The 56,687-nt window shown below is 71.8% G+C and carries 49 protein-coding genes (1 of these 49 running past the window's edge); 25 read left to right on the forward strand and 24 right to left on the reverse strand.

Translation table 11 applies throughout. The features are described from left to right. The 8 genes from ABFX81_RS40635 to ABFX81_RS40670 form a co-directional block, all read right to left on the reverse strand. A partial coding sequence (locus tag ABFX81_RS40635; RefSeq protein ID WP_346139551.1) for an adenosylhomocysteinase occupies positions 1 to 452 on the reverse strand: 452 nt, incomplete at its 3' end. 363 nt (positions 453 to 815) lie between these two features. Continuing rightward, on the reverse strand, positions 816 to 1,784 hold the full coding sequence (locus tag ABFX81_RS40640) for a cation diffusion facilitator family transporter (RefSeq protein ID WP_086855041.1): 969 nt from the start codon (positions 1,782 to 1,784) through the stop codon (positions 816 to 818). Positions 1,785 to 1,937: 153 nt separating this feature from the next. Then, positions 1,938 to 3,089: a mannose-6-phosphate isomerase, class I gene (manA, locus tag ABFX81_RS40645; protein WP_086855040.1), complete on the reverse strand. Its 1,152-nt coding sequence runs from the start codon at positions 3,087 to 3,089 to the stop codon at positions 1,938 to 1,940. Positions 3,090 to 3,144: 55 nt separating this feature from the next. Next, positions 3,145 to 4,272, reverse strand: coding sequence for an SIS domain-containing protein (locus ABFX81_RS40650; protein WP_346139554.1), 1,128 nt, complete (start codon positions 4,270 to 4,272; stop codon positions 3,145 to 3,147). 127 nt (positions 4,273 to 4,399) lie between these two features. Beyond that, the gene (locus ABFX81_RS40655; RefSeq protein WP_346139556.1) at positions 4,400 to 4,570 is read right to left on the reverse strand and encodes a Trm112 family protein; all 171 of its coding nucleotides are present in this window, start codon (positions 4,568 to 4,570) and stop codon (positions 4,400 to 4,402) included. Between the two features lie 244 nt (positions 4,571 to 4,814). Further along, complete coding sequence (locus ABFX81_RS40660) at positions 4,815 to 6,179, reverse strand: phosphomannomutase/phosphoglucomutase (protein WP_346139558.1); 1,365 nt, start codon at positions 6,177 to 6,179, stop codon at positions 4,815 to 4,817. 103 nt (positions 6,180 to 6,282) lie between these two features. Further along, positions 6,283 to 7,899 carry a lactate permease LctP family transporter gene (locus ABFX81_RS40665; protein WP_086854428.1) on the reverse strand — a complete coding sequence of 539 codons (1,617 nt, stop codon included), beginning with the start codon at positions 7,897 to 7,899 and terminating at the stop codon, positions 6,283 to 6,285. Positions 7,900 to 8,017: 118 nt separating this feature from the next. After that, positions 8,018 to 8,440 (reverse strand): DUF3499 domain-containing protein, encoded by a 423-nt coding sequence (locus ABFX81_RS40670; protein WP_010034669.1) that lies wholly within the window; start codon positions 8,438 to 8,440, stop codon positions 8,018 to 8,020. 294 nt (positions 8,441 to 8,734) lie between these two features. On the opposite strand from ABFX81_RS40670, the gene ABFX81_RS40675 reads away from it, so the two are divergent. Then, the gene (locus ABFX81_RS40675; RefSeq protein WP_184993422.1) at positions 8,735 to 9,190 is read left to right on the forward strand and encodes a metallopeptidase family protein; all 456 of its coding nucleotides are present in this window, start codon (positions 8,735 to 8,737) and stop codon (positions 9,188 to 9,190) included. Positions 9,191 to 9,244: 54 nt separating this feature from the next. On the opposite strand, the gene ABFX81_RS40680 is transcribed toward ABFX81_RS40675, so the two are convergent. The 3 genes from ABFX81_RS40680 to ABFX81_RS40690 all read right to left on the reverse strand — a co-directional run bounded on the left by ABFX81_RS40680 (position 9,245) and on the right by ABFX81_RS40690 (position 14,934). After that, a complete protein-coding gene (locus tag ABFX81_RS40680) occupies positions 9,245 to 10,768 on the reverse strand; it encodes a DUF5719 family protein (RefSeq protein ID WP_086840052.1) in 1,524 nt (507 codons plus the stop codon). Next, entirely contained in the window at positions 10,765 to 14,436 is a 3,672-nt protein-coding gene (locus tag ABFX81_RS40685) for a glycosyltransferase (RefSeq protein WP_086840054.1), read from the reverse strand. The genes ABFX81_RS40680 and ABFX81_RS40685 overlap by 4 nt, the downstream gene beginning before the upstream one ends. Positions 14,437 to 14,670: 234 nt before the next feature. Further along, positions 14,671 to 14,934: a WhiB family transcriptional regulator gene (locus tag ABFX81_RS40690; protein ID WP_010034659.1), complete on the reverse strand. Its 264-nt coding sequence runs from the start codon at positions 14,932 to 14,934 to the stop codon at positions 14,671 to 14,673. A gap of 658 nt (positions 14,935 to 15,592) precedes the next feature. Here ABFX81_RS40690 and ABFX81_RS40695 point away from each other — a divergent pair. The 4 genes from ABFX81_RS40695 (at position 15,593) to ABFX81_RS40710 (ending at position 19,684) form a co-directional block, all read left to right on the forward strand. After that, the gene (locus ABFX81_RS40695; protein ID WP_086840058.1) at positions 15,593 to 16,111 is read left to right on the forward strand and encodes a cupin domain-containing protein; all 519 of its coding nucleotides are present in this window, start codon (positions 15,593 to 15,595) and stop codon (positions 16,109 to 16,111) included. 138 nt (positions 16,112 to 16,249) lie between these two features. Next, the gene (cofD, locus tag ABFX81_RS40700; protein ID WP_086840060.1) at positions 16,250 to 17,209 is read left to right on the forward strand and encodes a 2-phospho-L-lactate transferase; all 960 of its coding nucleotides are present in this window, start codon (positions 16,250 to 16,252) and stop codon (positions 17,207 to 17,209) included. Beyond that, positions 17,206 to 18,534, forward strand: a complete 1,329-nt coding sequence (locus ABFX81_RS40705) for a coenzyme F420-0:L-glutamate ligase (protein WP_086840062.1) — start codon at positions 17,206 to 17,208, stop codon at positions 18,532 to 18,534. The genes cofD and ABFX81_RS40705 overlap by 4 nt, the downstream gene beginning before the upstream one ends. Before the next feature lie 148 nt (positions 18,535 to 18,682). Then, complete coding sequence (locus tag ABFX81_RS40710) at positions 18,683 to 19,684, forward strand: DNA glycosylase family protein (protein ID WP_086840064.1); 1,002 nt, start codon at positions 18,683 to 18,685, stop codon at positions 19,682 to 19,684. A gap of 704 nt (positions 19,685 to 20,388) precedes the next feature. On the opposite strand, the gene manB is transcribed toward ABFX81_RS40710, so the two are convergent. Both manB and ABFX81_RS40720 read right to left on the reverse strand, forming a co-directional pair. After that, positions 20,389 to 21,471: a mannose-1-phosphate guanylyltransferase gene (gene manB, locus ABFX81_RS40715; protein WP_086840066.1), complete on the reverse strand. Its 1,083-nt coding sequence runs from the start codon at positions 21,469 to 21,471 to the stop codon at positions 20,389 to 20,391. Positions 21,472 to 21,605: 134 nt separating this feature from the next. Then, positions 21,606 to 23,120 (reverse strand): peptidoglycan recognition protein family protein, encoded by a 1,515-nt coding sequence (locus ABFX81_RS40720; protein WP_346139563.1) that lies wholly within the window; start codon positions 23,118 to 23,120, stop codon positions 21,606 to 21,608. A 150-nt stretch (positions 23,121 to 23,270) separates the two neighbouring features. Here ABFX81_RS40720 and ABFX81_RS40725 point away from each other — a divergent pair, with 150 nt between their 5' ends. The 6 genes from ABFX81_RS40725 (at position 23,271) to ABFX81_RS40750 (ending at position 32,798) form a co-directional block, all read left to right on the forward strand. Next, positions 23,271 to 24,026 carry a TIGR03089 family protein gene (locus ABFX81_RS40725; RefSeq protein WP_346139565.1) on the forward strand — a complete coding sequence of 252 codons (756 nt, stop codon included), beginning with the start codon at positions 23,271 to 23,273 and terminating at the stop codon, positions 24,024 to 24,026. Between the two features lie 144 nt (positions 24,027 to 24,170). Next, on the forward strand, positions 24,171 to 25,397 hold the full coding sequence (locus tag ABFX81_RS40730) for an LCP family protein (protein ID WP_428837267.1): 1,227 nt from the start codon (positions 24,171 to 24,173) through the stop codon (positions 25,395 to 25,397). A gap of 240 nt (positions 25,398 to 25,637) precedes the next feature. Continuing rightward, positions 25,638 to 27,380 (forward strand): LCP family glycopolymer transferase, encoded by a 1,743-nt coding sequence (locus ABFX81_RS40735; protein WP_086854633.1) that lies wholly within the window; start codon positions 25,638 to 25,640, stop codon positions 27,378 to 27,380. Positions 27,381 to 27,455: 75 nt separating this feature from the next. After that, the gene (locus tag ABFX81_RS40740) at positions 27,456 to 29,087 is read left to right on the forward strand and encodes an LCP family protein (RefSeq protein ID WP_346139569.1); all 1,632 of its coding nucleotides are present in this window, start codon (positions 27,456 to 27,458) and stop codon (positions 29,085 to 29,087) included. A 226-nt stretch (positions 29,088 to 29,313) separates the two neighbouring features. Further along, a complete protein-coding gene (locus tag ABFX81_RS40745; RefSeq protein ID WP_346139571.1) occupies positions 29,314 to 31,104 on the forward strand; it encodes an LCP family protein in 1,791 nt (596 codons plus the stop codon). Positions 31,105 to 31,196: 92 nt separating this feature from the next. Continuing rightward, positions 31,197 to 32,798, forward strand: coding sequence for an LCP family glycopolymer transferase (locus tag ABFX81_RS40750; protein ID WP_086841765.1), 1,602 nt, complete (start codon positions 31,197 to 31,199; stop codon positions 32,796 to 32,798). Between the two features lie 51 nt (positions 32,799 to 32,849). Here the strand turns inward: ABFX81_RS40750 and ABFX81_RS40755 are convergent, their stop codons facing one another. Next, positions 32,850 to 33,908 (reverse strand): glycosyltransferase, encoded by a 1,059-nt coding sequence (locus ABFX81_RS40755; protein ID WP_086841763.1) that lies wholly within the window; start codon positions 33,906 to 33,908, stop codon positions 32,850 to 32,852. A gap of 127 nt (positions 33,909 to 34,035) precedes the next feature. Between ABFX81_RS40755 and ABFX81_RS40760 the strand changes: the two genes are divergently transcribed. Further along, positions 34,036 to 35,520, forward strand: a complete 1,485-nt coding sequence (locus ABFX81_RS40760) for an LCP family protein (protein WP_346139573.1) — start codon at positions 34,036 to 34,038, stop codon at positions 35,518 to 35,520. Positions 35,521 to 35,643: 123 nt separating this feature from the next. Then, the gene (locus tag ABFX81_RS40765) at positions 35,644 to 36,006 is read left to right on the forward strand and encodes a four-helix bundle copper-binding protein (protein ID WP_086841761.1); all 363 of its coding nucleotides are present in this window, start codon (positions 35,644 to 35,646) and stop codon (positions 36,004 to 36,006) included. A gap of 58 nt (positions 36,007 to 36,064) precedes the next feature. Here ABFX81_RS40765 and ABFX81_RS40770 read toward each other — a convergent pair whose 3' ends face one another. Then, entirely contained in the window at positions 36,065 to 37,366 is a 1,302-nt protein-coding gene (locus tag ABFX81_RS40770) for an LCP family glycopolymer transferase (protein WP_086841759.1), read from the reverse strand. Between the two features lie 119 nt (positions 37,367 to 37,485). Between ABFX81_RS40770 and ABFX81_RS40775 the strand changes: the two genes are divergently transcribed. Further along, a complete protein-coding gene (locus tag ABFX81_RS40775) occupies positions 37,486 to 38,043 on the forward strand; it encodes an acyl-CoA thioesterase (RefSeq protein ID WP_059420204.1) in 558 nt (185 codons plus the stop codon). Between the two features lie 48 nt (positions 38,044 to 38,091). Here ABFX81_RS40775 and ABFX81_RS40780 read toward each other — a convergent pair whose 3' ends face one another. After that, positions 38,092 to 39,249: an acyl-CoA dehydrogenase family protein gene (locus ABFX81_RS40780; protein WP_086841756.1), complete on the reverse strand. Its 1,158-nt coding sequence runs from the start codon at positions 39,247 to 39,249 to the stop codon at positions 38,092 to 38,094. Between the two features lie 185 nt (positions 39,250 to 39,434). On the opposite strand from ABFX81_RS40780, the gene ABFX81_RS40785 reads away from it, so the two are divergent. The 6 genes from ABFX81_RS40785 to ABFX81_RS40810 all read left to right on the forward strand — a co-directional run bounded on the left by ABFX81_RS40785 (position 39,435) and on the right by ABFX81_RS40810 (position 45,550). Beyond that, the gene (locus ABFX81_RS40785) at positions 39,435 to 40,778 is read left to right on the forward strand and encodes a nucleotide sugar dehydrogenase (RefSeq protein WP_086841754.1); all 1,344 of its coding nucleotides are present in this window, start codon (positions 39,435 to 39,437) and stop codon (positions 40,776 to 40,778) included. Positions 40,779 to 41,197: 419 nt separating this feature from the next. Continuing rightward, positions 41,198 to 41,821, forward strand: a complete 624-nt coding sequence (locus ABFX81_RS40790) for a hypothetical protein (protein WP_346139576.1) — start codon at positions 41,198 to 41,200, stop codon at positions 41,819 to 41,821. Continuing rightward, complete coding sequence (locus ABFX81_RS40795; RefSeq protein WP_346139578.1) at positions 41,818 to 43,152, forward strand: copper resistance CopC/CopD family protein; 1,335 nt, start codon at positions 41,818 to 41,820, stop codon at positions 43,150 to 43,152. The genes ABFX81_RS40790 and ABFX81_RS40795 overlap by 4 nt, the downstream gene beginning before the upstream one ends. 29 nt (positions 43,153 to 43,181) lie before the next feature. Beyond that, positions 43,182 to 44,198 (forward strand): plastocyanin/azurin family copper-binding protein, encoded by a 1,017-nt coding sequence (locus ABFX81_RS40800; RefSeq protein ID WP_086854858.1) that lies wholly within the window; start codon positions 43,182 to 43,184, stop codon positions 44,196 to 44,198. A 120-nt stretch (positions 44,199 to 44,318) separates the two neighbouring features. Continuing rightward, entirely contained in the window at positions 44,319 to 44,816 is a 498-nt protein-coding gene (locus ABFX81_RS40805) for a hypothetical protein (RefSeq protein WP_086854859.1), read from the forward strand. Between the two features lie 32 nt (positions 44,817 to 44,848). Further along, the gene (locus tag ABFX81_RS40810; protein ID WP_346139580.1) at positions 44,849 to 45,550 is read left to right on the forward strand and encodes a cupredoxin domain-containing protein; all 702 of its coding nucleotides are present in this window, start codon (positions 44,849 to 44,851) and stop codon (positions 45,548 to 45,550) included. Between the two features lie 13 nt (positions 45,551 to 45,563). On the opposite strand, the gene ABFX81_RS40815 is transcribed toward ABFX81_RS40810, so the two are convergent. Beyond that, positions 45,564 to 46,067: a CGNR zinc finger domain-containing protein gene (locus ABFX81_RS40815; RefSeq protein WP_086854861.1), complete on the reverse strand. Its 504-nt coding sequence runs from the start codon at positions 46,065 to 46,067 to the stop codon at positions 45,564 to 45,566. An 89-nt stretch (positions 46,068 to 46,156) separates the two neighbouring features. Between ABFX81_RS40815 and ABFX81_RS40820 the strand changes: the two genes are divergently transcribed. Both ABFX81_RS40820 and ABFX81_RS40825 read left to right on the forward strand, forming a co-directional pair. After that, positions 46,157 to 46,528: a VOC family protein gene (locus ABFX81_RS40820; RefSeq protein WP_086854862.1), complete on the forward strand. Its 372-nt coding sequence runs from the start codon at positions 46,157 to 46,159 to the stop codon at positions 46,526 to 46,528. Positions 46,529 to 46,542: 14 nt separating this feature from the next. Then, positions 46,543 to 46,938, forward strand: coding sequence for a VOC family protein (locus ABFX81_RS40825; RefSeq protein WP_086854863.1), 396 nt, complete (start codon positions 46,543 to 46,545; stop codon positions 46,936 to 46,938). A gap of 16 nt (positions 46,939 to 46,954) precedes the next feature. Here ABFX81_RS40825 and ABFX81_RS40830 read toward each other — a convergent pair whose 3' ends face one another. After that, positions 46,955 to 48,088 carry a membrane dipeptidase gene (locus ABFX81_RS40830; RefSeq protein WP_086854864.1) on the reverse strand — a complete coding sequence of 378 codons (1,134 nt, stop codon included), beginning with the start codon at positions 48,086 to 48,088 and terminating at the stop codon, positions 46,955 to 46,957. Positions 48,089 to 48,201: 113 nt separating this feature from the next. After that, the gene (locus ABFX81_RS40835; protein WP_086854865.1) at positions 48,202 to 48,561 is read right to left on the reverse strand and encodes a MerR family transcriptional regulator; all 360 of its coding nucleotides are present in this window, start codon (positions 48,559 to 48,561) and stop codon (positions 48,202 to 48,204) included. 53 nt (positions 48,562 to 48,614) lie between these two features. Here ABFX81_RS40835 and ABFX81_RS40840 point away from each other — a divergent pair, with 53 nt between their 5' ends. Beyond that, on the forward strand, positions 48,615 to 49,757 hold the full coding sequence (locus ABFX81_RS40840) for an alkene reductase (protein ID WP_346139584.1): 1,143 nt from the start codon (positions 48,615 to 48,617) through the stop codon (positions 49,755 to 49,757). Here ABFX81_RS40840 and ABFX81_RS40845 read toward each other — a convergent pair. From ABFX81_RS40845 to ABFX81_RS40855, 3 genes are read right to left on the reverse strand one after another with little or no spacing between them, the layout of a single operon-like run. Further along, positions 49,697 to 50,884 carry a membrane dipeptidase gene (locus ABFX81_RS40845; RefSeq protein WP_086854833.1) on the reverse strand — a complete coding sequence of 396 codons (1,188 nt, stop codon included), beginning with the start codon at positions 50,882 to 50,884 and terminating at the stop codon, positions 49,697 to 49,699. The two genes, ABFX81_RS40840 and ABFX81_RS40845, sit on opposite strands and share 61 nt — an antisense overlap. A gap of 5 nt (positions 50,885 to 50,889) precedes the next feature. After that, positions 50,890 to 51,414, reverse strand: a complete 525-nt coding sequence (gene purE, locus ABFX81_RS40850; RefSeq protein WP_086854832.1) for a 5-(carboxyamino)imidazole ribonucleotide mutase — start codon at positions 51,412 to 51,414, stop codon at positions 50,890 to 50,892. Then, complete coding sequence (locus ABFX81_RS40855; RefSeq protein WP_086854831.1) at positions 51,411 to 52,550, reverse strand: 5-(carboxyamino)imidazole ribonucleotide synthase; 1,140 nt, start codon at positions 52,548 to 52,550, stop codon at positions 51,411 to 51,413. Before ABFX81_RS40855 ends, purE begins: the two co-directional genes overlap by 4 nt. A 162-nt stretch (positions 52,551 to 52,712) precedes the next feature. Here ABFX81_RS40855 and ABFX81_RS40860 point away from each other — a divergent pair, with 162 nt between their 5' ends. Next, positions 52,713 to 53,219, forward strand: coding sequence for a GtrA family protein (locus tag ABFX81_RS40860; protein ID WP_086854830.1), 507 nt, complete (start codon positions 52,713 to 52,715; stop codon positions 53,217 to 53,219). Positions 53,220 to 53,235: 16 nt separating this feature from the next. On the opposite strand, the gene ABFX81_RS40865 is transcribed toward ABFX81_RS40860, so the two are convergent. Then, positions 53,236 to 54,513 (reverse strand): ATP-binding protein, encoded by a 1,278-nt coding sequence (locus tag ABFX81_RS40865; RefSeq protein ID WP_086854829.1) that lies wholly within the window; start codon positions 54,511 to 54,513, stop codon positions 53,236 to 53,238. A 38-nt stretch (positions 54,514 to 54,551) separates the two neighbouring features. Further along, positions 54,552 to 55,229: a response regulator transcription factor gene (locus tag ABFX81_RS40870; protein ID WP_010034575.1), complete on the reverse strand. Its 678-nt coding sequence runs from the start codon at positions 55,227 to 55,229 to the stop codon at positions 54,552 to 54,554. A 513-nt stretch (positions 55,230 to 55,742) separates the two neighbouring features. On the opposite strand from ABFX81_RS40870, the gene ABFX81_RS40875 reads away from it, so the two are divergent. Continuing rightward, on the forward strand, positions 55,743 to 56,687 hold the 5' portion of the coding sequence (locus tag ABFX81_RS40875) for a peptide MFS transporter (RefSeq protein ID WP_346139588.1). Its footprint extends 561 nt past the window's final position; 945 of the gene's 1,506 nt are visible here — the first part of the coding sequence; its start codon is at positions 55,743 to 55,745; its stop codon lies off the right edge, out of view.

Genomic DNA, 56,687 nt, shown 5'->3' on the forward strand with positions numbered 1-56,687 from the left:
GTGGCGTCACCACCGTCGTCCAGGATCATGTTCGGACCGCCGGTGGGGCTGTCCGGCCACGTCAGCGCCTGCTCCGTGCACCACCAGTACTCCTCCAGCGTCTCGCCCTTCCAGGCGAACACCGGGACTCCCTGCGGGTTGTCGGGCGTGCCGTTCGGGCCGACGGCGATGGCTGCCGCGGCGTGGTCCTGGGTGGAGAAGATGTTGCAGGAGGCCCAGCGGACCTGCGCGCCGAGGGCGACCAGGGTCTCGATGAGCACGGCGGTCTGCACGGTCATGTGCAGGGAGCCGGTGACACGGGCGCCGGCCAGGGGCTGGGCCTCGGCGTATTCCTTGCGGATCGCCATCAGGCCCGGCATCTCGTGCTCGGCGAGGGTGATCTCCTTACGGCCGAACTCGGCCAGGGAAAGATCGGCGACCTTGAAGTCCTGTCGCTTATCGACAGTCGTCATTGAGAGCTGCTCCTCGGGATTGGGTCGAGGTGGGTACGGCTGGTCTGCGCGGCGGCGGACACAGGGGTGCCCGAAAGAGGACACAGGCATGCCCGCGTGTGCGCAGCGCAGTCCGTCGGAGGCCCTCTCTCCCTCGGCCGGTCCGCGGTGGGACCGCCCGACCGCCATCAGCAGCGACGTCTGGCTCCGTCCCAAGCTACACCGGGGGCGCCTGCGATCCCCAGTCCGCAGGGAAACACATCAAGCCGATCCCGTGACGGGCGGGGGTGTGGGTGTCGGTGAGGTGCGGGAGTGGTGGAAGGCGGCGGGGCCCGCCGAGTGGTTCGGCGGGCCCCGTGACCGGAGGAGTCGTAGGTGGTGGTGTCAGTGGTCGGTGGGGCCGCCCGGGCTTGCTTCGGGGTCGGGGCCCTTGGCGGCTTCGGCCTCGCTGTAGATGTCCGGCTCGAGGTAGATCACGCGGGCGATCGGGACGGCCTCGCGGATGCGGCCTTCGGCGGCGTTGATGGCGGCGGCGATCTCGGTGGCCGTCTCCTCGTGGCGGACGGCGATCTTGGCGGCGACGAGGAGTTCCTCGGGGCCGAGGTGGAGCGTGCGCATGTGGATGATGCGGGTGACCGTGTCGCCGTCGACGACGGCGGCCTCGATCTTCTGGGTCTCCTCGACGCCGGCGGACTCGCCGAGCAGCAGCGACTTGGTCTCGGCGGCGAGGACCAGGGCGATCAGGATGAGCAGGATGCCGATGCAGAGGGTGCCGATGCCGTCCCAGACGCTGTCGCCGGTGAGCAGGGCGAGGCCGACGCCGCCGAGGGCGAGGATCAGGCCGACGAGGGCGCCGAGGTCCTCCAGGAGGACGACCGGGAGCTCGGGGGCCTTGGCGTGGCGGACGAACTCCTTCCAGGAGCGCTTGCCCCGCAGGACGTTGGACTCCTTGATGGCCGTGCGGAAGGAGAAGGACTCGGCGATGATCGCGAAGACCAGGACGCCGACCGGCCAGTACCAGTGCGTCAGCTCGTGCGGGTGCTTGATCTTCTCGTAGCCCTCGTAGAGGGCGAACATGCCGCCGACCGAGAAGAGGACGATGGAGACGAGGAAGGCGTAGATGTAACGCTCGCGGCCGTAGCCGAAGGGGTGTTGCGGGGTGGCCTCGCGCTTGGCCTTCTTGCCGCCGACCAGGAGCAGCGCCTGGTTGCCGGAGTCGGCGACCGAGTGCACGGACTCGGCGAGCATCGACGACGAGCCGCTGAAGAGGAACGCCACGAACTTCGCTACCGCGATCGCGAGGTTGGCGACCAGTGCCGCCACGATCGCCTTGGTGCCGCCTGACGCGCTCATATGTTCGCGTTGTCCCTTCGTACGCCGTTCCAGGGCCCGGGCGCTCGCCTGCTGCGCCGCCCGCGACTTTGCCCGTGCTTGACGGTGGGCCATTGTTGCAGCCCGATCGGGCCGCGGTGTTTCAGGTCACCAGCACGGGGGTCATCGAAACGGTCAGGCGACGACGGTGGCGCGGAAGAGCGTGCCGGTTCCGGACACTTCGGCCTTTTCGCCGGCCGGGACGAAGACGGACCGGCCCGGGGTCAGGTCGTGCTCGCCCGCCCGGACGGAGCCGGCGGTGCAGAGCAGGATCTGCGGGGTCGCACGGGTGAGGTCGTGGGCGCTGCCCCCCTCGGGGAGGACGTAGCGGGACAGGCGGAACTCGTCGATCGGGGTCTCGTAGAGCTCCTCGCCGTCCGGGGAGGCCTCGGGGCGCAGGACGCCGGGGTCGCTGGGCCGGAAGCGGACGATGCGCAGGAGCTCGGGGACGTCGACGTGCTTGGGGGTCAGGCCGCAGCGCAGGACGTTGTCGGAGTTGGCCATGATCTCGACGCCGAGGCCGTTCAGGTAGGCGTGCGGGACGCCGGCGCCGAGGTAGAGGGCCTCGCCGGGCTGGAGCCGGACGTGGTTCAGCAGCATGGCGGCGATGACGCCGGGGTCGCCCGGGTAGTGGTGGGCGATGTCGGCGTAGGGGGCGTAGGCGCCGCCGAGGCGGGTGCAGGCGGTGGCCGCGTCCGCGACCGTGCGGGACATCTCCTCGGGGTCGGCGGTGAGGATCGCCGTGAGGACCTCGCGCAGGGCGGCGTCCTCGGGGTGGGCGTGCAGCAGGTCGACGTACGGCTTGAGGGAGTCGACGCCGAGGTCGTCGAGCAGGCCGGCGGCCTCGAGCGGGGCGCGGAAGCCGCACAGGCCGTCGAACTCGGTGAGGGCGCAGATCAGTTCGGGCTTGTGGTTGGCGTCCTTGTAGTTGCGGTGCGGGGCGTCCACGGGGATGCCGCGGCGCTCCTCGTCCGCGTAGCCCTCCTTGGCCTGCTCCAGGTCGGGGTGGACCTGGAGGGAGAGCGGAGCGCCGGCGGCGAGGATCTTGAGGAGGAAGGGCAGGCGGGGGCCGAACTTGGCGACCGCGGCCGGTCCGAGTTCACTTTCCGGGTCGGCGTCGATGACCTCGACGAGCGTGCCCCGGCCGGTGCGTGAGGGCGCGCCCGGGTGGGCGCCCATCCACATCTCCGCCTGCGGCTCGCCGGTCGGTTCGGTGCCGAGCAGGTGCGGGATGGCGGTGGGAGAACCCCAGGCGTAGGGGCGGATGGTGTTGTCGAGGCGGTCCATGGGGTCTCTCTTGCGTGTTCGGGCGTGCTGGCGCGTCAGGTTGTCCCTGGCATGATCAGGCCCTCGAAGCGAGCGCCAGGTAAACCGCGGCGAAATCCGTGATGGCGATCAGTTCCGCGAGGGTCTCCAGCTCGCCGCCCTCCTCCGGTTCCAGTTCGCTGATCGGCGTGTCGTGGCTGAGGGCCAGGTCGCGGGCGCCTGGGGCGGCGGTGAGGCCGCCGATGGGGCGGTCGCGGAGGAGCACCACGCGCGCGTGCAGGGCGGGTGGTTCCTCGACGCGGTCGCGGAAGAAGTCGTCGGGGTCGGCGCTGGCGGCCAGTGGGCCGGCGAGCAGGGCGCTGTGTGCGGCGAGGGCCTCGGGGAGCTCGGCGACGACCGCGGGGGTGCCTGACAGCTCGGCGAGCGCGGCGGCGAAACGGCGGCCCGCCGGGCCGGCCGAGACGCCCTCGGTCCAGACGATGGGGAGCGCGTCGGCGAGTTCGGCGGCGAGGGTCTTGGCGGGGTTGCTGTAGGTGGCGATGACGGGGCCGCAGCGTTCGGCCACGGCGTCGAGGCGGTCGGCGACCTTGCCGAGGGCGTCCGGCGGGGCGGCGAGCACTCCCGTACGGTCCAGCAGCGCGAGCAGTGGGGTGAGCAGCGCCCACAGGACGCCGGGTGCGGAGGCGGCGAGGGGCTCGTCCTGGTCGTACGGGGCGGTCGCCATGGGGACGAACAGGCCGTGCGAGCCGTTCACCGCGTCGGCGAGCGGGGAGCGGCTGGGGGCCACGGCGACGACGTTGCAGCCGCGGCGGTACGCCTGTTCGGCGAGGAGGGACAGGCCGGGCTCGGTGCCGTCCGGGGTGGTGATCAGGAGGAGGTCGACGGAGCCGACCCAGCCGGGCAGTTCCCAGCGCAGGGCGCCCGCGGCGGGGGCGACGCCGGTGGGGGCCAGCCGTGTGACCGGGCTGCCGGCGCCGGCGAGGGTGCCGATGAGGTCGGCGGCGTGGGTGGCGGCGGCGCCCGGGCCGGCGATGAGGACTGCACGGGGGCGGCCGTCCGGCTTGAGGTCGTTGATGCCGGCCTCGGCGGAGTGGCGGGCGGCCGTGCGGACGCGGGCGCCGGCTTCTGCGGCGCCGCGGAGCAGCCCGCGGTGGTCGGCCTCGGAGAGGCCCTCCGGGGAGTCGAGCAGCGATTCGTCGAGCATGGGCGGCAGCCTCCGATGGCCGGGGTCCGTTCCGGGCCCCGCTTTTTGGGGTGTCCTACGATCGGTGCCCGTTGTGCCGGGGGCTATGTGCACCGGGAGTTCACGCGGGTGTCTGCCCGGGCGGGGCCTACGCGGGGCGGCGGGCCTCGTCGACCAGGAGGACGGGGATGCCGTCGCGGACCGGGTAGGCCAGGCCGCAGGTCTGGTCGGTGCAGAGCAGTTCGGTTTCCTGCCCCTTGAGGGGGGCGTGGCAGGCCGGGCAGGCGAGGATTTCGAGGAGGCCGGCTTCGAGTGCCATGCGGGGTCCCTTCGGGGATGGGGCGGGGTGGGGCGTTGGTGTTCGGGGTGGTGCGGATGTGCCTGGTCAGGGTACCGCCGGTGGGGGTGGGGCGGGGGTGGTTGGTAGGTAGGTGCAGCGGGTGGTGGGTGGTTAAGGGGCTCCGCCCCTTTGACCCCGTCAGGGGGCTTCGCCCCCTGGACCCCCGGGCCCTTGCCACCCGCAGCCCGAATCGGTCGGACAAGTGGCTGGGCTCGCCTTCCCCTCAAGCCCTGATGATCGCCAGTGCCTCGTCCCGCACCCTGGCCATCGTCTCCGGGTCCCTCGCCTCCGCGTTCAGGCGGAGCAGTGGCTCCGTGTTGGAGGGGCGGACGTTGAACCACCAGTCGGTGGCGGAGACGGTCAGGCCGTCCAGTTCGTCGAGGGTGATGCCCTCGCGGCCCTCGTACGCGGAGCGGATCGCGGCGAGGCGGGCCGCCTGGTCGGTGACCGTGGAGTTGATCTCGCCGGAGCCGGCGTAGCGGTCGTACTGGGCGACGAGGGCGGAGAGGGTGCCCGGCTGGCCGCCGAGGGCCGCCAGGACGTGGAGGGCCGCCAGCATGCCCGTGTCGGCGTTCCAGAAGTCGCGGAAGTAGTAGTGGGCGGAGTGCTCGCCGCCGAAGATCGCGCCCGAGCGCGCCATCTCCGCCTTGATGAAGGAGTGGCCCACGCGGGTGCGGACCGGGGTACCGCCGTTCTCCGCGACGACCTCGGGGACCGACCAGGACGTGATCAGGTTGTGGATGATCGTGCCCTTGCCGCCGTGCCTGGCCAGTTCGCGGGAGGCCACCAGGGCGGTGATCGCCGACGGGGAGACCGGCTCGCCGCGCTCGTCGACGACGAAGCAGCGGTCGGCGTCGCCGTCGAAGGCGAGACCCAGGTCGGCGCCCTCCTCCCGGACCCGCTTCTGGAGGTCGACGAGGTTGGCCGGGTCGAGGGGGTTGGCCTCGTGGTTGGGGAAGGTGCCGTCGAGTTCGAAGTACATCGGGACCAGCGTCAGGGGCAGGCCGGTGAAGACCTCGGGGACCGTGTGGCCGCCCATGCCGTTGCCCGCGTCGACGACGACCTTCAGGGGGCGGATGGAGGTCAGGTCGACCAGGGAGCACAGATGCGCCGCGTAGTCCGACAACGTGTCGCGGCCGGTGATGGTTCCGGGCGTGGCGGCCGGCTCGGGGGCGCCCGACTCGCTCCAGCGCTCGACCAGTTCGCGGATCTCGGCGAGGCCGGTGTCCTGGCCGACCGGGGCGGCGCCCGCGCGGCACATCTTGATGCCGTTGTACTGCGCCGGGTTGTGGGAGGCGGTGAACATGGCGCCCGGCAGGTTCAGCGCGCCCGAGGCGTAGTAGAGCTGGTCCGTCGAGCACAGGCCGATCTCGGTCACGTCGGCGCCCAGGGCCGCCGCCCCGCGTGCGAAGGCACGCGACAGGCCCGGTGAGGAGGGCCGCATGTCGTGCCCGGTGGCGATGGCGCTCGCGCCGGTGACCCGCACGAAGGCCGCCCCGAAGAGCTCGGCCAGGGACTCGTCCCACTGGTCGGGGACGACCCCGCGTACGTCGTACGCCTTCACGACCTGCGACAGATCAGCAGCCACGGCCAACCTTCCTGAAAAAGTACTGTCGGTCCGCACAAACTACCCCCGGCCGCTGACAGCGCGCTGGGCGGACGCCGAGAGGACTCCCAGCCGTAACCTCAGGTCAGGGCAGCATCCAGCCCAGGACCGGCGTGCTCTGGCCGACCACGATGAGGCACATCACCAGCAGCAGGCCCAGGCTCCATGGCAGTACCTTGCGCAGCAAGTCGCCCTCCCGGCCCGCGAGTCCTACGGCCGCGCAGGCGATGGTGAGGTTCTGCGGGGAGATCATCTTGCCGAGGACGCCGCCGGAGCTGTTGGCGGCGGCCAGCAGGTCGGGCGACAGCCCCGACTCGCGGGCGGCGGTCACCTGGAGGGCGCCGAAGAGGGCGTTGGCCGAGGTGTCCGATCCCGTCACGGCGACGCCGAACCAGCCGAGGACGGGGGACAGGAAGGCGAGCCCGGCTCCGGCGGCCGCCACGAAGTGGCCGATGGTCGCTGCCTGGCCGGAGAGGTTCATGACGTACGCGAGGGCCAGTACGGAGGTCACCGTCAGGATCGCGAAGCGCAGTTCGTGGACGGTCGCGAGCCACTCCTTCACCGCCACGCGCGCGTGCACGCCGACGACGGCGGCCGTGCAGATGCCGGCGAGCAGTACGAGCGTGCCGCCGGTCGACACGATCGGCCAGGTGAAGACGTTGCCGCCGACCGGTTCGCCGTCGGAGCCGAGCACGTTCAGGAAGGGCCAGTCGTAGGTCCGGGTGGCCTGGTCCAGACGGTCCTTGACGGCCGGGATCTGGGCGACGGAGAAGATCAGGACGATCAGCGCGTAGGGGGCGTAGGCGCGCAGGACCTCGCGGGGCGGGTCCTCCTCGTCCAGTTCCTCGCTGCGGACGCCGGTCAGCACGGAGGCGCGGACGGACTCGGTGGCGGGCACGCGCGCGTGCGGGACGGCGGCCAAGGCGCCCGCGCCCGCCAGGGCGGCGCCGATGTCGGCGAGTTGGGCGGAGACGTAGTTGGAGGCGGCGAACTGGGCGACGGCGAAGGCGACTCCGCAGGCGAGGGCGGGCACCCAGGTCTCGCGCAGACCTCGTCGGCCGTCCACCAGCCAGACCAGTACGAGGGGCACCACGAGGGCCAGCAGCGGCGTCTGGCGGCCCACCACGGAGGCCACGGAGTCCAGCGGCAGGCCGGTGACCTGGGCGAGCGTGACGACCGGTGTGCCCATCGCTCCGAAGGCCACGGGCGCGGTGTTGGCGACCAGGGCGACCACGGCCGCGCGCACCGGTTCAAACCCGAGGGCGACCAGCATGACCGCGCTGATGGCGACGGGCGCCCCGAAGCCGGCGAGCGCCTCCAGCAGCGCCCCGAAGCAGAAGGCGATGACGAGTGCCTGGATGCGGGGGTCGTCGGAGAGCCGCCCGAAGGACCGGCGCAGGATGTCGAAGTGCCGGGTGCGGACCGTCATCCGGTACACCCACAGGGCGTTGACGACGATCCACAGGATGGGGAAGAGACCGAACACGGCGCCCTGCGCGGCGCTGGAGAGCGTCTGCCCCAGGGGCATGCCGTACGCGAGCCGGGCGACGAGAACGGCGGCGAGGAGGCCGGTCAGGCCCGCCAGGTGTGCCTTCATACGGACGCCGCCGAGCAGGACCAGGACGATCAGGAGAGGCAGGGCCGCCACGAGGGCGGACAGGCCCAGTGAGCCGGCGACGGGTTCGAGTTCCTGGACGTACACGGGCGCCTCCCCGGTTTCCGTCATGCGAAAGCGATTTCTCGCGGCCTCAAAACGGAATGGTCATGTCCGCGCCAAGCCCCCGTCAATGGGTGTGCGGGGGGGGAACCGTGGGGTGCGGTCAGTTGTCGGGCGACCGGAGGACCCGCAGGTGGCCCCGCCGGGCGACCTCCATCGGGTCGGCCGCGCGCCCGCCGCCACCGGCCCCGGCAGCCCGCTCCTGAGGACGGGCCGCCTCGCGCACGGCGTTCGCAAGCGCTTCCAGATCGTCGCCGCTGGGGCGCGCCGGGGCCGAACCGTCGAGGAGCCGGACGACCTCCCAGCCGCGCGGGGCGGTGAGGCGCTCGGAGTGCTCGGCGCACAGGTCGTAGCAGTGGGGTTCGGCGTAGGTGGCGAGCGGGCCGAGGACCGCGGTCGAGTCGGCGTAGACGTACGTCAGCGTCGCGACGGCGGGACGGCCGCAGGCGGTGCGCGAACAGCGACGTACAGGGCTCACGACGTTGGACGGTACCGCACTCTTGAGCGGGCCGCGACGACTCTCCACCGGGTCACTCCCCCGTGTCGTGCTGTGAAACGCCCCACACCCCTCTTCCGGCCCACCCTGCTGACCTGCCTGGACACCGTCGTCCGTGATGTCGAACGGTCCCTCAAGCGGTCAAGAGTCGTCACAAAACCCTCAATTGCCGTGAGGTCGCCAGTCTCGGCGGGATACGGAATCGAGCCCAACCTTGGCTGGAATGCTCATGTAACGACATGCCGAACCGGTCGGCCGGAAGCCGTCCGTACCGCCGTGCGGTGCCGGGCGCAGGGGCGCGGCGGGGACTACCCTTCACCAGTGATGGACAAGCCCGTAACGCCCCGAGCCGCCGCCCCCGGGCCCCGCCGCCGTGACCGCCACGGCCGGGGCATGCGCGGCCCGATCGCACCGCCGCAGGTGCCGCTCGCCGCCAGCCGTGCGGAAGCGTTCGCGGATCTGGTGCAGGACTCCGTGGAGCGCCTGGAGCGACGGTGGCCGCAGCTCGCCGACATCGACTTCCTGGTCCTGGAGGTGCCGCGCCTCGACGGGCCCGGCCAGGCCTGGAACGACGAGGCGGTTCCGCTGGGCGGCACGGTCAGCGCCCGCGAGGGGCGCCCCGCGCGCGTGGTGGTCTACCGGCGGCCGGTCGAGATCCGCACCAAGGGGCGCGACGAGCGGGCGGCGCTGGTGCACGAGGTCGTCGTCGAGCAGGTCGCCGAGCTGCTGGGGCTGACGCCGGAGACGGTGGATCCGCGGTACGGCGAGGACCAGGGCTGAGACGGCCGGCAGCGGTCAGGGCTGTCCCTGCAGCACGGACCGCCGTGGCCAGGGCTACTGCAGCACCGACAGGTCCTCGTCCGCCTCCGGTACCGCGACCGTCCCCCGGTCGTCGGGGAGCGTCTGCACGGTGAAGCCGGGCACGCCGCCCTCCGTCGCCGTCAGGGTGCGGGCGCCGTAGACCGGGCCGCCGGACTTCGGCTCGACCGTGAGCGCGTACCTGCCCTTCAGGCCGCCGGGGACCGGGGGCTCGATGTCCTGGGTCGTGCCTGCCTTGATCGTGTACGTCTTCGACACCGGCGTGCCGCCCTCGCTGCCCGCCGAGGCGGTGACCTCGACCGTGGCGGCGCGGTCGGGGGCGGTCAGGGAGAGCGTGCTGCCCTTGGCGCTGTTGTCTGCGGACGTCGCGCGCGTGCCGACCGGGCGGGTGGCCGGGATGAACGCCGTCTCCTGCTTGTCGCCCTTGCCGCGTACGACCCGCAGGGCCGCCACGACCGGCACGGACCGGTCCGTCGGCGTCAGCACCAGGGAGCCCGCCTCGCCGCGTGTCACGTCGCCCAGGTCGACGGCGGTGGTCATGCCGCCCTTGACGTGCACCGTCTCGTGTCCGGCCGGGGTGATCAGCCCGGAGGGGGAGGCGAGACGCAGTTTGAGGTCCGCGTCGGCGTCGCCGGGGGTGAAGGCGACCAGGCGCACGGAGGTGGCGTCCTTGGGGATGCCCGGCAGGACCAGGCTGCCCGACGGGTCCGTGGACGCGGCCAGCCAGTCCCCGCCGAGCTTGTCGTCCAGGGCCTGCACGGCGGCGCCGACCCGTCCGCTGCGGACGTTGACGTGCACGGTGAGGTTGGTCTGCTCCTCGTCGGTGAGGGTGGACAGCAGGACCGGCTCGCTGGAGTGCGGCTGGACCGTGATGCCCTCCCCCACCGTGGACTGGAGGGCGCCGTCCTTGCCGTAGAGCTCGATGTCGACCACGGCGGCCGAGTCGTCGGGGTTCGTCAGATGGACGTAGTCGGTCCGGTCGGCCGCGGTGCTGGCGCCGGGCAACCAGAAACTCGTGTCCGGAGCCGTGCAGTTGACGCCCTGGAGGCCACGACCGGTCCCCGCGGCGACCTCCGTCGTCTCCTGGACGGTCCAGCCGGGCGCGAACCTGCCGTCCGCGGTCCCGACCAGCGCGGGCGATTCGGCGCCCGAGCTGTCACCGGTGACCGGCTTCCCGGGCTCCTTGGAGGTCGGCATGGACTTCCCGGCCTTCCGCTCGCCCGACTTCCCGTCGTCCTTGCCCTTGTCGCCGCCCGCGCCCGAGCCGTCCGGCGACTCCTGGGCGGCCGCCCGGAGTTCGGCCTTGCCGCCGCTCCCGGTGCCCTTCGTGACGGGGGTGAAGGAGGTGTAGGACGTCTCCGCGAGGTCGGACGTGCTGGGCGCGGGGCACAGCAGGCTCGTGCGCTCGACGGGCAGTTGGGCGGCCGCCTTGGCGGTGGATTCCGCGCCCGGGGTGTCCGGGGCGGACAGCGCGGCGAATCCGGTGACGGCGGCGAGTGCGGTCGCGCCGGCGATCAGGGACAGGGTCGTGCGGTTCACTGCTGGCTCCCGTCGGGACGCTCACTGCCCGTGCCGTGGGGGTGGTGCTGCTGCGCCGGGTCGTACGGCGTGCCGTAGCCCTGGGGGTGGGCTTGGTCGTAGCCCGTCTGGTCGTAGCCCTGCTGGTCGTACGACGGGTTCTGGGGCTGGCCGCCGTACGCGTACGGGTCGTACTGGCCGCCCTGGTACGGGTCCGCCGGGTACTGCTGTCCGTAGGCGTCCGCCGGGTACTGGGCGCCCTGGTACTGGTCGCCGTAGTTCGCGTACTCGCCGCCCTGCTGGCCGGCGTGCTCCCACTGTCCGTGGTTCTGCTGGGGCACGGGTACCGGCGGCTGCTCGGGCTGCGGGGGCGGGAACTCCTCGGGCTGCGCCGCCCCTTCGGCCTCCGCCTCCGCCTGGGCGCGCAGGCGGCGGGCCCGGCGGCCCTCGCCCGCGACCGGCTGGGCCGGGACGGCCGGCTCCTCGGGCAGGTCGTCGTCGATGTCGCGGCGCCGGCCGGGCAGGGCGAGCACGACGAGTACGACGGCGAGCATGCCCTGCGCCCACAGCCACGCGGTGTGGCCGACCGGGTCGTCGTAGGTGACGTCCAGCCTGCCGCCGGTGGCGGGGAGTTCGAAGCCCTGGGCCCAGCCGTCGACCGTGGTGCGGGTCAGCGGCTTGCCGTCGAGCGTGGCGGTCCAGCCGTCGGAGGCGGTGTCGGCCAGGCGCAGCACGCGTCCGTCGGAGCCGGTCGGGATCGTCGTGTGGATCTCGACGGGCCCGGCGGCGACGGGCTGGGGGGTGCCGGAACCGGAGGCGGGGACGATGGTGGCGCGGGCGACATCCTGGTCGATCTGCCACAGCGCCCCGCCGTCCTGCTGGCTGAGCCGGGTCAGGCCGGGTGTGGCGTCGAGGACGCGGGTGACATCGCGGGGCGCGCCCTGGTGGACGAGGACGTAGCGCACGGCGAAGCCGCCGAGCTGGTCGGCCTGGTCGGCGCCGGAGCCGGCGACGAGGTTGGCGACGACCTTGTCCAGCCTGCCGTTCTCGCCGTCGGCCGCGGCGATCTCGCCGTCGCCGAGTCGGGCGCCGGAGCCGCGGACGAGCATGTATCCGACGTGGGAGGGGGAGTCGCTGTCGAGGACGAGGGTGCGGGCCTGGTCGCTGCTGCCGCTCTCCTCGGCGACGAAGGCGGGGACCTGGGTCGGGTCGCGCCGCTCCAGGGGGCCGTCGGCGCCGCGGATCATCCAGCCCGCGGCGACGAGCAGCGGGCCCGCGGCCGAGGCGAAGGCGATCAGCACGGCGACCGGCTGGCGCCAGCCGAAGCTCTGCTCGGCCACGCGCGCGCGTGCCCCGTCGGCGCCGAGCGCGGCGGCCGCCAGCAGGGCGATGCCGTAGACGAGCGTCGCGGGGCCGGACCAGGTGGAGCTGTTGGACAGGACCGCGAAGACGAAGCCGGTCAGGGCGGCCGTCCAGGCCGCCCAGATGCCCAGCCGGCGTTCCGAGCGGAGCAGGGCGGCGAGTGCGGCCAGCACGATGCCGATCAGCATGAGGCCGCTGACGGTGCCCGGGCCGCCCGGGCTGGCGCCGAGCAGGTCGAGGGCGGAGGCGGCCGAGGGGCGGTACTCCAGACCGGCTTCCCGGAAGAAGCCGAACGGCAGAAGCGACAGCGACCAGGGCGCGAGGACCAGCAGGGGCGTGCCGAGCTGGGCGAGAAACCGCAGCCCGTACGCCGTGATGTCGGCCCGCCGCAGGACCAGCAGCCCGACGCCGAGGAGCAGCGCGATGGGCCACACGATCGGGGTGAACGCGGTGGTGATGGTCAGCAGCAGCGCGTACGCCCACGTGGCACGCCAACTGCCGCGCGCCCCCGAGGGGTTCGCCAGGCCGCTGGCGGCGATGCCCGCGCGGGCGATGAGCGGCAGCAGCACGGCCAGGACGGCGGTGCCGATCCGGCCGCCGGCGAGGGCGCCGGTGGCGGCGGGCAGCAAGGCGTAGACGACGGCCGCCCACGCGCGCAGCAGCCGGGACTCGACCAGCGGGCGGGAGGCGAAGTAGGCGCTGAGACCGGCCAGCGGCACCGAGCAGACGAGCAGCAGCGTGACGGCGAGGCCGGTCGAGCCGAACAGCAGGGACGCCAGCATGGCCACGAGCGCGAGGTACGGCGGCGCGGAGGAGGTGCCACCGGCGGCGACCGGGTGCCAGGCGTCCAGGTAGCGCGCCCACAGTTCGGAGGAGTCGGACGGGGCGGGCAGCAGGGCGCCGCCCGCGAGCGCGCCGCCGCCGAGGAGTTCGCGGCAGGCGGCCAGGGAGACGAGCAGCAGCACCAGGAAGAGCACCGGGCCGGGCTTGCGCGCGATGCGCTTGAGCCGGGCGAACTGCTCGATCTCCAGGAAGTCGGCGTCGTCGCCGCCGGGGCCGGACTCGACGGCACCGCCGTGCCGTCCGGCGCCGGAGGCGACCTCGGCGTCGGAGCGGCCGACGACGTCGCCCGCGACCTGCTCGACGGTCATGCGGACGGTCGCGCCGGGCGGCGGGAACAGTGGCCGCAGTTCGTCCTTGTCGATCCGGGGTGTACCTCTGCCGCGCCGCCCGGCGAGGATCCGCTCGGGCCTGAGCAGCGTGCCCATCAGGCCGCGGATCTCGTCGACGGCCTGTCCGGGGACCTTGCCGAGGAGGTAGGCGACGGTCCGCAGCAGGGTGCCGAGCACGATCCGCAGCAGCACCCAGGGCAGAACGGCCGTACGCGCGTTGACGAGCAGGGTGTAGACGGCGCCGGCCTTGTCGACCTTGTGCGGGGACGCGGCCGTGCGGCCCACGCAGTCGACCGTGCGGCGCTCGCGGGAGGCCGCCTCGGCGTGCCGGACGACCGCCTCGGGGGCGACCAGGACGCGGTAGCCCGCCGCGTGCGCGCGCCAGCACAGGTCGACGTCGTCGCGCATGAGGGGCAGGTGGCGGTCGAAGCCGCCGAGCTGTTCGAAGACGTCGCGGCGGATCAGCATGCCGGCGGTGGACACCGACAGCACGGGCCGGACGTGGTCGTGCTGGCCCTGGTCCTGCTCGCGGCGGTCCAGGCCGGTCCAGCGACGGCCGGAGTTGGCGATGCTGACGCCGACCTCGAGCAGCTGCCGCCGGTCGTACCAGCCGCGGAGCTTGGGGCCGACGACGGCCACGTCCTCGCGGCCCAGCTCGTACTCGTTGTCCACGACGCGCAGCAGCTGGGCCAGGGCGTCGGGCTCCGGGGCGCAGTCGTCGTGCAGCAGCCACAGCCACTGCACCGGCTCTCCGTGCGGGAGCTCGGGCATGTCGTACGCGTCGTCGCGCCAGGAGCGGGTGACCGGGTCCCAGCCGCTGGGTCGCTTCAGGTACGGGAGGTGCTCGGGGGTGAGGACCGGGGCGGTGCGGCCGCACTCCTCGACGGCCTGGCCGAAGCCCGTGCGGCGGGCGAGGTGCAGCACGCGGTCGGCGCCGAGGGCGTCGGTGACCAGCTGGGCGGAGGCGTCCGCGCTGCCGGTGTCGGCGCCCATCGCGTACTGGACGGGTCGCTCCTGGCCGAGCAGCCCGGCGAGCGCGTCGGGCAGCCAGCGGGCGCCGTCGTGGGAGACGAGGACCGCGGTCACCACATGACGCGGGAACTCAGGTGCGGCAGCGCTGTCGTGATGAGCTGCCGGATGGCTGTGCACGGACATCGAGGTACGGGCCCCGGTTCGGTGGACTGCGGTGGACGCCTGCGACCGGTGGGGGCAGCGGGGCGTCTCGGACGAGCGACCACACTATCGGCTGCGCAACAAGGGGGCCCGCCGCCTGTGGATAACCCACCTGCGACGGGCCGTTCGAACCGTGCGTGCGTGCGTGTGTGCGCTGTCTGCCGGATGCGCGTTGCCCGTCGGGCGCGCGCTGTCGGTGTATCGCGCCGTCCGGGGTCAGACCGCCGCCTTCTTCAGCCGGCGGCGCTCCCGCTCGGACAGGCCGCCCCAGATACCGAATCGCTCGTCGTTGGCGAGGGCGTACTCGAGGCACTCGGAGCGGACCTCACAGGCGAGGCAGACCTTCTTGGCCTCCCTGGTCGAGCCGCCCTTCTCGGGGAAGAAAGACTCGGGGTCGGTCTGGGCGCACAGTGCGCGCTCCTGCCAGCCGAGTTCCTCGTCCGCGTCGTCGACCAGCAGTTGCTGCACCGTCTCGGTCATGTGCGCCCCTCGTCTGTCTTTCGCGTCCCCGTGATCTAGCCGTTACCGATTCCGGCTGAACGACACGAGTGAAATTACAAGTGTGCTGCTCCGGGCGAGTCAAGCCGAGATCTGCTATTGAGCCCCTTATTCACTCTGCGGAACCAAGCCCAAGCGGAAAGTGTTCAAATCACCATAAAACCTGACACACCGACGGAGCCGCAGGGGCTCACGCCGTCCGCCGGACCCCTTGCAGACCTGTACGGAGAAGGACGCTCAGAGGTTCGATCTCGTTCCGACACGCACCTCGAAGCGAAACGGATCACAGTCGGATCACGACTACGCAACGGGGTTTGCGCGCCCGGTTGGACGCCATGTGTCCCGGACGGGCCGTGAACAAACCTTTCATCTGAGTGAACGACCGGATGAGGTGAACCACATCCCACAGAGCGGGTGCCGAGTTGACAGTGAGGGTGTGAACCGGTGTCCTAGTGGGCATGCTCGCGAACTTGGCACTCACCTCGACCCGCACCGCCGGGTCCCTCGGTGCTGCCCACGCTCGCTGTAGCTGTTGCTGTTCCAGCTGTTGAGCTCCACCTGCTCCAGTTGAAGGCCGAGCCACCCCTCTCTCGGCTTCTGTTCCCTCTGACCTTCTTTCACTGAGGAACCACCACCACCCATGAACAGCGACAGCGACCTCCAGATCGCCGGCGACATCCTCGAAGTCCCGCATCTGCTCCAGACCCCGCGCGAGCACCCGGCCACCGTCGCCGAGTTCGTCGGACTCGCCCGTTCCATCGCCGCCGACCGCTCCCAGTGGGAGCACCTCGTCCGGTACGACGCGACCAGCCGCTGGTACCACCGGCTGCGCACGGGCCCGGGCTACGAGGTGTGGCTGCTGTCCTGGGTGCCCGGGCAGGGCAGCGGGCCGCACGACCACGGCCGCTCCTCCGGTGTGCTGACCGTGCTGGACGGCACGCTGACCGAGCGCACGGAGCGGGGCACACGCGCCGTGCGGGCAGGCGCGCAGCGCGTTTTCGCGCCGGGGTACGTGCACGAAGTCGTCAACGACGCCCTGGAGCCGGCGGTCAGCCTGCACGTCTACTACCCGGGCCTGACGGAGATGCCGATGCACACGGCCCAGCACTGCGAGGCCCGGAGCGTACCGGGGGCCGTGACCGCGCGACCGATGGCGTGACGTGCCGGATCGGTCGGCGTGCCCGATCGGTCGGCGTGCCCGATCGGTTGGCGTGACTGCCTGACCGGTTGCCGTGGCCGCTGACCGGTTGCGGTAGTCGCTGACCGGTTGTCGTAGGCGCCTGCAAGACTGGCTTCCATGCGCATTGTGGTTCTGGCAGGCGGCATCGGTGGTGCCCGGTTCCTGCGTGGTCTGAAGCGGGCCGTGCCGGACGCGGACATCACGGTCATCGGCAACACCGGGGACGACATCCACCTCTTCGGGCTGAAGGTCTGCCCGGACCTCGACACGGTGATGTACACGCTCGGCGGCGGCATCAACGAGGAGCAGGGCTGGGGGCGCGCCGACGAGACCTTCCACCTCAAGGAGGAGCTCGCGGCGTACGGCGTCGGGCCCGAGTGGTTCGGCCTCGGCGACCGGGACTTCGCCACGCACATCGTGCGGACGCAGATGATCGGCGCCGGATACCCGCTGAGCGCGGTGACCCAGGCGCTGTGCGACCGCTGGGAGCCGGGCGTGCGGCTGATCCCGATGTCCGACGACCGCGTCGAGACGCACGTCGCCGTCGAGATCGACGGTGAGCGCAAGGCGATCCACTTCCAGGAGTACTGGGTGCGGCTGCGCGCCTCGGTGCCCGCGGAGGCGATCGTGCCGGTGGGCGCCGACCAGGCGAAGCCCGCGCCGGGGGTGCTGGAGGCGATCGCCGAGGCGGACGTGATCCTCTTCCCGCCGTCCAACCCGGTCGTGTCGATCGGCACGATCCTCGCCGTGCCCGGCATCCGGGAGGCCATCGCCGACGCCGGAGTGCCGGTGGTCGGCCTGTCCCCCATCGTCGGTGACGCGCCCGTGCGGGGCATGGCCGACAAGGTGCTCGCCGCCGTGGGCGTCGAGTCGACCGCGCCGGCGGTGGCCGAGCACTACGGCTCGGGCCTGCTGGACGGCTGGCTCGTCGACACGGTGGACGCCGGCGCGGTGGAGCGGGTCGAGGCGGCCGGGATCCGCTGCCGGGCGGTGCCGCTGATGATGACCGACGCCGACGCGACCGCGCAGATGGCGCGGGAGGCCCTGGCGCTGGCGGAGGAGGTGCGGGGAGCTTGAGCGGCGAGGTCCCGGAGAACCGGCAGGGCGCCGACGGGTACCGGGTCTGGGCCCTGGGCGGGATGCCCGAGGTCGCGGCCGGGGACGACCTGGCCAAGCTGATCGCGGCCGCCGAGCCCGGTCTGGCCGACGGGGACGTAGTGCTGGTCACGTCGAAGATCGTGTCCAAGGCGGAGGGCCGGGCCGTCCGGGCGGCCGACCGCGAAGCGGCCATCGACGCCGAGACGGTGCGGGTGGTCGCCCGGCGCGGCAGCCTCCGGATCGTCGAGAACCGGCAGGGCCTCGTCATGGCCGCGGCCGGGGTCGACGCGTCCAACACCCCGTCCGGGACGGTGCTGTTGCTGCCCGAGGACCCGGACGCCTCCGCCCGCGCGATCCGCGACGGACTGCGGGACGTCCTCGGCGTCGACGTCGGTGTCGTCGTCACCGACACGTTCGGGCGGCCCTGGCGCGCGGGGCTCACGGACGTCGCGATCGGCGCCGCCGGAGTGCGCGTACTGGACGACCTGCGCGGCGGCACGGACGCGCACGGCAACCCGCTCAGCGCCACCGTCGTCGCCACGGCCGACGAACTCGCCGCGGCCGGCGACCTCGTCAAGGGCAAGGCGGCCGGGCTTCCCGTCGCCGTGGTGCGCGGCCTGCCGCACCTGCTGGCGCAGGACGACGGCGAGGGAGCGCGGGCCATGGTGCGCGGCGCGCGCGACGACATGTTCCGGCTCGGTACGTCGGAGGCGGTACGGCTGGCGGTGACCCAGCGGCGCACGGTCCGGGCCTTCACGGACGAGCCCGTCGACCCCGGAGCGGTACGGCGGGCGGTGGCCGCGGCGGTGACGGCGCCGGCGCCGCACCACACCACCCCGTGGCGATTCGTGCTGCTGGAGTCGGAGGAGTCGCGGACGCGGCTGCTCGACGCCATGCGCGACGCCTGGATCGCCGATCTGCGGCGGGACGGCAAGACGGAGGAGTCCATCGCCAAGCGGGTGCGGCGGGGGGACGTGCTGCGGAACGCGCCGTACCTCGTCGTCCCCTGTCTGGTCATGGACGGCTCGCACACCTACGGCGACGCGCGGCGCGACGGGGCCGAGCGGGAGATGTTCGTGGTCGCCACCGGCGCCGGTGTGCAGAACTTCCTGGTCGCGCTGGCCGGGGAGCGGCTGGGGTCGGCGTGGGTGTCCTCGACGATGTTCTGCCGGGATGTGGTGCGCGAGGTGCTGGGGCTGCCGGCCGACTGGGATCCGATGGGCGCGGTGGCGGTCGGGCATCCGGCGGAGGAACCGCGGGCGCGGCCGGAGCGGGACGCGGGGGCCTTCATCGAGGTGCGGTGACCGGTGGTGCGGTGGCCGGTGGCGGTCGGCGCTTACGCTCTTAGCGCTGCTCCTCTTCTCTCGCCTCTCGTGTCTCCCCCCTCGTGTCTCCCCCCTCGTGTCTCCTCCCCCTCGTATATCGGCCTCTCCTATCCCAGGGACTTCGCTCATGGCAGGACGGTTCGCTCCGCGGCCCACGCGCACGACCGTGCGCGGCGGGCAGGTCGGCGTCGCCGGGGGCGTGCCGCGGCAGGCCGCTGGGCCGGGGCGGGTGCGCGACTGGGTGCCGGACGGGCCGCTGGATCTCGGTCTGGTGCTCGGGCCGCTGCGGCGCGGGCCGGGTGATCCGACGTTCCGGGCGATGCCGGACGGGTCGGTGTGGCGGGCCTGTCGTACGCCCGCCGGGCCCGGGACGCTACGGGTCTGCGCGTACGGCGATGGGGTGCGCGGCCAGGCCTGGGGGCCCGGGGCGGAGTGGCTGCTGGACCGGCTGCCGGAGCTGCTCGGGGCCGCCGATGATCCGTCCGCGTTCGTGCCCCGGCACCGGCTGGTGGCGCTGGCCCGGCACCGGCGGCCGGGGTTGCGGCTGACACGGAGCGGGCTGGTGCTGGAGTCGCTGATTCCGTCGATTCTGGAGCAGAAGGTCACGACCGATGAGGCGTATCGGGCGTGGCGGTTGCTGGTGCGGAAGTTCGGGGAGCCGGCGCCGGGGCCCGCGCCCGGGCGGATGTATGTGATGCCGGAGCCTCGGACGTGGGCGCTGATTCCGTCGTGGGAGTGGCATCGTGCCGGGGTCGACAACAAGCGGGCGTCGACGATTCTGCGTGCGGTGCGGGTGGCCGGGCGGTTGGAGGAGGCTGCCGGGATGGAGCCGGGGGTGGCTCGGGCGCGGCTTGAGGTGGTGCCCGGTGTGGGGCCGTGGACCTCGGCGGAGACGGTGCAGCGGAGTCACGGGGCGCCGGATGAGGTGACCGTGGGGGATCTGCATCTGCCCGGGATCGTGGGGTGGGCGTTGGCCGGGGACCGGGATGCGGATGACTCGGTGATGCTGGAGTTGCTGGAGCCGTATGCGGGGCAGCGGCATCGGGCGGCTCGGTTGATCCTGCTGAGTGGGAGGGTGCCGGGGCGTCGGGCGCCGAAGATGCCTCGGTGGGATATCGGGGGGTTGTGAGCTGACCCGGGTTTCCGGTGCTGCGGTGTTGGCGCTGAGGCCGGGTGGGTTGGCGGCCCGGCGTAGCGGGGTGCCGCTGCGCCCACCCGTGCCGCCCCAAGCGGCACGACTGCCCGCAGCGGAAGCCCGCGGCAGCCAAGCCGAAGGAGTCGCGCAACCCGGCGCCACCAAATACCGCCGCCCACCCTCCTCCAACGCCAGCGGCACCACTGCCCGCAGCGGCAGCCCGCGGCAGCCAAGCCGAAGGAGTCGCGCAACCCGGCGCCACCAAATACCGCCGCCCACCCCCCGCTCCAACACCCCAGCGGCACCACTGCCCGCGGCGGCAGCCAAACCGAAGGAGTTGCCCAACCCGGCGCCACCAAATACCGCCGCCCACCCCCCGCTCCAACACCCCAGCGGCACCACTGCCCGCGGCGGCAGCCAAACCGAAGGAGTTGCCCAACCCGGCGCCACCAAATACCGCCGCCCACCCCCCGCTCCAACGCCCCAGCGGCACCACTGCCCACAGCGGCAGCCCGCGGCAGCCAAGCCGAAGGAGTCGCGCAACCCGGCGCCACGAAATGCCGCCGCCCACCCCCCGCTCCAACGCCAGCGGCACGACTGCCCGCAGCGGAAGCCGTCGGCAGCCAAGCCGAGGGAGATGCCCAACCCGGCGCCACGATCACCCCGCGGCACCACTGCCCGCAGCGGCGGCCCGGGTGCTACTGGTCCGAAGAGAAGCGGACCGCTCCCGCTGGGATCTGGGCGTCGCACCAGATGCGGGCGCCGTCGCGGAGTTCGTTGTCGGGGCCGATGATCGCGCCGTCGCCTATGACCGTGCCGGTGAGGACGGAGCGTTGGCCGACGCGGGCCCGGGTGCCTATGAGGGAGTCGGTGATGACCGCGCCGGGTTCGATCACGGCGCCCGGGAGGATCGTGCTGCCGAAGACGCGCGCGCCCTCCGCCACGAAGGCGCCCTCGCCGACCACCGTGCCGCCGGACAGCTTCGCGTCGGCCGCGACCGTCGCCGTCGGCAGGACCAGGCGGTCACCGCAGCGGCCGGGGACCGCCGGGGACGGGGCCCGGCCCAGGACCAGGTCCGCCGAGCCCCGGACGAACGCCGCGGGTGTGCCCAGGTCCAGCCAGTACGTCGAGTCGACCATGCCCTGGAGATGCGCCCCGGCGGTCAGCAGTTCCGGAAACGTCTCGCGCTCCACCGACACCGGCCGGCCCGGCGGGATCGTGTCGATGACCGAGCGCCGGAACACGTACGCCCCCGCGTTGATCTGGTCGGTGACGATCTCCTCGGGCGTCTGCGGCTTCTCCAGGAACGCCAGGACCCTGCCCGTGTCGTCCGTGGGGACGAGGCCGTAGGCGCGCGGGTCCGTGACCTTGGTGAGGTGCAGGGAGACGTCCGCGCCCGTGGTCTCGTGAGTGTCGACCAGGGCCCGGATGTCGAGGCCCGTCAGGATGTCGCCGTTGAAGATGAGGACCGGGTCGTCGGGGCCCGAGTGCAGCCGGGAGGCGACGTTGCGGATGGCGCCGCCCGTGCCCAGGGGCTCCTCCTCCGTCACGTATTCGAGGTGCAGTCCCAGCGCGGAACCGTCACCGAAGTACGGCTCGAAGACCTCGGCCAGATAGGACGTGGCCAGGACGATGTGCTCGACACCCGCCGCTCTCGCTCTCGCCAGTTGGTGCGTGAGGAAGGGCACCCCGGCCGCCGGCACCATGGGCTTGGGCGTGTGCACCGTGAGCGGGCGCAACCGGGTGCCCTTGCCGCCGACCAGGAGGATCGCTTCTGTCACGTGTCGTCTCTGCTTCCTGCCGGGACCGGCCGAACTGTCTTTCGGCCGGTCAGTGTATGCAGACCGTTCCGTGGCGCCTTCGCTGGCCGTGCGGCATTCCGCCCGCTGCCCCCCGACGGCGGTGAACGTGTTTCTCAGCGGCCCTGGTACCGGGCCGCCGTGGAGCGGGCCGAGCCGAGCTTGCCGTAGAGCTTGCGTCCCGGGCAGGACGTCCTGAATCCGTCCCGGTGACCGGAGATCACGTTCAGTCGTACCTTCTTACCTTTTCCGTGGAGATTGCTACCAGCCGACTTCAGGTACGTCTTTCCCCGCGGGTTCATCCCGTACAGGCCCAGTTTCCACGCCGTGAGCCGGGCGATGGCCTTGACTGCGGCGGACGACGGCTTCTTGACGCCGTACGACCCGAGGACGGCGATCCCCATGCTGTTGCTGTTGAAACCAAGGGTGTGGGCACCGAGAACCGGCCTGGCCACGCCCCCGGCGCGGCCCTCGTAGATCTTTCCGCACTTGTCGATGACGAAGTTGTAGCCGATGTCCCGCCAGCCCATGCTCTTGACGTGGTAGCGGTAGATACTGCGGATGAGTGACGGGACCTGCGAGCAGCGGTACTTGTTGCCGGAAGCCGTGTGGTGCACGAAGGCCGTCTTGATCTTCTTGGTGTACCGGAAGCCCCGCTCCCGCAACCCCTCGTTCGCGCCCCAGCCGCGCCGCGTGACGATGCGCGGGCGCGGGCCGACGTACGGCCTCGCCTGCTGCTGCTCCGTCAGCTCTCCGGCCTTGAGGGCGAGGAACTCCTGCTCTGTCTGCGCGCCGTTCAGTGCCGGGATCTCGGTGGCGTCGAGCGGGGCCAGGTCGGCGTTGACGGCGGAGGCCTCGGCCGCGGCGGCGGCGGAGGCCTCGGCTGCTGCGGCGGCGGAGGCTGCTGCGGCGGCGGAGGTCTCGGCGAGGTCGGCGGTGCGGGGGCCGTCCGCGGAGGCGCCGGGCGGCGGGACGTCATCGCCCGGGTCGACGAGTTCAAGGCGGAGGCCGTAGGGGAGCGGGGGCGCGGCGGCCAGGTTGCGGGTGCCCGTGCCGTGGTGCGCGGAGGCGGCTTCCGCCTTCTCGGGTTGGGAGCGGACCCGGAGCTCCACGCCGTCGGAGTCCCCCACCCACAGCGGTGCGGTGGCGCCGCGGACGCGGCCCGACGTGCTCTCGGGGCTGCCCCGGTCGGCCGCGTGGTCGGCGTTGTGCGTCTCGACGTCCTGCCAGCCCGACCAGGTGCCGGTGCCGGCGGCTCGGGTGCGGACCTGGACGCGGCCGTGCAGTTCGGCTTCGGGGTCGTCCCAGACGATGCCGAGGAGGGAGAAGTGGCGTACGGGACGGCGGGTCACGCCCTGCTCGTGAGCATCTGGGGTGGTGGGGGTGGCGCGGTTGCGGGTGAGGGGTTCGAGGGGGAGGGACTGGGTGCTGCCGGGGGCGTACGGTTCGGCCGCGCGCCGGCCGGCCATGGTCGCGTCCGGTGTCCCCGCGTGGGGCGCGGGTCTCGCGGCCGTGGCCGCTTCCGTGGTCGGCACCGGTCTCGCCGTGGTCGCGACGGCGGGCGGAGTGAGGGGAAGGGCCAGAGCGGCCGCACAGGTGACACCGATCGAAGAAACGAGAAATCCACGCATGCCCCCGATCTTTGACATAGTCCTATAAGTCTGTCTATTTGGGATTTGACGGACCGTCGGCCGGGGTTCGGCCGAACCGGTGGCGGATTCACGGCGGGGCGGTGGCCCGGCCGTTGGGTGGAGGCTTGGGCGCCGCGTACGCTTGAGCGGGTGAACGCCACCGATCGCACCCCTGCCGACCTGCTGAATTCCGCGCTCGCCGCGGATCCGGGACGCCCCCTGGTGACCTTCTACGACGACGCCACGGGCGAACGTGTCGAACTGTCCGTGGCCACCTTCGCCAATTGGGTGGCCAAGACCGCCAACCTCCTCCAGGACGAGCTGTCCGTCGAGCCCGGGGACCGGGTGGCGCTGTTGCTGCCCGCGCACTGGCAGACGGCCGTGTGGCTGCTGGCGTGTTCGTCGGTGGGAGTCGTCGCGGACGTCGCCGGGGATGCGCGGGCGGCCGATGTCGTGGTGAGCGGCCCGGACGGGCTGGAGGCGGCGCGGGCGTGTTCCGGGGCGCGGGTCGCGATGGCGCTGCGGCCGCTCGGGGGGCGGTTTCCGCAGGTGCCCGAGGGTTTTGTGGACTACGCGGTGGAGGTGCCGGGGCAGGGGGACCGCTTCGTGCCGTACGCACCCGTGGATCCGGACGGGCCTGCGCTGATCGTGGCGGGGCGGGAGTTCAGCGGCGCGGAGGTGGTCGAGCGGGCCCGGGCGGAGGCGACGGGGCTGGGGTTGACCGGGCCGGGGTCGCGGATTCTGTCGGGATTGCCGTACGACACGTGGGAGGGGTTGAACGCGGGGTTGTACGGGCCGTTGGCCACGGGGGGTTCTGTGGTGTTGTGCCGGCACCTGGAGCAGGCGGGGGACGGAGTGCTGGACAAGCGGGTGGAGAGCGAGCGGGTTACGGTCATTGCCCGGTAGGGCGCTTTCGAGTGCGGCCGCAGCCGAGGCGGCCGCCTCTCCCCCGTTCAGCCCATCCCCACCCCACCCCCACCCCGCATCCACGCCAGAGTCGTAGGAGCAGTGCGCGCGCACGTTCGTACGTCGTGAGGGGTGGTCTCTGTCGTGGGCGACAGCGGGAGGCTTGGGCCGAGGCCGGGGGCGGGGGCGTCCGCCAGCGGGCCGGGGCTGGTGCGGCGGCGTCGGCGGCGGTGGGCGCGGATCGGGGCGTTCGGGGTCGCCGGTGTCGTCATCGCGGCCGGCGGGGCCGGATGGGCCGTGTACGCGAAGCTCAGCGGGAACATCACGCCCGACGAGGCCGCCGCCGCCGAGCTCGCGCGGTACGAGAAGGAGCGGCCGACCTCGCTGGTCAAGGACGCGCGGAACATCCTGCTGATCGGGTCGGACTCGCGCGAGGGCGACGACAACGCGCGCTACGGGCGTGACTCCGGGACCGAGCGGTCGGACACCACGATCCTGCTGCACCTGTCCGCGGGCCGGGACAGCGCCACCGCCGTCTCCCTGCCCCGGGACCTGATGGTGGAACTGCCGGGCTGCCGGCGCCCGGACGGCTCGCGCAGCGTGCCGCGGTTCACCATGTTCAACCAGGCCTTCCAGGTGGGCGGTTCCGCCTGCACCATCCGGACCGTCGAGAAGCTCACCGACATCCGCGTCGATCACCACGTCGTCGTCGACTTCCACGGCTTCAAGGAGATGGTCGACGCCGTGGACGGCGTGGAGGTGTGCCTGCGCGAGCCGATCGACGACCGGGCCGCCAAGCTGCGGCTCCCCGCCGGGCGGGTGACCCTCGACGGCGAGCAGGCGCTCGGCTACGTCCGCGCCCGCAAGACGCTCGGCGACGGCAGTGACACGGAGCGCATGGAGCGTCAGCAACGGTTTCTCGGGGCACTCGTCAACAAGGTGCGCAGCAATGACGTCCTGCTGAATCCGGCGAAGCTGTATCCCGTGCTGGACGCCGCCACGTCATCTCTCACAACCGACCCGGGTCTGGCCAGTCTTCGCGGTTTGTACGAACTCGTGCGCGGGCTGCGCGACATCCCCATGGAACGTGTGCAATTCCTGACCGTTCCACGGGAGTCGTACGCGTACGACGCCAATCGCGACCAACTCGTGGAACCCCAGGCGGAGAGGCTGTTCGAACGGCTGCGTACGGACGCACCCGTGGCGGTGGCCGGTGACGTTCCGCGCGGTTCCGCCCCGCCGAGGCCCACCGATTCGCGTGACGGGCCGTACGGGGATTCGTATCCGGGGCCGTTTGCGAAGCCCGTCGTCACCGTTTCTCCTCCACCGACGTTCCCGGGGAACACGGCAGCCGAGGACACCTGTGAGTAAAGCGGGCACCAACGTAACTCCAAGGTAATGAACTCTTCACCCGAGAAATGGGCGAATTGCCCAGGTGTAGGGACGTGGAATTTGTCACCGTCGTCGTTCGGCACTGAACTGGGCGGTTAGTGTGAGCGATCCGGTGCGCCCGGCTCTGAGGACGGTCCTGAGGTCGCGCACTGTGTGACCGAGACCCGGGCGCCTTGGAGGGGGAGGCGCCGCGTGCCCCGACGGAGGAAACAGACAACCGTGGACGCGCAAGGCCGTGGGCGGGCGGACGATATCGATCCCGCAGACCAGTGGGTGCTCAATCCGAACACCGGCGAATACGAACTGCGACTGCCTCCTTCCCCACCGCAGTCGGGGGTCCCCAGCCCCCGCAGGCCACCGGCCTCCGACGGGGTCCCGCCGGCACGCGGCCGTACGCAGGCGCCCGGCAGGCCGCGGCCCGAGACGCCGGGCCGTACGGTGCCGCCGTCGCGCAGGCGCCGCGGGGCGCCGGAGGAGCCGCTGCCGGGGCGGCGCGGGCGACGGCCGGCCAAGAAGGCCGCGAAGGGGAAGAAGGCCCTGCTGTGGACCGGCGGCGCGATGGCGTTCGTGCTGGTCGCCGGGGCGGGCGCCGCGTACTTCTACATCGAGCACCTGAACGACAACATCGCGTCCGTCTCCGACGACGGCGCGAGCACCGGTGGCTTCCAGAAGGACAAGGCCATCAACATCCTGCTGATCGGCACCGACAAGCGCACCGGCAAGGGCAACGAGAGCTACGGCGACTCGGGAAGCGTCGGGCACGCCGACACCACGATCCTGCTGCACGTCTCCAAGGACCGCTCGAACGCGACCGCGCTGAGCATCCCGCGTGACCTCATCGTCGACGTGCCGGACTGCCCGACCACGCAGGAGGACGGGTCGCAGAAGATCATCCCGGGCACGCCGCAGGCCCGCTTCAACACCAGCCTCGGCCAGGACGGCCGTACCCCCAGCTGCACCATGCGGACCGTGACCGAGCTCACCGGGGTCAAGCCGGACAACTTCATGGTCGCCGACTTCAACGCGGTCAAGACGCTGACCAGCGCGGTCGGCGGGGTCGAGGTCTGCCTGGGCAAGGACATCGACGACCCGGACTCGCACCTGAAGCTGTCGAAGGGCACGCACACGATCGAGGGCGAGCAGGCGCTGGCGTTCGTGCGCACCCGGCACGCCGTGGGCTTCGGCGGCGACCTGAGCCGGATCGGTCTCCAGCAGCAGTTCCTGAGCGCGCTGATGCGCAAGCTGAAGTCCAACGACACGCTCACCAGCCCCTCGAAGATGCTCGACCTGGCCGAGGCGGGCACCAAGGCGCTGACCGTCGACTCGCAGCTGGACACCATCGGCAAGCTCAAGGACCTCGGTCTGGAGCTGGGCAAGCTCGACACCAAGAACCTGACGTTCACCACGACGCCGGTGATCGACAACCCGACGGAGAAGGTCAAGAGCACGGTCGTCCTGAACGAGTCGACGGCCCCGCAGGTCTTCGACATGATCAAGAACGACGTCTCCTTCACCGCCGTCAAGCAGCAGAAGAAGAAGGAGGCGGCCGCGGTGGCCGCCCGGCTGAAGGGCACCAAGGCCCCGGCCTCCGAGGTCCGGGTGCGGATCCTCAACGGCGGTGCCGATCCCGGCAGCGCCCAGGAGACGCTCAGCTGGCTCCAGGTCGAGGAGGGCGTGACCAAGTCGGAGAACGCCGGCAACGCGCCCGCCGAGCTGGCGAAGACCACACTCGAGTACGCCCCCGACCAGGCCGACCAGGCCCGCCGCCTCGCCGACATCATGGGCCTGTCCGGGTCGGCGATGAAGCCGGGCGAGAGCGTCGAGAACGCCCAGGGGGTGCCCGCGATGACCCTGACGCTCGGCAAGGACTTCAAGGGTGCGGGCGCCTCCCTCACCGCTCCGTCGAAGGCGCCGGAGGGTGTGGACAAGTCCACGGCGGACAAGGTCGAGTGCGCCGAGTGACCTGACGGGCCCGCCGTACGTCTCACAGGGCGTACGACAGGCCTTGTCCGGTGACGCGGGGGTGGGGAAGAGCAGATGGCACAGAGCAGCAGTGTGCACGAGGAGGGGACCAAGCCGGGTGCCGTCCCGGGTGAGCCGGTCCCGGGCAGACCCGGCGGGCCGGGCGACGGGGACGGCCCAGGCGGCCGCCGGCCCGGCCGCGGACGGCGCGTCCTGCGCTGGTCGGCGACGTCCCTCTCGATGGTGATCCTCGCGACCGCCGGCGCCGGCTACCTCTACTACGAGCACCTGAACGGCAACATCGAGAAGGGCCGGCGCAGCAGCGGCGACTCCAAGGCGCGCAAGTCCGCCCCGAACGCGGCCGGGCAGACGCCCCTGAACATCCTGCTGGTCGGCTCGGACAGCCGTAACTCCGACGAGAACGTGAAGCTGGGCGGTGCCCGGAAGGACCGCGGCAAGCCGCCGCTGGGCGACGTGCAGATGCTCATCCACCTGGCCGCGGACCGCAAGAGCGCCGCCGTGGTGAGCATTCCGCGCGACACCCGGGTCGACATACCGAAGTGCACCGACCCGAAGACCGGGCGGACGTACCCGCCGGTCAACACGATCATCAACGCCTCACTGGCCCGTGGCGGAGCGGGCTGCACGCTCGCGACCTGGGAGAACCTCACCGGGGTCTACGTCGACCACTGGATGACGATCGACTTCGCGGGCGTGGTGAAGATGGCGGACGCCATCGGCGGGGTCGAGGTGTGCGTGCGGCAGAACGTGTGGGACCGGCCACTGCCCGGCGTGCCCGGCGGCTCGGGTCTGAAGCTGACGGCCGGCCGGAAGAAGGTCCAGGGCGAGCAGGCGCTCCAGTGGCTGCGCACCCGGCACGCCTGGGGCAGCGACCCGCTGCGGGCCCGGGCGCAGCACATGTACATGAACTCGATGATCCGCACGCTCAAGGCGCAGAACGTCTTCACCGACACCGGCCGGCTGACCGACCTGGCCGAGGCGGCCACCAGGTCGCTGCACGTGTCCGAGGAGCTCGGCACGGTGAAGAAGCTGTACGACCTGGGAACGCAGCTCAAGACGGTCCCGACGGACCGCATCACCATGACGACGCTGCCCACGGCCGAGGACCTGCAGGACCGCAACCACCTCATTCCGGCCGGGGCCGACGCCGACCGGGTGTGGGACATGATCCGCGACGACGTGCCCTTCGACGGCAAGGGCGGGAAGCCGGGCGCGAAGAAGACTTCCCAGGCCTCCGAGCAGTCCGAGCAGCCCGAGGATCCGGCCGCGGCGGACGACGCCATCGGCGTCCTGGTGCAGAACGCCACGCGCTCGAACACCCTCGGCCCGGTGAGCGGCCGCGCGGGCGCCATCGCGCGGGCGCTCGTGGCCGAGGGCTTCACGAAGGCCGCCGCGGACACCTCCGGCGCGCTGTCCGAGGACCGGACCGTGGTGCGCTACCCGAGCGCCGAGCTGGCGGGCGACGCGCAGCGTGTCGCCAAGTCGCTGGGCATTCCGGCGCGTTCGGTGCGGCGGTCGACCGATGTCTCCGGCGTCACGGTCGTCGTGGGCACCGACTGGCGTACGGGTACGGCCTATCCGGAACAGCCGGCTCCGAAGGCCGGGGACCTGCCCGGTGACGCGGACGCCCTCAACGGCTCGGACGCCGGGCAGTGCATGGACGTGTACGCGCCCTACCGCTGGTAGCGACCGGAGAAGCAACTCACACACCGGTCGACGGCTTCCTTCCACTCCCCCTATGGAATTGGGTGGAATTGCCCAAATGTATGGACGCTGAATTTGTCATTCAGTGCACACCGACGTTCAACTGGGCGGATAGTGTGAGCGATCCAGTGCTTCTGTGATGACAAGTACCCGTGCGCCTTCCGGGGGGAGAAGGCGCCGCGTGCCCCGACGGAGGAAACAGACAACCGTGGACGCGCAACGCCGTGGGCGGGGGGACCAGATCGACCCCGCAGACCAGTGGGTACTCAATCCGAACACCGGTGAATACGAACTGCGACTGACTCCATCCGCAGCGCAGTCGCCGGTATCCGGGGCACGCGGATCCACTCCCCCGACGGGGGCGGGCGGCCGTACGGCGGGACCGCCCAAGGCGGCTCCCCGCAACGGGGCTCCCCGTAACGCGGCCTCCCCCAGCGCGGCGTCCCGTGAGGGCGGTGCCACCCGCACCGACGTCCCGCCCCAGCGCCGGCGGCGCGGTGCGCCCGAGGAGCCGCCGCCCGGGCGGCGCGGCGGGCGTCGGCCGGTGCAGCGGAAGCCCAAGAAGGCCAAGAAGGTGCTGATGTGGACCGGCGGCACGATGGCGTTCGTGCTGGTCGGGGTCGGCGCGGCCGGCTACTTCTACCTCCGGCACCTGGAGGGCAACGTCACGACGACCGACGTCGGCAGCGCGGGCGCCAGCAACTTCAGCAAGGACGAGGCCTTCAGCGTCCTCATCATCGGCACGGACAAGCGCACCGGTGCGGGCAACGAGGGCTACGGCGACAAGGGCAGCTCCGGGCACGCCGACACCACGATCCTGCTGCACGTCGCCCAGGACCGCTCCAACGCCACCGCGCTCAGCATCCCCCGGGACCTGATCGTGGACATCCCCGACTGCCCGACGAAGCTGGAGGACGGCTCGGAGAAGGTCGTCCCGGGCCTGCGCGGCGTCCGCTTCAACCGGAGCCTCGGGGAGAGCGGCCGGGACCCGGGCTGCACGATGCGCACGGTGAAGGAGAACACCGGCATCCAGGTCGACCACTTCATGATGGCCGACTTCAACGCGGTGAAGACGCTGACGACGGCGGTGGACGGGGTCGACGTCTGCGTGGAGAAGCCGGTCAACGACAAGGAGTCCAAACTCGTCCTGCCCGCGGGCCCGTCGACGGTCGAGGGCGAGCAGGCCCTCGCGTTCGTCCGTACCCGCAAGAGCTTCGGCAACAGCGGTGACCTGGACCGGATCAAGGTGCAGCAGCAGTTCCTCGGCTCGCTCATGCGCAAGATGTCCTCCAGTGACACCCTCACCAGCCCCTCGAAACTGCTGAAGCTGGCCGAGGCCGCCACCAAGGCGCTGACCGTGGACAAGGCCATCGGCAACGTCGGCACGCTCAAGGACATCGCCCTGGAGCTGAAGAAGGTGCCGACCAAGAACATCGCCTTCGCGACCGTCCCGGTGAAGGACAACCCGGCGGAGACGGTGAAGGCGACGGTCGTCCTGGACGAGTCGAAGGCTCCCCAGGTGTTCGACATGATCAAGAACGACGTCTCGTTCACCGAGGTCAAGGAGCAGAAGAAGAAGGAGAAGGACGCCGAGGCCGCGCGGCTGAAGGGCAGCAAGGCCCCGGCCTCCGAGGTCCGGGTCCGGGTCCTCAACGGCGGGGCCGTCACCGGCAGCGCGCAGAAGACCCTCCAGTACCTCCAGGTCGAGGAGGGCGTGACCAAGTCCGAGAACGGCGGGAACGCGCCCGCCGCACTGGCGAAGACCACGCTCGAGTACGCCCCCGACCAGGCCGACCAGGCCCGCCGCCTCGCCGACATCATGGGGCTGTCCGGGGCGGCGCTGAAGCCCGGCGAGAGCGTGACCAACTCCCAGGGCGTGCCCGCGATGACCCTGACCCTCGGCAAGGACTTCAAGGGCGCCGGCGTGAAGCTCAACGCCCCGGTCGAGGCGGCGGACGTGGAGAAGTCCACCGCCGACAAGGTGAAGTGCGCGAGTTGACCCGCTGAGGGCAACTGACAGGCCCGTCGTGCGTCTAACAGGGGGCAGGGCGGGCCTGTTGCATGCGCCGGGGGGCGGGAAGGACCGGGGAAGTGACGCAGAGCGGTGTGCGGGAGAACGAAACGCGGCAGGGCGTCCGCCGGGAACCGGGCCCGGACGAGACCACGTCGGCGACGGGCGGCACCCCCGGCGGCCCGAGCGGCGAGGGCCGGCCCCGGCGTACCCGGCGGCTGCTGAGGTGGTCCGCCGCCGTGCTCGCCCTTCTCATACTCGGGACGGCCGGGGCCGGATACCTCTACTACCGGCACCTCAACGGCAACATCAAGAAGGACGCGCTGAACCTCGGCGACAACAAGGTCGCCGCACCGACGCCGAACGCCGCCGGGCAGACCCCGCTGAACATCCTGCTCATCGGCTCGGACGCGCGGGACAGCAAGGAGAACCAGAGACTCGGCGGCGCCCGTGAGACGTTCGGCGCCGCGCCGCTGGCGGACGTGCAGATGCTGCTGCACCTGTCCGCCGACCGCACCAACATGTCGGTCATCAGCATGCCCCGCGACACGCTCGTGAAGATCCCGAAGTGCACCGACCCGGACGACGGGAAGGTGTACCCGGGAACCCAGGGGCGGACGATGACCAACCAGAGCCTCGGGAACGGCGGCCCGGGCTGCACCGTGGCCACCTGGCAGGAGCTCACCGGCATCCACATCGACCACTTCATCATGGTCGACTTCGCGGGCGTGGTGTCCATGGCCGACGCCGTCGGCGGCGTCCCGGTGTGCGTCGACGACAACATCCACTCACGCACCTCCGACGGCAAGGGCTCGGGCCTGAAGCTGGAGAAGGGCACCTCGTACATCCAGGGCGAGCAGGCCCTCCAGTGGCTGCGCACCCGCTACGGCTTCGAGGACGGCAGCGACCTCGCCCGCGCCAAGGCCCAGCACATGTACATGAACGCGATGGTCCGCCAGCTCCGCGAGAACGCCACCCTCAGCAGCCCGAACAAACTCCGCAGACTGGCCGAGGAGGCCACCCGGGCCCTGACCGTCGACCCCGGCCTCGACACCGTCAAGAAGCTCTACGACCTCAGCGACGAGCTGCGCAAGGTCGAGCCGGAGCGCATCACCATGACCACGATGCCCAACCGGTACGTCGGCGCCCGCGTGGAGCCCACGGAGGACGCCGAGCAGCTGTTCCGGCTGGTGCGGGAGGACATCGCGCTGGACGGCAAGGACAAGGACGGGAAGAAGGCGGCGCAGAAGGCCTCCGCCGACCCGGCCGCGGCCGACGACGAGATCCCCGTCCAGGTCCGCAACGGCACCCGGACCGACACCCTGGCCGCGGCACGCGGGCGCGCGAGCACGGTGGCCGGACTGCTGACGGAGCAGGGCTTCGCCCAGGCCGTCGCCGACACCACCGGCTCGTGGAGCGAGGAGCGGACCGTCGTCCGCTACCCGAGCGCCGACCTGGAGGGCGACGCCCAGCGGGTCGCCGAGGCCCTCGGGATTCCGCTCGGTTCGGTGAAGCGGTCGACCGACGTCTCCGGCGTCACGCTCGTCGTGGGCGCCGACTGGCGGGAGGGCACGGCCTACAAGGCACCGAAGCGGAACAACAAGACCCCGAAGTCGGCCCAGGCGCTCAACGGCGCGGACGACAAGGCCTGTATGCACGTGAACCCGAACTTCACCTGGTGACGGAAACGGGCCCCTCCCGAAGGGGAGGGGCCCGCACGCGCGCGGTGTGCGTCAGCCGGTGGTCGCGTCCGCGTCCGCCCGGACCGCCGGACGCCGGGACGCGATGACCTTCTTCGCCAGCGACCGCGGGCTGGTCAGGAAACCCCAGCCCCAGGACATGTGCATGGTGGCCAGCGCCACGGGGATCTGGAGCCGAGCCTTCAGCGGCAGCCCCTTGCCCGCCGGGACCGAGCCGAGCAGGATCGCCGCGAGGTAGCCGCCGGGCACCACGAAACCCCACGGCGTCAGCAGCGCGCCCACCAGGGTCCCGGCCGCGATCGCGCACACGGCGGTCGGCGGGGCGAGGTAGCGCAGGTTGATCGAGCCCTCGTGGTACCGGGCGACGACGTGCCGCCAGCGGCCGTAGTTCTTGTACTGCTTGGCGAGCGCCTTCAGGCTCGGCCGGGGCCGGTACGACACCTTCAGCTCGGGCGAGAACCAGATGAGGCCCCCGGCCTCCCTGATCCGGAAGTTCAGCTCCCAGTCCTGGGCGCGGATGAACTCCACGTTGTAGCCGCCCTGCTGCTCCAGCGCCTCGCGCCGGAAGACTCCGAGGTAGACGGTCTCGGCCGGGCCGGCCTGTCCGCCCGTGTGGAAGGAGGCGTTGCCGACCCCGATCTTCGAGGTCATCGCGGCGGCGACGGCGTGCTCCCAGTCGTTCTCGCCCTCGGCGTGCATGATGCCGCCGACGTTCTGCGCGCCGGTCTCCTCCAGGAGCCGTACGGCGGTGGCGATGTAGTTGGGCGAGAGCATGCCGTGCCCGTCGACGCGGACGACGATCGGGTGGCGGGAGGCGTTGATCGCCGCGTTCAGGGCGGCGGGCGTACGGCCGGTCGGGTTCGGGACGGTGTGCACGCGCTTGCTTTTAAGAGACGCAGTTTCGGCCACGAGTTCGGCGGCGATCTCGTCCGTGCGGTCCGTGGACGGACCGAGGGCGATCACGACCTCCATCTCGCCGGCGTACTCCTGCGCGAGGATCGCTTGGACTGCTCCCCGCAGGTGCCGTTCCTCGTCGAGGACGGGCATGATCACGGAAACGGCGGGGAGCCGCACGTCGGGATTGGCGTTCATAGGAGCCTCACGTTACCGCGAACGGGGGACACCGGTGCGCGCCGCCGGGGCGCTACCGCGGGCCGCAGATCGTATCGGCCTACGGTTTCACGGATCCCACGTACGGCCGTCGTCCGGAGGTGCCCCCTTGCCCACGCCGCCGCGGTCCCCTCGGTCCACCGCCGCTCCGCAGCGCCGCCCGCAGCCCTCCCAGGGGCGGGCCCCGCGCAGGCCCGCCCCGCCCGTACGGCGCCGGAAGCCGCGCTGGGGCGTGCGGGTGGTCACCACCCTGTCCGTGGTGGTCCTCGCGTCCGCCGGTATCGGGCACGCGGTGATGACCAGCCTGGACGCGGACATCGCCCGCGTCGACGCCTTCAAGGACATGAAGAACCGTCCGCAGGCGGGCCACGGCATGAACGTGCTGCTGGTCGGCACCGACGGCCGCGAGAAGATCAGCGAGGAGCAGCGGCAGAAGTACCGGCTGGGCGGGGCGCCCTGCCACTGCACCGACACGATCATGATCGTGCACATCTCGGAGGACCGGGAGCGGGCGAGTGTGGTGAGCCTGCCGCGCGACTCCTACGCCGTGACGCCCGAGCACGTCGACCGCACGACGGGCAAACGGCACGGCGGGCACCCGGTCAAGCTGAACGCGGCGTACGCCGAGGGCGGGCCGCAGTTGACCGTGCGGACGGTCGAGAGCATGACGAAGGTGAAGATCGACCACTACCTGGAGGTCGACTTCACCAGCTTCATGAGGACGGTGGACGTCGTCGGGGGCGTACAGATCTGCACCGCGGACCCCCTGAAGGACAGCTACACCGGCCTGAACCTCCCGGCCGGGCGGCACAAGCTGGCGGGCGGGCAGGCGCTCCAGTACGTACGCGCACGGCACATCGACGGGGCGTCGGACCTCGGCCGGATGAAACGGCAGCAGCGCTTCATGGCGGCGCTCGTGGAGCGGATCACCTCCTCGGGGATCCTCCTCAACCCGATGAAGTTCCGGGACGTGACACGGGCCGTGCTCGGCTCGGTGCGGGCCGACAAGGGCTTCGGCACGGAGGAGATGCTGGACCTGGGCCGGGCCATGCGGAACTTCTCCCCCTCGTCGTCCGAGTTCACGACCGTCCCGATCGGGCGGATCGGATACACCGTGAAGGACGTCGGCTCCACGCTGAAGTGGGACCCCGTGAAGGCGGAGCGGCTCTTCAGCGCCCTGCGCGAGGACCGGCCGCTGTCCGCGCACCGGCCGCGCAGCGCGGCACGGATCGTCCCGGTCGCCCCCCAGCAGATCCGCGTCCAGGTGGAGAACGGCACCCGCACGCCCGGGCTGGGCCGCCGTGTCGACGCGGCCCTGGCCTCGACGGGCTTCCTCACGACCCGGGCCCCGGTGAACGCCGCCGCCCGCGACGTCAAGCGCACCATCGTCGCCTACGACCCCCAGTGGGACCGCTCGGCCAAGTCCCTCGCCACCGCCCTGCCGGGCAGCGAACTCCGCCCGGTCAAGGGCCTCGGGGCGACCCTGAAGGTCATCGCCGGCACGGACTTCGAACGCGTACGCAAGGTACGGGCCGAGGACCCGGGGCAGGGCGAGTCCGGGGTGGTGCGGGGGGACGAGGTGGCGTGCTCGTAGGGGCCGCGGCGCACGCATGGCGGAATTCTTCCTTCCGCCCCATGGCGGTCGGCGCCGGGCAGGCGTAGGACGGAAGGGCACGAGGGTCGGCCCCCGGCCCTCACCGCCCACCCGGGAGGAATCATGACCCAGCAAGCCACCACGACCCCGCTGAGCAAGGAGATGCAGGACTGCGTCCAGGCGTGCATGACCTGCCACAGCGTGTGCGAGGAGACCATGAGCTCCTGCCTCCAGATGGGCGGCCAGGCCCAGATGCAGATCATGCGCGCGGTCATGGACTGCGCCGAGATGACGCGCATGTGCGCCGACATGATGATGCGGCGCTCGCCGCTGTCGGCCGAGATGTGCGCGATGTGCGCCCGGGCCTGTGACATGTGCGCCGAGGCGTGTATGTCCATGCCGGACGACGCCCAGATGATGCGCTGCGCCGAGGCGTGTCGCCGCTGTGCCGAGACGTGCCGCTCGATGTCGGCCGCCACGATGTGAGCACCGCCTCACAGCAGTCGGGGGCACCCCCGTGGGTGCCCCCGACGCATGCCGGTGCTCAGTTGCCCGAGACGGTGACCGTCTCGTCGTTCTTCAGCTGGCTGACCAGCGTCTTCAGCTTCGCGCTGTCCCACTGGAGGTTGCCGTTCGGGGAGTTGCCCGAGATCGGCATGTTCATCGACTTGCCCTCGCCGCCGCTGACGCCCTTCATCGCCCAGAACATCGACGCCAGGTCGAACAGGCCCATGTCCTTGTCGACCACGAGGGAGTCCAGGCCCGCGCCCATGGTCGGGTACAGCTTGAAGGGGTTGAGGATCGTGCTCGGGGTGGCGACCTGGTTGGCCAGGGCCGACAGGAACTTCTGCTGGTTCTTCGTACGGTCCAGGTCGGAGCCCTCGAGGGCGTAGCGGGTGCGGACGAAGGCGAGGGCCTGCTCGCCGTTGAGGGTCTGCTTGCCCTTCTTGAGGTCCGCGCCCGACTTGGTGTCCTTGATGTCCTTCGGGATGTTCATCTCGACACCGCCGACCGCGTCCACGATGTTGGCGAAGCCGCCGAAGCCGATCTCCACGTAGTGGTCGATGTGCAGCCCGGTGTTGGCCTCGACGGTACGGACCAGCAGTTCGGGGCCGTCCTCCGCGTACGCCGCGTTCAGCTTCGTCTGGCGGCCGGTGGCCTGGTAGAGCTTGCCGGAGTCGGACCCCTTGTACGACGGGATCGTGACGTTCGAGTCACGCGGCAGTGAGATCAGCGTCGGGCCGTTGCTGCCGGTGTGCAGGATCATCATCGAGTCCGTGCGCTTGCCCTCGGCGGACCCGGTGCGCAGCCTCTTCTTGTCCTCGGCCGACAGGCCCGCGCGGCTGTCGGAGCCGACGATCAGGTAGTTCGTGCCCTCGCCCGCCTCCGGCCGGTCGATGACCTTCGACAGGTCGACGTCGCGGTTGAGCTTGGAGTCGGCCCAGAAGTACGTGGCGACGCTCGTCGCGACCAGCACCGTCACGACCGTGATCGCCGTCACCTTGATACGGCGGCGCCAGTTGGGCGCGGGGCGCGGCTCGTACAGGTCGTCGCCCGGACCGCCGGGGCCTCTGCCACCGGGGGAGCCGTAGACCTGGCCGGTGTTGTAGCCGCTGTCGTAGGCGCCCGGCGGCTCGGCGTAGCCGCCGTTGACGTACGAAGGCTGCTGCGGAACCCCGCCGGCGTACGGCGCCGCACCGCCGTAGGCACCCTGCCCGGGCGACGGCGCCTGACCGCGGCGGACCTGCCGCATGACGCGGGCGCTCTCGGGCTGTGCGCCGGCGCTTCCGCGTCCGTACCGGCTGCCGCGGTTGTCGTCGGACCGCCCCTCGGGCCAAGTGTTCATGCGGACCAGTGTGCAGGTCCCCGTAGTACGCCATACAAGAGTCGTCGGAAAATCAGAGCACGGCTGTGGCGAAGCTGACACAAAAACCCCTCATACCGCCTCGGCATAAGGTAGGGGCCATGACAGACCAGGCCCCAGCTGCGGATTCCGGCACTCCGGATATCCCGGGCAAGCCGACTTCGGCCTCCCGCACCACCCTCAGCCACATCATGACCCACAACGACACGAACCTTCTGGGGACGGTGCACGGTGGCGTGATCATGAAGCTGGTGGACGACGCGGCGGGTGCCGTGGCCGGGCGGCACTCCGGCGGGCCGGCGGTGACGGCCTCCATGGACGAGATGGCGTTCCTGGAGCCGGTCCGCGTCGGCGACCTGGTCCACGTCAAGGCACAGGTCAACTGGACCGGCCGCACCTCCATGGAGGTCGGCGTCCGCGTCCTGGCCGAACGCTGGAACGAGTCCGCACCGCCCACCCAGGTCGGCTCCGCCTACCTCGTCTTCGCGGCCGTCGACGCCGACGGCAAGCCCCGCCGGGTCCCCCCGGTCCTCCCGGAGACCGAACGCGACAAGCGCCGCTACCAGGAGGCCCAGATCCGCCGCACCCACCGCCTGGCCCGCCGCCGGGCGATCATGGAACTGCGGGAGAAGCGGGCGGCGGAGGGGTTCGAGGACTGAGTGAGCCTCCCGCGGAACGGGAGGCTCACTCGCTGACGCAGGGGCCCGTTACGGCAGGTTGCGCGCCATCACGATGCGCTGGACCTGGTTCGTGCCCTCGTAGATCTGCGTGATCTTGGCGTCGCGCATCATGCGCTCCACCGGGTAGTCGCGGGTGTAGCCGTACCCGCCGAGGAGCTGGACCGCGTCCGTGGTGACCTCCATCGCCACGTCCGAGGCGAAGCACTTGGCGGCGGCGCCCAGGTAGGTGAGGTCGGCGTCGACACGCTGGGAGGCGGCGGCGGCCTGGTAGGTCAGGGCGCGGGCGGCCGAGATCTTCATGGCCATGTCGGCGAGCATGAACTGGATGCCCTGGAAGTCGGCGATCGGCTTGCCGAACTGCTTGCGCTCCTGGACGTAGCCCTTGGCGTAGTCGAGGGCGCCCTGGGCGATGCCGAGGGCCTGGGCGGCGATCGTGATGCGGGTGTGGTCGAGGGTCTTCATCGCCGTGGCGAAGCCGGTGCCCTCCTCGCCGATCATGCGGTCGGCGGGGATGCGGACGTTGTCGAGGTAGACCTCGCGGGTCGGGGAGCCCTTGATGCCGAGCTTCTTCTCGGGGGCGCCGAAGGAGACGCCCTCGTCGGACTTCTCGACGACGAAGGCCGAGATGCCCTTGGAGCGCTTGGCCGGGTCCGTGACCGCCATCACCGTGTAGAACTCGGACTCGCCCGCGTTGGTGATCCAGCGCTTCACGCCGTTGAGGACGTAGTGGTCGCCGTCGCGGACGGCCTTCGTCTTCATGCCGGCGGCGTCGGATCCGGCGTCGGGCTCGGACAGGCAGTACGAGAACATGCCGTCGCCCTTGGCGAGCGGGGTCATGTACCGCTTCTTCAGGTCCTCGGAGCCGGAGAGGATCACCGGGAGCGAGCCCAGCTTGTTCACCGCGGGAATGAGGGAGGACGAGGCGCAGACCCGCGCGACCTCCTCGATCACTATGACGGTCGCCAGTGCGTCGGCGCCCGAGCCGCCGTACTCCTCGGGTACGTGCACGGCGTGCAGGTCGTTCGCGACCAGTGCCTCGAGGGCCTCCTGCGGGAAGCGGGCCTCCTCGTCCACCGCGGCGGCGTACGGCGCGATCTTCGCCTCGGCCAGTGAGCGGACGGCGTCGCGGAGCATGTCGTGCTCCTCGGACGGGCGGTACAGGTCGAAGTCAGCCGATCCGGCCAAGGTCTCTCACGCTCCAAAACGCTGCGATGGTGGCGCTAACTACCGTTAAGTAATCAAAAGTTTATGGCGTCGCTCACCGGAGGGATACGTGAGCTAGACGACAGCGGGAAAGTTGCCCTGTGAAGCGCGGTCCCATGCCCCGGATATGCTCGGGCGCGCACCTGCCGTAGACCCCTGGAGCACCCATGGCCCTGAAGATCACCGTGATCGGCACCGGTTATCTCGGCGCGACACACGCGGCGGCCATGGCCGAGCTGGGCTTCGAGGTGCTCGCCCTCGACGTCGTGCCCGAGAAGATCGAGAAGCTGGAGCGCGGCGAGGCCCCGATGTACGAGCCGGGGCTCGACGAGCTGCTGCGCAAGCACGTCGCCGGTTTCGAGGGCTCCAGCGGGCGGCTGCGCTTCACCCAGGACTGGGCCGAGATCGGCGCCTTCGGCGATGTGCACTTCGTCTGCGTGAACACCCCGCAGCGGCACGGCGAGTACGCCTCCGACATGAGTTACGTCGACTCCGCGTTCGCCTCGCTCGCCCCGCATCTGCACGGCCCCGCCCTGGTGGTCGGCAAGTCGACCGTGCCCGTGGGTACCGCCGACCGGCTGGCGTCCTACCTGGCCGCGCACGCGCCGGCCGGCGAGGACGCCGAGCTGGCGTGGAACCCGGAGTTCCTGCGCGAGGGCTTCGCCGTCAAGGACACGCTGCACCCCGACCGGATCGTGGTGGGCGTGCGCAGCGAGCGGGCCGAGAAGCTGCTGCGGGAGGTGTACGCCACGCCGATCGCCGAGGGTTCGCCGTTCGTCGTGACGGACTTCCCGACCGCCGAGCTGGTGAAGACCTCCGCGAACTCCTTCCTCGCCACGAAGATCTCCTTCATCAACGCGATGGCGGAGGTGTGCGAGGCCGCGGGCGGTGACGTGGCCAAGCTGGCGGAGGCCATCGGTTACGACGACCGGATCGGGAAGAAGTTCCTGCGGGCCGGGATCGGGTTCGGTGGCGGATGTCTGCCGAAGGACATTCGCGCCTTCATGGCGCGGGCCGGTGAGCTGGGTGCCGACCAGGCGCTGACGTTCCTGCGCGAGATCGACTCCATCAACATGCGCCAGCGCGGGCAGATGGTGGAGCTGACCCGGCAGGCGCTGGGCGGCGGGCCGTTCCTCGGCAAGCGGGTGGCGGTCCTGGGCGCGACCTTCAAGCCCGACTCGGACGACGTACGGGACTCCCCCGCGCTGAACGTCGCCGGGCAGATCCACCTCCAGGGCGGGCAGGTCACGGTCTACGACCCCAAGGGCATGGAGAACGCCCGCCGCGTCTTCCCGACGCTCGGCTACGCCGACTCGGCGCTGGACGCCGTGCGGGGCGCCGACATCGTGCTGCATCTGACGGAATGGCGGGAGTTCCGCGAGCTGGACGAGGAGGCGCTCGGGGAGGTCGCGGCGGCCCGGATCATCCTCGACGGCCGCAACGCCCTCGACCCGGAGCGCTGGCGCAAGGCCGGGTGGACGTACCGGGCGATGGGGCGGCCGACCGCCTGAGTTCCACCGGCCGCACGAGCTCGAATTCGGTCCGATTCCGTGAATTCCTGACGGCTTCGCAGCAGATTCGGGAATTCTCGCGGGATCGGTGAAGGAGCGGGCGGATCCGCGCGGATTTTCTGTGCTTGTTTCGCTGTCGCGCCCGGGCGCCGAGGTGGCGCTCGGGCAGGTCCCCCAAGGCCAGCAGCCTTCTCTGGCCCCGACATATGCCGCCGCTCTCGAAATCATCAATATGAGTTCGAATTTTATTCGAGCGGCACGCGGGATCGACCGATTTCACGGGTGTACCCACCGGGAGAGAGGGTCAGGAAACAATCGATTAACCGACGCGTAGTTGCGCGGAATCCCCCTTCCACTCCACTGGTCGTCATTCGCCACACCTTCCGTGTGGCTTGACTTGACCATGCCAGGAGTGCCCCATGCCCTTGTTCTCCCGGGCGGAGTGGCCGCGGGATCACCGCGACGAGTTGGTGGCCGGAGCGCTTGTCGGCGCCGTGGTCATCGTGCTGGGTTACGCGTCGGGCATCGGTGCCCCTTCCGCCTCCGGCGGCACGCAGACGGCCGCTCCCCCGACATCACCGCCCGCGGCCACCGCGCCGGTGAACCCCCCGCCGGCCGCGCCGGGTGACCCCGGCATATCGGATCCGGGCGCCGGGGCGGGCCAGGTTCCCATCGGCGGCGGCCAGTTGCCGGGGTACGGCGGAATCGGCGCGGGTCCCGGATACGGAACCGGCGGCGCGGGCGGGTCCGGCCACACCGGCCATTCGACCTCCCCGCCCTCCGACCCCGGTGCCGGCTCCCCCTCCCCCTCCTCCCCCACGCCCACCCCGTCGGGATCCGCCCCCGCCGACGGCGACACCTGCGAGGACGGCGAGGTCACCCTCGTGCAACCGCTCCTCGGCGGGCTCACCGAGCCCGTGTTCGGGCTGCTCGACGGTGCGGGCGAGACGCCCACGCCGCAGCCCTCCCCCTGTGTCGGCCTGGCCCCGGTCGGCAGCCTCCTCGGCGGCATCGCGTCCCCCGGGCCGGAGGCGACCCCGTGACCCCGACCGCTCGCCGCGCCCTGCTCCTCCTCCTGCTCACCCCCCTCCTCTACGTCCTCGCCGGAGCGCCCCAGTCCGCCTCCGCCCACACCGAGCTGGTCTCCGCCTCCCCGAAGGACGGGGCGGAGCTGAAGAAGGCCCCCGGCCACCTCACCCTCACCTTCGACGAGGCCGTCGACCTCGCCGACGTCCGTGTGCTGACGATGGGCGGCGACCGGCTGCCGGTGTCCCGTACGCCGGGCGGCGGGGCCGACACCGTTCGGGTCGCGCTCGACGCCCCGGAGCGCGGTGAGCTCGCCGTCATGTGGTCCGTCGTCGACGCGGAGGACGGGCACGCTTCTTCCGGCCGGATCGCCCTCACCATCGGCGCTGCGGCCGCCGGGACCGGCGGCGACGAGGCCGCCGCCTCCGCTCCCGACCCTTCCCCCTCGGTGCGCAAGGGTCTCGTCGCCGCCCGCTGGGCCGGTTATCTCGCGCTGGCCCTGTTCGTCGGCGGTCTCGCCTTCGTCGTGCTGCTGTGGCCGCGCGGCGCCGAGGAGCCGCGGTCCCGGGCGCTGCTCGTCCTCGCCTGGACGGTCGGCCTGCTGGCCACCGTCGCGACCATCGGTCTCCAGGGTGCCTACGGCACGCTCGGCGGGCTACGGGACGCGCTGCGCCCCGTGACGTACGCCGATCTGCTGGCCACCGAGCCCGGGGTCGTCCTCGCCGCCCGCGCTCTGGTGTGGGTGCTGGCGGCCGTGGTGCTCGGCGCCCTGCTCCAGGGCGGGGCCCGCACCTCCCGCTCCCCGGGCTGGCGGGTGGGCGCCCTCGCGGTGGCGTTCGGGCTGCTGCGGACGACCGGTATGACGGGCCACAGCTCCGAGGGCGCCGATCCCACGTGGGGTGCCGTCGCCGACTTCGTCCATCTGCTCGGCGCCTCGCTGTGGATCGGCGGGCTGGCCGTGCTCACGCTGGCCGTGCTGCCGCGTCGGCGAGCCCGGGAGCTGGCGGTGGTGGTGCCGGGTTACTCACGGCTCGCGGCGGTGAGCGTCACCGGGATCGTCGGCGCCGGGCTGGTGCTCGCCTGGCAGGTGGTGGGGTCGTACGACGCTCTGCTGCACACCTCGTACGGGCAGCTGCTCCTGGTGAAGACGGGCGTGCTCGGGGCCGTCCTGCTCGCCGCGTTCGCGAGCCGTCAGTGGGTGCGCACCCGCCTCGATCTCGCCGTGCTGCTGCGCGGCGACGCCGCCACCGTGCGGCCTTTCGGTTACTCGGTCGCGGTCGAGACGGGGCTCGTCCTCGTGGTGCTCGCCGTGACGAGTCTGCTGGTCACGGCCGACCCCGGCCGCTGAACTCCCCCCCCCAAGCGCAAGGAGCAGAAGTGAAACGAAGCAACGACAGCGACGAGACCGGACAGGGGCGGCGCAGGCCGCCCGCCGGGAACCGGGGTCTGCTGGTCGCCGGGCTCGGTGCGGCGCTGGCCGCCGTGCTCAGCCTCGGGTTGTTGAGCGCGGTCTCCGGTTCCACGCCGGCCGGCTCGGAGCGGACCACGGGCGCGGCTCAGGCGCCCGTGGCCGCCGCCGAGGCACAGCCCGCCGCCGCCAAGGCCGACTACCAGGTCGACATCATGGGCAACGAGTTCGGCGACGGGAAGCAGCTCGTCGTCGAGGTCGGCCAGACCGTCCAGTGGACCAACCACGACAGCGTGCCGCACACGGTCACCACCACCAAGGCCCCGGTGAAGTTCGACTCGGGGACGCTGGAGCAGGGCGACTCCTGGTCGTACACCTTCAGCAAGGCGGGGACGTACGAGTACTACTGCGCGGTGCACCCGGACATGGTCGGCTCGGTGAAGGTCGTCGAGGCCGGCGGTGGCGGCGGTGGCGGCGGAGGGTCGACGCCCACGCCGACGCCGGCCCCCACGGGCACCCCCACAGCCGGTCCCGCCCCCACGCAGGCACCGACCACCGCGCCCACCGCCGGCCCGGCCCCCACGGGCGGCACCGGCGGCGGGAGCGGAGGCGGCGGAGGCGGCAGCGACGAGCAGTGCGCCAGCGTGCAGAACGTGCTGCTTCCGATCCTCCAGCACCTCTACATGGCGCACCTGGAGCGGTCCCCGGGGCAGCAGGTGCAGGACGCGCTTGCGCTCGACTCGTACATCAAGACGCACACGGTCTGGGTCGAAAGCATCCTCAAGCCCGCGGTCTCGGGCGGCGGCTCGGCGCTCGACGACACGCTCGGCGTGCTGCTGAACCACATCAACAAGGCGCACCTGGAGGAGTCGCCCGGACAGCAGGTCACCGATCTGCTGAACCCCGACAGCTACGTGAAGATGCACACGGTCTGGGCCGGGCAGATGCTCACGCCCACGACGGACTTCCTCACCGGCAACTGCTGACGCGGTCCGCGACAACAGGGTGGACGCCGCTCCGGCCGGGGCTCAGCCGGCCGGAGCGGCGCCCGCTCCATTCTCCACACCCTCGCCATGCTTGGGGAACCGCCTTCCAAGGAGACCGGGATGACGACCGTCACCCTGCCCACCGTCCCTCCCCCGCCCCAGTCGCGCGACGGCGCCGGCCGCCGGCTGCCGCTGCCCGGCCGGTACACCGTGGCCCCCGGCCGCTCACTCACCGAACTCACCGCCTGGTACGGGCCGTTGCCGGTCCTGCGCCGTCGCGTCACGCTCGGCGGGGCGTCCCTCACCGTGCCGGAGGACGCCGAAGGCCCTTCGTTCCGTTACGAGTTCGACGACCGCCCGCTGTCCGCCGTGCTCACCTCGGAGCAGGTCGAGGTCCACGGCAGTCGTCTCCAGCTCACCGGCGACCTCGTTTTGAACGGCCTGACCTTCCCCGTCCTGCTGCGGCTGCGGGTGGTCGAGCGGGCCGACGACCGGCTGCTGGTCGTCGGGCACGCCCGGCTGCCGTACCGGCTGCTGCGCCGCGCCACGGGATTCCGGCTGCCGTGGCGCCGGCCGGCCACCCGGCTGCGGCTGCTGGTCGCGGCGGAGTTCGCGTGAGGGCGGCCCGGCGGACGGCCCGGAGCGCCGCCGTGTCCGCCGTCCTGGCGCTCCTCGCCCTGCCGCTGCTGCCGGCCGGGCAGGCGTCGGCGGCCTCGTACAGCGTGACGATGAAGGGGTACGCCTTCTCGCCCGCGAGCCTGAGCGTCCCGGCCGGGTCCACGGTGACCTGGACCAACCAGGACACGGCTCCGCACGACGTGAAGACCACCTCGGGCCCGGTCTCGATCCACTCCCCGATGCTGGACAAGGGGCAGAGCTGGAGCTTCACGTTCACCACGGCCGGGTCGTACGGCTACGTCTGCACCGTCCACCCGAACATGACGGCCGGGATCACGGTCCGTGCGGCGGCACCGGCGACGACGGCGGCACCGACGGCGCACGAGCACCACACCGGCTCCTCCTCGGGGCACCGGGCGACCGCGCCGAGCCGCACCGCGCCGGGCAGCGGGCCGCCGACGACGCGCAGGCCGTCCCCGACGCCGTCCTCCGCGGCGTCCACGGCCTCCCCGGCGGCCGCGGGCCAGTCACCGCAGGCGTCCCCGTCGTCCCCGGCCGCACAGGTCGCGCAGCAGCCGCAGCCACAGACGGCCGCATCGGCCGCCCGTCCCCTCGACCCCCTGCTCGTGCTGACCGGCATCGTCGCCGGGGTCGCGGTGCTGTGCCTGCTCCTGGTCGGCTCCCGGGCGTCGGCACCCCAGGCGCCTCGGGCGCCCAGGGAGGAGGAGGCGTAGGCCTACGCGCAGGTCAGCCCTTCGCCCGGTAGCGGCGCATCTTCGCCCGGGCCCCGCAGACCTGCATGGAGCACCAGCGGCCGCGGCCGGCCGGACTGCGGTCGTAGTACGCCCAGAGGCAGTCGGTGGCCTCGCAGGCCTTGAGCCGGGTCCAGGTGCCGGCGACCAGGGCCTCGGCGACGGCGGCCGCGACGCGGGAGACCAGGGGGCCCTCGTCGGCCGGGGCGAGGGTCGCCGAGCCGTCCCGCCGGTCGACCGACACCACCAGCGGTGCCCCGGCCAGCAGATCGCCCAGCGGGGTCACCTCGCGGTGCGGCGGGTGACCCGCGTGGGCGAGCAGGGCCACGCGCAGGGACTCGCGCAGTGCGCGGGCGTCCTCGACCCCGTCCCACGTGATCCCGAAGCGTGCCCGGCCCTCCGCCGTGTCCAGCGAGTCGGCACCCGACTCGATGTCCAGGGTGTTCACCAGGGCCTCGACCAGGGCCAGGCCGCCGGGGGCGGGCGATCTCTCCGTCATGGCAATGGGCCAGCATGGAGTAACGGTTACCGGTTACCCGCGATGTGCTGGTAACGCTGACGGGTAACAGCGACTTCAAGGAGGAAGTCATGGCTCTCGCCAAGCTGGGTGTCGTCGTCCTGGACTGTCCCGACCCCCACGCACTGGCCGGCTTCTACGCGGAGGTGCTCGGCGGCACTCCCACGGTGGAGGCCGACGACTCGGGCGAGTGGGTCGACCTGAAGGTGCCGGGCGGACCGGCGCTGGCCTTCCAGGAATCCCCGGGGTACGTACCGCCGCAGTGGCCGTCGCCCGACGGCTCGCAGCAGTTCCATCTCGACCTGGACGTGGAGGACCTGGACGCGGCCGAGAAGGGCGTGCTGGCGCTCGGCGCGAAGCCGCTGGACGCCGAGGACCGGACACGGACCTTCCGGGTTTACGCCGATCCGGCCGGGCACCCGTTCTGCCTCTGCGCCTGCTGACACCGGGAGGCTTCATGTCCGCTGTGGCACGTTTCCGTTCCGTCGTCGTCGACTGCCCCGACCCACGCGAGCTGGCCCGTTTCTACGCGCAGGTCGGGGGCGGCACTCCCGAGGACGACGACCCCGACTGGGTGGTGCTGCGGATCCCCGACGGGCCGCGGCTCGCCTTCCAGCGCTCGCCCGGGTTCACACCGCCGGAGTGGCCCAGGGCCGACCACAACGCCCAGCAGTTCCACCTGGACTTCGACGGCGGGTCGACCTGGGAGGCGATCGACGCGGCAGAGGAGCGGGTGCTGGCGCTGGGGGCGCGGGTACTGGACCGGGAGGACTACGAGAAGAAGGACTTCCGGGTGTACGCCGACCCGGCAGGGCATCCGTTCTGCCTGTGCCGGATCGAGCACACCACCTGAGTCACCCGCCTGCCGGTCACCCGTCCAGCTCGGAAATGGTCGCCGCCGACGGCGCGCGTCGCTGCTGGGCGGCGCGGGCGGTGAAGTCGGCGCCGCGCAGCACCCGCTGGACGTTGCCCCAGGTCAGAAGAGCCACGTCGGCCTCGTCCCAGCCGCGCCGCAGCAGCTCGGCGATCAGCCGCGGGTAGCAGGAGGTGTCGCCGAGCTCCTGCGGATGGGCCGAGCCCGAGTCGTACGTGCCGGACAGCCCGACGCACTGCGCACCGGCCACGGCCCGGATGCGGTCGAGATGGTCGGCGACGTCGCGGACGGTCGGGCCGGTCTGCTCGGCGGTCAGCGGCACCAGGCACAGCCCCTTGGCCGCGCCCAGCTCCGCCAGCAGGTCGTCGGGGAGGTTGACCGGGTGGGGACGGAGGGCACGGGCGGCGGAGCGGCTGCACAGCACGGGTGCCCGGGAGAGGCTCAGCACACGGCGGACGGTCGGCACGGAGGCACCGGAGAGGTCCACGATGACGCCGAGCCGGTTCATCTCGCGCACGACCTCCTCACCGAACCGCGTCAGCCCCGCGTCGCTCGCCCAGGACACCCCGGACAGCGTCAGCACACGCAGGCCGAGGAAGTGCAGCTGGCGCAGGATGCCCAGTGAGTCACCCACGGCCGGGGCCCCGGCGGGCCCGAGGAGCACGGCGACGCGGCCGCAGTTGCGGGCGTCCGCGACCTGCCCCGCCGTGCAGGCCGGCCGCAGTCCCTCGTCGCAGGTCCGGGCCACGGTCTTGGCCACGTCCAGCTGCTCCAGCGTGGCGCCGACGGCCCGGTCGCCGTCCAGGCCCTCGGGCAGGTGCAGCGACCAGAACAGCGCGCCCACATGCCCTCGGCGCAGGCGGGGCACGTCCGTGTCGACCGTGCTCTCGCCCTCCTCCAGGTCGTAGTAGGACAGGCGCTTGAGCGCCCAGGGCAGTCCGTTGTAGCCGTCGGCGACGGGGTGGGCGGCGAGGATGGCGTGGGCCCGGGTCATCGGCGCGTCGTCCGGATCGGAGACGGGCTCGTAGGGCTCCGCCGCCATGGCGGCCTCGTCCGGGTACGGCTCGGCCAGGTCGTCGGACTCTCCGGCCGCGGCGGTGGTGCGCAGGTCGTCCTGGAGGTCTGCCATGGCGACTCCGTACGGTCGTTCGTGAGGTACGGTCACCGTCGCACGGAGCGCTGAAGGGTTCCTGGTGGGCGGGGCGTTCGGAGTACGGTCCCGGGCTCGCGCGGAAGACGCTCTCAGGACAGCCGGGCCGCCTCGATCACCTCGTCGAGGGTGTCCCGGGAGCGGACCAGGTCCGCGATCATCCGGTCGATGCGGGCGCGCTCGGTGGTGAGTTCGGCGACCAGGTTGGGCGTGGCGCGGGCCGAGGGCCGGCCGTCCGAGTCCCGCATGCACGGCAGCAGCTGGACGATCTTCTCGCTGCACAGTCCCGCCGCGAACAGCTCCTGGATCCGGATGACCCGGTCCACGGCCGCCTCCGGGTACTCCCGGTGCCCGCCGGGCGTCCGCTCGGCGGTGAGCATCCCCTGCTTCTCGTAATAGCGCAGCGACCGCTCGCTCACGTTGGTGCGCTGGGCCAGTTCACCGATCCGCACGTCCCACTCCCGGACTTGAATCTGACATGGGTGTCAGGTTCTAGCGTACGGGCATGACGCAGCACACGACAGCACTCTTCGAACCGGCTCGTCTCCCCGGGCTGGACCTGCCCAACCGGCTCGTGATGGCCCCGCTGACCCGCAACCGGGCCGAGGCCGACGGCACCCCGACCCCGCTCATGGCCACGTACTACGCCCAGCGCGCCTCCGCGGGACTGATCATCGCCGAGGCCGCGACGCCGAACGCGGTCGGGCAGACGTACCCGAACATCACCGCCGTCCACAGCCCGGCGCACGTGGCCGGGTGGCGGCAGGTCACGGACGCGGTCCGGGAGGCGGGCGGGCGGATGTTCCTCCAGCTCCAGCACGGCGGGCGGGTCGGCCACCCCGCGACCAGCGGGCTCACCCCGGTCGCGCCCTCGCCCGTCCCACTGCCCGAGACGATCTTCACGCCGGAGGGTCACCGGCCGGCCGTGGTGCCCAGGGAGATGACCGCCGAGGACATCCGCACCACCGTCGCCGACTTCGCACGCGCCGCCCGGAACGCGATCGACGCGGGTTTCGAGGGGGTGGAGGTGCACTCCGCCAACGGCCATCTGCTCCACCAGTTCCTCGCCCGCAACACCAACCTCCGCACCGACGGCTACGGCGGGCCGGTCGCCGCCCGGATCCGGTTCACGGCCGAGGTGACCGAGGCCGTGGCCGCCGAGATCGGAGCCGGGCGGGTGGGGCTCAGGGTCTCCCCCGGCAACACCGTCAACGGCATCGAGGAGGGAGAGACCGAGGAGATCTACCCGGCGCTCGTCGAGCGGCTCGGCGGGCTGGGGCTCGCCTACCTGCACCTGGGGTACGCCGACCCGGACACGCCGGTGTTCCGGAAGGTGCGCGCCGGCTGGCCCGGGGTGATCGTCGCCAACCCGGTGCTGAGGGAGATCTCCACGGACGGCGTGCACCGGGCGTCCGAGGCGCTGCTGGGCGCCGGAGCCGACCTGATCGCCCTGGGCCGGCCCTTCCTCGCCAACCCCGACCTGGTGACGCGGCTGCGGCACCGGGCGCCGCTGAACGAGATGCGCGACCGGTACTTCATGTACGTGGGCGGGGCGACCGGCTACACCGACTACCCCGCCCTCGGCGCTCAGCCGTCGAGCGAGTCGAGCGACTCGATGGTGGCGTTGGACGGCGGCCGCGTGGCCTGAAGGCCCCGTGCCACGTCCTCGGCCGCGTCGAGCACCCGCACCGCGTTCTTCCAGGTCAGCTTCGCCAGGTCGGCCTTCGACCAGCCGCGGTCCAGCAGCTCCGCGATCAGGTTCGGGTAGCCGGAGACGTCGTCCAGGCCGTCGGGCGTGAAGGCCGTGCCGTCGTAGTCGCCGCCGATGCCGAGGTGGTCGATGCCGGCGGCCTCGCGCATGTGGTCCAGATGGTCGGCGACCGTGGACACCGTGGCGACCGGGCGGGGGTGCCGCTCCTCGAAGGCGCGGTGGACCTTCATGGCCTCCGCGGTGGTGTCGAGGTGGTGGAGGCCGTGGGCGCGCATGTTCTCGTCGGCCGCGGCGGTCCAGTCGACGGCGGCCTGGAGCACGAACTTCGGCACGAACGTCACCATCGCCATGCCGCCGTTGGCGGGCAGCCGCTCCAGGACGTCGTCCGGGATGTTGCGCGGGTGGTCGCACACGGCCCGCGCCGAGGAGTGGGAGAAGATCACCGGGGCGGAGCTCGCGTCGAGAGCGTCGCGCATGGTCGTCGCCGCCACGTGGGACAGGTCGACGAGCATCCCGAGCCGGTTCATCTCCCGCACGACCTGCCGGCCGAACGCGGTGAGGCCGCCGGCCCGCGGCTCGTCGGTCGCGGAGTCCGCCCAGTCCACGTTGTCGTTGTGGGTGAGGGTCAGATAGCGCACGCCGAGCCCGTACAGACCGCGCAGGGTGCCCAGGGAGTTGGCGATGGAGTGGCCGCCCTCCGCTCCCATGAGGGAGGCGATACGGCCCTCCCGGCGCGCGGCCTCCATGTCGGCGGCCGTCAGCGCGGGCCGCAGGTCCTGCGGGTGCCGGTCGATCAACTGCCGTACGCAGTCGATCTGTTCGAGCGTGGCCGCGACCGGGTCGGGCGAGTCCGTGCGGACGTACACCGACCAGTACTGCGCACCGACCCCGCCCGCGCGCAGCCGCGGGAGGTCGGTGTGCAGGTGGGCGCTCTGGTCGGCGGCGACATCGCGTGCGTCGAGGTCGTAGCGGACCTGCTCGCGCAGCGCCCAGGGCAGGTCGTTGTGCCCGTCGGCGACGGGGAACTCGGCGAGGAGCGTGCGGGCGTCGTCGAGGGACGTCATGGGGGTCACTTCCCGAAACCGAAACCGCCGCTCGCGCCCTCGACCTTGGAGCGCAGGCGCTTGCCCTTCTCGGTGGCCTGGTCGTTCAGCTCCTGCTGGAACTCGCGCATACGGGCGCGGAGTTCCTCGTCGTGCGCGGCGAGGATGCGGGCCGCGAGCAGACCGGCGTTGCGGGCACCGGCGACGGAGACCGTGGCGACCGGGACGCCGGCCGGCATCTGCACGATCGACAGGAGGCTGTCCATGCCGTCGAGGTACTTCAGCGGCACGGGCACGCCGATGACGGGCAGCGGGGTCACGGAGGCGAGCATGCCGGGCAGGTGGGCGGCGCCGCCGGCCCCGGCGATGATCACCTTGAGCCCGCGCTCGTCGGCCTGTTCGCCGTACGCGACCATCTCGCGCGGCATGCGGTGCGCGGAGACGACGTCGACCTCGTAGGCGATCTCGAACTCGTCGAGGGCCTTGGCGGCGGCCTCCATGACGGGCCAGTCGCTGTCCGACCCCATGACGATGCCAACAACAGGGCTCATTCGGTGATGGTGCCTCTCAGGTAGCCGGCTGCGTGACGGGCGCGCTCCAGCACGTCGTCCAGGTCGTCGCCGTAGGTGTTGACGTGGCCGACCTTGCGGCCGGGCTTCACGTCCTTGCCGTACATGTGGATCTTGAGCTGGGGGTCGCGGGCCATGCAGTGCAGGTACGCGGAGTACATGTCCGGGTAGTCGCCGCCGAGGACGTTGACCATGACCGTCCACGTGGCGCGCGGGCGCGGGTCGCCGAGGGGCAGGTCCAGGACGGCCCGGACATGGTTGGCGAACTGGCTGGTGACGGCGCCGTCCATCGACCAGTGGCCGGAGTTGTGCGGGCGCATCGCGAGTTCGTTGACGAGGATGCGGCCGTCGCGGGTCTGGAACAGCTCGACGGCGAGGTGGCCGACGACGTCGAGCTCCTTGGCGATGTTGAGCGCCATCTCCTCGGCCCGCAGGGCGAGGGCCTCGTCGAGGCCGGGGGCGGGCGCGATCACCGTGTCGCAGACGCCGTTCACCTGGCGGGACTCGACGACCGGATAGGCGACGGCCTGCCCGTGCGGGGAGCGTACGACGTTGGCGGCGAGCTCGCGGACGAAGTCGACCTTCTCCTCGGCGAGCACGGGGACACCGGCCTTGAAGGGGTCGGCGGCCTCCTCGACGGAGTCGACGACCCACACGCCCTTGCCGTCGTAACCGCCGCGGACGGTCTTGAGGACGACGGGGAATCCGTCGCCCTCGGCGGCGAAGGCCACGACGTCCTGCGGATCGGAGACGATTCTGTGTCTGGGGCAGGGCACGCCGATCGCGTCGAGCTTCGCGCGCATCACGCCCTTGTCCTGGGCGTGCACGAGCGCGTCGGGGCCGGGGCGCACGGGGATGCCGTCCGCCTCCAGGGCCCTGAGGTGCTCGGTGGGCACGTGTTCGTGATCGAAGGTGATCACGTCGCACCCACGGGCGAACTCGCGCAGCGTGTCGAGGTCGCGATAGTCGCCGACGACGACATCGCTCACGACCTGCGCAGCGGAGTCCTGCGGGGTGTCACTGAGGAGCTTGAACCTGATGCCGAGCGGGATGCCTGCCTCGTGTGTCATACGAGCGAGCTGGCCCCCGCCGACCATGCCGACTACCGGGAACGTCACTCCCCCAGGGTATCGGCCGCGCCAGGGTGGCCGGTTTCCTGCCCCTCCCCTGCCCTGCCCGGACCATCTCCGGCCGTCCACCGGCGTCCGCAGGAAGATCGCGCGGGAGGGTGGTTAGCATGGCTGAGTTGACGCCAACCACGGACGGGGGCCTGCACGACCATGGGACATGGTGCTTCGCGGCTCCGACGGCTCCTCCACGAAGTCGCCAAATTCGGCGCGGTGGGCGGTGCCGGGGTGCTGGTCAACCTCCTCGTGTTCAACCTCGTACGGCACGTCACCGACCTCCAGGTGGTGCGCGCGAGCGTCATCGCGACCGTCGTCGCGATCGTCTTCAACTACGTCGGCTTCCGCTACTTCACCTACCGCGACCGCGACAAGACCCGCCGTACGCGGGAGATGTCCCTGTTCCTGCTGTTCAGCGCGGTCGGGCTGGTCATCGAGAACGGCGTTCTGTACGCGGCCACGTACGGCTTCGGCTGGGACACCCCGCTGCAGAACAACATCTTCAAGTTCGTCGGCATCGGCATCGCCACGCTGTTCCGCTTCTGGTCGTACCGCAGCTGGGTGTTCCGCGCCCTTCCGGCCCGTGAGCCGGTGGCGGACGCGGAATCGATCCTGAAGGGCGAACGCGCCAGGCGCCCGCGGGACGGGCAGCGTGTGCCGTAAGCCGTCGTGAGCCGCGTCAGCGGATCATCGGCTCGTCCGCGCCGCCGTGGGACTTCCCGACGGGCGTGCGGGACAGGAACAGGGCGAACACCGGGGGCTTGGTCTGGAGCATCTCCAGGCGGCCGCCGTCCGCTTCCGCCAGGTCGCGGGCCACGGCCAGGCCGATGCCCGTGGAGTTGCGGCCGCTGATCGCCCGCTCGAAGATGCGGGCGCCGAGGTCGGCGGGGACGCCTGGGCCCTCGTCCGTGACCTCGATGACGGCCTGGTTGCCGGTGACGCGGGTGCGCAGCGCCACCGTGCCGCCGCCGTGCATCAGGGAGTTCTCGATCAGCGCGGCCAGCACCTGCGCGACCGCTCCCGGCGTGCCGACGGCCTCCAGATGCCGCTTGCCGGAACTGACGATCGCCCGGCCCGCACTGCGGTAGGCGGGACGCCACTCGGCGAGCTGCTGCTGGATGACCTCGTCGAGGTCGAAGGTGACGGCGGAGCCGGTGCGCGGATCGCGGGAGTTCGTCAGCAGCCGCTCCACGACGTCCGTGAGCCGCTCGACCTGCGTCAGCGCGATCGTCGCCTCGTCCTTCACCGTGTCCGGGTCGTCGGTGAGGGTGATCTCCTCCAGCCGCATCGACAGCGCCGTCAGCGGCGTCCGCAGCTGGTGGGAGGCGTCCGCGGCCAGCCGCCGCTCGGCGGTCAGCATGCGCGCGATGCGCTCGGCCGAGCCGTCCAGCACGTCCGCCACCCGGTCCAGCTCGGGCACGCCGTACCGCTTGTGCCGGGGGCGCGGATCGCCCGAGCCGAGCCGTTCGGCCGTCTCCGCGAGGTCGGTCAGCGGCGACGCCAGCCGGTTCGCCTGGCGGACCGCCAGCAGCACCGCGGCCACCACCGCCAGCAGCGCGACCAGCCCGATGATCAGCAGCGTGCGGCCGACCTCCCGGGTCACCGAGGAGCGCGGCTCCTGGACGGTGACGGTCTCGCCCTCCTCGCCGGGGGCGGTCGCGGTGATCACGTCACCGGACGGCTTGGAGCCGACCTCGATGGGCTCCTCCCCGGGGATCCGGATCACCGCGTAGTAGCGGTCCTGCGTGACCTGCTTGCGCAGCACCTCCGCGTCGACCTGCTGGGCGACGAAGAGCCGGCTGTCGACGATGCTGGCCAGCCGGACCGCCTCGGACTCCACCCGCTCCTGGGCGCTGTTGCTGATCGTCCTGGTCTCGACGATGACGAGGGAGACGCCGAAGACGGCGATCACGACGAGGACCACGGCGAGCGTGGACTGGATCAGTCGGCGGCGCATGTCCTGTTACCCGTGCTTGTCCGTGCCTGCCCCGCGGCTCAGCTCTTCTCGAAGCGGAAGCCCACACCGCGCACCGTGGCGATGTAGCGGGGGTTGGCCGCGTCGTCGCCGAGCTTCTTGCGCAGCCAGGAGATGTGCATGTCGAGCGTCTTGGTCGACGACCACCAGGTCGTGTCCCAGACCTCGCGCATGAGCTGGTCGCGGGTGACGACCCGGCCGGCGTCGCGCACCAGCACCCGCAGCAGGTCGAACTCCTTGGCGGTGAGCTGGAGCTCCTCCTCGCCCATCCAGGCGCGGTGCGACTCGACGTCGATGCGCACGCCGTGGGTGGCGGGCGGCTGCTGCGGCTCGGCGGCGCCGCGGCGCAGCAGGGCACGGACGCGGGCGAGCAGCTCGGCGAGCCGGAACGGCTTGGTGACGTAGTCGTCGGCGCCCGCGTCCAGCCCGACGACGGTGTCCACCTCGTCGGCGCGCGCGGTCAGGATGAGGATCGGGATGCTGTGGCCTTCGCCCCGCAGGCGGCGGGCGACCTCCAGACCGTCCATGCCGGGCAGACCCAGGTCGAGCACGACCAGGTCGACGCCGCCCTGCATTCCGGCGTCGAGAGCGGTGGGGCCGTCCTCACGCACCTCGACCTCGTAGCCCTCCCGGCGCAGAGCACGGGCCAGCGGCTCCGAGATGGACGCGTCGTCCTCGGCGAGCAGTACACGGGTCATGAGGTGATGGTAGACCTGCAAGGCCCTGAGCTGGGGTGTGACCGGAAGCCTTGATTCTTACCCGTGGCATACCCGTCTCTTACGTTCCGCGGGTACGCGTACAAACCTCTGGCTCTGGGGTGCGATCCTGGTAAGGACCATGGAAATAGGTCTTACGGTTCCCTCGAAACCTGTGATCCGTGTCTCAAGTCCTTCCATATGCGGCAGTGTCCTGCCGTATGGTGAATCAACGCCTGTAGCACCATGGCGACCTTCGGAGGCTGTTCGCCCCTGGAGGTCTCTTTTGTGTGCGGGCTGGTTCCCCGCCAGCCCCTCAACCGGAAACGACCTGTGGCCGGGCCTCGGCGTGCGCATACGCGCGTAGAGGCGTGGATCCCGGTGGCGACCGCCCACCGCTCCTGCCCGGAGCGGCCCCCCGTAGGCGTCGGACGGACGGCCGTACCGGTGCCGGCTGCCCCCACCGGGCGCACCACCGCTGTTGCGGGGCGCGTCCCGACCAGCAAGGAACGACCCATGGCGTCCAGCCTGACGAAGGACTCGGCCCGTCCGGGCACCCCCGGCCCCGAGAAGACCTTCTTCGGCCACCCCCGCGGACTGGCCACTCTCTTCATGACCGAGATGTGGGAGCGGTTCTCCTACTACGGCATGAGGGCCCTGCTCCCGCTGTACCTGGTGGCCCCTGGCGGCCTGCACATGAGCGCGGGCGCGGCGACGGCGATCTACGCCGTGTACCTGTCGCTGGTGTACCTGCTCACGCTGCCCGGCGGCTGGTTCGCCGACCGTGTGCTCGGCCCCCGCAAGACCGTCGCCGTCGCGGGCCTGGTCATCATGCTCGGCCACCTGTGCCTGGCGCTGCCCGCGGCCGCGAGCTTCTACGTCGGCCTGGGCCTGGTCGCCATCGGTTCCGGTCTGCTGAAGGCCAACATCTCCACGATGGTCGGCCACCTCTACGACGGTCCGGAGGACCCGCGCCGGGACGGCGGCTTCACCGTCTTCTACATCGGCATCAACCTCGGCGCCTTCGTCGCCCCGCTGGTCATCGGCACCGTGGGTGAGAACGTCAACTGGCACCTGGGCTTCGCCCTGGCCGCGCTCGGCATGGCGCTGGGCCTCGTCCAGTTCCTGCTCGGCGGCCGCCACCTGAACCCGAAGAGCAGCGAGGTCCCGACCCCGCTGTCGCCCGCCGAGAAGGCCGCCACCCTGCGCAAGGGCCTGATCTGGCTGGCCGTCGCCGTGGTCTTCTACGCCCTGGTCGGCGGCACCGGCCACTTCACCCTGAACTGGGCGCTGATCCCGCTCACCCTCCTCGGCCTGATCGTGCCGATCCTGGTCATCACCCGCATCCTGCGCGACAAGGAGCTGGACGCCGGCGAGCGCTCGAAGGTGTCGGCGTACATCTGGTTCTTCGTCGCCGCCGCCGTGTTCTGGATGATCTACGACCAGGGCGGCTCGACCCTG

The sequence above is a fragment of the Streptomyces coeruleofuscus genome (genome assembly GCF_039532725.1).
In the GTDB taxonomy this organism is placed as follows: domain Bacteria; phylum Actinomycetota; class Actinomycetes; order Streptomycetales; family Streptomycetaceae; genus Streptomyces; species Streptomyces coeruleofuscus.

What these genes read in the sequence shown, in the direction of transcription:
- ABFX81_RS40770 (WP_086841759.1), bottom strand. Translation starts at nt 37,366, where the DNA reads ATGAACACTTGGCCCGAGGGGCGGTCCGACGACAACCGCGGCAGCCGG.
- ABFX81_RS40775 (WP_059420204.1), top strand. Translation starts at nt 37,486, where the DNA reads ATGACAGACCAGGCCCCAGCTGCGGATTCCGGCACTCCGGATATCCCG.
- ABFX81_RS40740 (WP_346139569.1), top strand. Translation starts at nt 27,456, where the DNA reads ATGGCACAGAGCAGCAGTGTGCACGAGGAGGGGACCAAGCCGGGTGCC.
- ABFX81_RS40845 (WP_086854833.1), bottom strand. Translation starts at nt 50,884, where the DNA reads ATGACGTCCCTCGACGACGCCCGCACGCTCCTCGCCGAGTTCCCCGTC.
- manA (WP_086855040.1), bottom strand. Translation starts at nt 3,089, where the DNA reads ATGGACCGCCTCGACAACACCATCCGCCCCTACGCCTGGGGTTCTCCC.
- ABFX81_RS40685 (WP_086840054.1), bottom strand. Translation starts at nt 14,436, where the DNA reads ATGTCCGTGCACAGCCATCCGGCAGCTCATCACGACAGCGCTGCCGCA.
- purE (WP_086854832.1), bottom strand. Translation starts at nt 51,414, where the DNA reads ATGAGCCCTGTTGTTGGCATCGTCATGGGGTCGGACAGCGACTGGCCC.
- ABFX81_RS40825 (WP_086854863.1), top strand. Translation starts at nt 46,543, where the DNA reads ATGTCCGCTGTGGCACGTTTCCGTTCCGTCGTCGTCGACTGCCCCGAC.
- ABFX81_RS40655 (WP_346139556.1), bottom strand. Translation starts at nt 4,570, where the DNA reads ATGGCACTCGAAGCCGGCCTCCTCGAAATCCTCGCCTGCCCGGCCTGC.
- ABFX81_RS40860 (WP_086854830.1), top strand. Translation starts at nt 52,713, where the DNA reads ATGGGACATGGTGCTTCGCGGCTCCGACGGCTCCTCCACGAAGTCGCC.
- ABFX81_RS40785 (WP_086841754.1), top strand. Translation starts at nt 39,435, where the DNA reads ATGGCCCTGAAGATCACCGTGATCGGCACCGGTTATCTCGGCGCGACA.
- ABFX81_RS40765 (WP_086841761.1), top strand. Translation starts at nt 35,644, where the DNA reads ATGACCCAGCAAGCCACCACGACCCCGCTGAGCAAGGAGATGCAGGAC.
- ABFX81_RS40675 (WP_184993422.1), top strand. Translation starts at nt 8,735, where the DNA reads ATGGACAAGCCCGTAACGCCCCGAGCCGCCGCCCCCGGGCCCCGCCGC.
- cofD (WP_086840060.1), top strand. Translation starts at nt 16,250, where the DNA reads ATGCGCATTGTGGTTCTGGCAGGCGGCATCGGTGGTGCCCGGTTCCTG.
- ABFX81_RS40815 (WP_086854861.1), bottom strand. Translation starts at nt 46,067, where the DNA reads ATGACGGAGAGATCGCCCGCCCCCGGCGGCCTGGCCCTGGTCGAGGCC.
- ABFX81_RS40830 (WP_086854864.1), bottom strand. Translation starts at nt 48,088, where the DNA reads ATGGCAGACCTCCAGGACGACCTGCGCACCACCGCCGCGGCCGGAGAG.
- ABFX81_RS40870 (WP_010034575.1), bottom strand. Translation starts at nt 55,229, where the DNA reads ATGACCCGTGTACTGCTCGCCGAGGACGACGCGTCCATCTCGGAGCCG.
- ABFX81_RS40755 (WP_086841763.1), bottom strand. Translation starts at nt 33,908, where the DNA reads ATGAACGCCAATCCCGACGTGCGGCTCCCCGCCGTTTCCGTGATCATG.
- ABFX81_RS40720 (WP_346139563.1), bottom strand. Translation starts at nt 23,120, where the DNA reads ATGCGTGGATTTCTCGTTTCTTCGATCGGTGTCACCTGTGCGGCCGCT.
- ABFX81_RS40690 (WP_010034659.1), bottom strand. Translation starts at nt 14,934, where the DNA reads ATGACCGAGACGGTGCAGCAACTGCTGGTCGACGACGCGGACGAGGAA.
- ABFX81_RS40695 (WP_086840058.1), top strand. Translation starts at nt 15,593, where the DNA reads ATGAACAGCGACAGCGACCTCCAGATCGCCGGCGACATCCTCGAAGTC.
- ABFX81_RS40710 (WP_086840064.1), top strand. Translation starts at nt 18,683, where the DNA reads ATGGCAGGACGGTTCGCTCCGCGGCCCACGCGCACGACCGTGCGCGGC.
- ABFX81_RS40865 (WP_086854829.1), bottom strand. Translation starts at nt 54,513, where the DNA reads ATGCGCCGCCGACTGATCCAGTCCACGCTCGCCGTGGTCCTCGTCGTG.
- ABFX81_RS40640 (WP_086855041.1), bottom strand. Translation starts at nt 1,784, where the DNA reads ATGAGCGCGTCAGGCGGCACCAAGGCGATCGTGGCGGCACTGGTCGCC.
- ABFX81_RS40840 (WP_346139584.1), top strand. Translation starts at nt 48,615, where the DNA reads ATGACGCAGCACACGACAGCACTCTTCGAACCGGCTCGTCTCCCCGGG.
- ABFX81_RS40820 (WP_086854862.1), top strand. Translation starts at nt 46,157, where the DNA reads ATGGCTCTCGCCAAGCTGGGTGTCGTCGTCCTGGACTGTCCCGACCCC.
- ABFX81_RS40650 (WP_346139554.1), bottom strand. Translation starts at nt 4,272, where the DNA reads ATGCTCGACGAATCGCTGCTCGACTCCCCGGAGGGCCTCTCCGAGGCC.
- ABFX81_RS40790 (WP_346139576.1), top strand. Translation starts at nt 41,198, where the DNA reads ATGCCCTTGTTCTCCCGGGCGGAGTGGCCGCGGGATCACCGCGACGAG.
- ABFX81_RS40805 (WP_086854859.1), top strand. Translation starts at nt 44,319, where the DNA reads ATGACGACCGTCACCCTGCCCACCGTCCCTCCCCCGCCCCAGTCGCGC.